This is a genomic window from Rhodococcus sp. 06-221-2 (assembly GCF_002258365.1).
GTDB classification, from domain to species: domain Bacteria; phylum Actinomycetota; class Actinomycetes; order Mycobacteriales; family Mycobacteriaceae; genus Rhodococcoides; species Rhodococcoides fascians.
The window spans coordinates 288,357-346,027 of the sequence record NZ_NOYJ01000025.1; the positions used below are offsets into that span (position 1 = coordinate 288,357).

Annotated in this window: 28 protein-coding genes, 1 pseudogene and 1 riboswitch (2 of these 30 cut by a window edge); of the genes and pseudogenes, 13 read left to right on the forward strand and 16 right to left on the reverse strand. The window is 64.4% G+C overall.

Going from position 1 to position 57,671, the window contains the following annotated elements:
- From lnt to CH281_RS13945, 3 genes are all read left to right on the forward strand, one after another.
- On the forward strand, window positions 1-567 hold the final stretch of the coding sequence (gene lnt / locus CH281_RS13935; protein ID WP_094694493.1) for an apolipoprotein N-acyltransferase. Its footprint begins 1,011 nt before the window's first position; the window shows 567 of its 1,578 coding nt (coding positions 1,012-1,578); its start codon lies beyond the left edge, outside the window; its stop codon occupies window positions 565-567.
- A gap of 636 nt (window positions 568-1,203) precedes the next feature.
- Complete coding sequence (locus CH281_RS13940; RefSeq protein ID WP_179274191.1) at window positions 1,204-27,957, forward strand: non-ribosomal peptide synthase/polyketide synthase; 26,754 nt, start codon at window positions 1,204-1,206, stop codon at window positions 27,955-27,957.
- 99 nt (window positions 27,958-28,056) lie between these two features.
- A complete protein-coding gene (locus CH281_RS13945; RefSeq protein WP_032365824.1) occupies window positions 28,057-28,653 on the forward strand; it encodes a hypothetical protein in 597 nt (198 codons plus the stop codon).
- A gap of 54 nt (window positions 28,654-28,707) precedes the next feature.
- Here CH281_RS13945 and pabB read toward each other — a convergent pair whose 3' ends face one another.
- The 3 genes from pabB to CH281_RS13960 form a co-directional block, all read right to left on the reverse strand.
- A complete protein-coding gene (gene pabB, locus CH281_RS13950) occupies window positions 28,708-30,783 on the reverse strand; it encodes an aminodeoxychorismate synthase component I (RefSeq protein ID WP_094694495.1) in 2,076 nt (691 codons plus the stop codon).
- Between the two features lie 10 nt (window positions 30,784-30,793).
- Complete coding sequence (locus CH281_RS13955; protein ID WP_094622167.1) at window positions 30,794-31,189, reverse strand: chorismate mutase family protein; 396 nt, start codon at window positions 31,187-31,189, stop codon at window positions 30,794-30,796.
- A gap of 275 nt (window positions 31,190-31,464) precedes the next feature.
- On the reverse strand, window positions 31,465-31,803 hold the full coding sequence (locus tag CH281_RS13960; protein ID WP_027497120.1) for an RNA polymerase-binding protein RbpA: 339 nt from the start codon (window positions 31,801-31,803) through the stop codon (window positions 31,465-31,467).
- A gap of 177 nt (window positions 31,804-31,980) precedes the next feature.
- Between CH281_RS13960 and CH281_RS13965 the strand changes: the two genes are divergently transcribed.
- The 3 genes from CH281_RS13965 to CH281_RS13975 all read left to right on the forward strand — a co-directional run bounded on the left by CH281_RS13965 (window position 31,981) and on the right by CH281_RS13975 (window position 34,752).
- On the forward strand, window positions 31,981-32,313 hold the full coding sequence (locus tag CH281_RS13965; protein WP_027497121.1) for a hypothetical protein: 333 nt from the start codon (window positions 31,981-31,983) through the stop codon (window positions 32,311-32,313).
- Window positions 32,314-32,455: 142 nt separating this feature from the next.
- Entirely contained in the window at window positions 32,456-32,911 is a 456-nt protein-coding gene (locus CH281_RS13970; protein ID WP_094694602.1) for a tellurite resistance TerB family protein, read from the forward strand.
- A gap of 203 nt (window positions 32,912-33,114) precedes the next feature.
- Window positions 33,115-34,752 carry a cation:proton antiporter family protein gene (locus CH281_RS13975; RefSeq protein ID WP_094694497.1) on the forward strand — a complete coding sequence of 546 codons (1,638 nt, stop codon included), beginning with the start codon at window positions 33,115-33,117 and terminating at the stop codon, window positions 34,750-34,752.
- Between the two features lie 51 nt (window positions 34,753-34,803).
- On the opposite strand, the gene CH281_RS13980 is transcribed toward CH281_RS13975, so the two are convergent.
- The 7 genes and pseudogenes from CH281_RS13980 to CH281_RS14010 all read right to left on the reverse strand — a co-directional run bounded on the left by CH281_RS13980 (window position 34,804) and on the right by CH281_RS14010 (window position 42,457).
- A complete protein-coding gene (locus CH281_RS13980; RefSeq protein WP_094694499.1) occupies window positions 34,804-36,402 on the reverse strand; it encodes a DUF2207 family protein in 1,599 nt (532 codons plus the stop codon).
- A 441-nt stretch (window positions 36,403-36,843) separates the two neighbouring features.
- Complete coding sequence (locus tag CH281_RS13985) at window positions 36,844-37,290, reverse strand: VOC family protein (RefSeq protein ID WP_027497124.1); 447 nt, start codon at window positions 37,288-37,290, stop codon at window positions 36,844-36,846.
- Between the two features lie 139 nt (window positions 37,291-37,429).
- Window positions 37,430-38,269, reverse strand: coding sequence for an SDR family NAD(P)-dependent oxidoreductase (locus CH281_RS13990; RefSeq protein WP_032366188.1), 840 nt, complete (start codon window positions 38,267-38,269; stop codon window positions 37,430-37,432).
- Window positions 38,266-38,610 carry a nuclear transport factor 2 family protein gene (locus CH281_RS13995; RefSeq protein ID WP_222059437.1) on the reverse strand — a complete coding sequence of 115 codons (345 nt, stop codon included), beginning with the start codon at window positions 38,608-38,610 and terminating at the stop codon, window positions 38,266-38,268. The genes CH281_RS13990 and CH281_RS13995 overlap by 4 nt, the downstream gene beginning before the upstream one ends.
- 113 nt (window positions 38,611-38,723) lie before the next feature.
- The gene (locus CH281_RS14000) at window positions 38,724-39,941 is read right to left on the reverse strand and encodes a benzoate/H(+) symporter BenE family transporter (RefSeq protein ID WP_094694502.1); all 1,218 of its coding nucleotides are present in this window, start codon (window positions 39,939-39,941) and stop codon (window positions 38,724-38,726) included.
- Between the two features lie 15 nt (window positions 39,942-39,956).
- Window positions 39,957-40,044: riboswitch (ZMP/ZTP riboswitch) on the reverse strand.
- Window positions 40,045-40,267: 223 nt separating this feature from the next.
- Window positions 40,268-41,365 (reverse strand): annotated as a pseudogene (locus CH281_RS14005) (hypothetical protein).
- A gap of 147 nt (window positions 41,366-41,512) precedes the next feature.
- Window positions 41,513-42,457 carry a hypothetical protein gene (locus CH281_RS14010; RefSeq protein ID WP_094694504.1) on the reverse strand — a complete coding sequence of 315 codons (945 nt, stop codon included), beginning with the start codon at window positions 42,455-42,457 and terminating at the stop codon, window positions 41,513-41,515.
- 372 nt (window positions 42,458-42,829) lie between these two features.
- Between CH281_RS14010 and CH281_RS14020 the strand changes: the two genes are divergently transcribed.
- The gene (locus CH281_RS14020) at window positions 42,830-45,025 is read left to right on the forward strand and encodes a sensor domain-containing protein (RefSeq protein WP_032408248.1); all 2,196 of its coding nucleotides are present in this window, start codon (window positions 42,830-42,832) and stop codon (window positions 45,023-45,025) included.
- 4 nt (window positions 45,026-45,029) lie between these two features.
- On the opposite strand, the gene CH281_RS14025 is transcribed toward CH281_RS14020, so the two are convergent.
- Entirely contained in the window at window positions 45,030-45,548 is a 519-nt protein-coding gene (locus tag CH281_RS14025; RefSeq protein WP_143544807.1) for a hypothetical protein, read from the reverse strand.
- 94 nt (window positions 45,549-45,642) lie between these two features.
- Between CH281_RS14025 and helR the strand changes: the two genes are divergently transcribed.
- Window positions 45,643-47,805, forward strand: a complete 2,163-nt coding sequence (helR, locus tag CH281_RS14030; protein ID WP_094694508.1) for an RNA polymerase recycling motor ATPase HelR — start codon at window positions 45,643-45,645, stop codon at window positions 47,803-47,805.
- On the opposite strand, the gene CH281_RS14035 is transcribed toward helR, so the two are convergent.
- Window positions 47,761-48,681: a LysR family transcriptional regulator gene (locus CH281_RS14035; RefSeq protein WP_094694510.1), complete on the reverse strand. Its 921-nt coding sequence runs from the start codon at window positions 48,679-48,681 to the stop codon at window positions 47,761-47,763. The genes helR and CH281_RS14035 overlap by 45 nt on opposite strands.
- A 73-nt stretch (window positions 48,682-48,754) precedes the next feature.
- On the opposite strand from CH281_RS14035, the gene dapA reads away from it, so the two are divergent.
- The 5 genes from dapA (at window position 48,755) to CH281_RS14060 (ending at window position 55,161) form a co-directional block, all read left to right on the forward strand.
- On the forward strand, window positions 48,755-49,699 hold the full coding sequence (gene dapA, locus CH281_RS14040) for a 4-hydroxy-tetrahydrodipicolinate synthase (RefSeq protein WP_094694606.1): 945 nt from the start codon (window positions 48,755-48,757) through the stop codon (window positions 49,697-49,699).
- A gap of 71 nt (window positions 49,700-49,770) precedes the next feature.
- Window positions 49,771-52,152, forward strand: coding sequence for an ATP-binding cassette domain-containing protein (locus CH281_RS14045; RefSeq protein WP_094694512.1), 2,382 nt, complete (start codon window positions 49,771-49,773; stop codon window positions 52,150-52,152).
- Between the two features lie 32 nt (window positions 52,153-52,184).
- On the forward strand, window positions 52,185-52,745 hold the full coding sequence (locus tag CH281_RS14050) for an isochorismatase family protein (RefSeq protein ID WP_094694514.1): 561 nt from the start codon (window positions 52,185-52,187) through the stop codon (window positions 52,743-52,745).
- Window positions 52,746-52,844: 99 nt separating this feature from the next.
- Window positions 52,845-53,645, forward strand: a complete 801-nt coding sequence (locus CH281_RS14055) for a HugZ family pyridoxamine 5'-phosphate oxidase (RefSeq protein WP_094694516.1) — start codon at window positions 52,845-52,847, stop codon at window positions 53,643-53,645.
- A 112-nt stretch (window positions 53,646-53,757) separates the two neighbouring features.
- Complete coding sequence (locus CH281_RS14060) at window positions 53,758-55,161, forward strand: NAD(P)/FAD-dependent oxidoreductase (protein WP_032366182.1); 1,404 nt, start codon at window positions 53,758-53,760, stop codon at window positions 55,159-55,161.
- A 91-nt stretch (window positions 55,162-55,252) separates the two neighbouring features.
- On the opposite strand, the gene CH281_RS14065 is transcribed toward CH281_RS14060, so the two are convergent.
- The 4 genes from CH281_RS14065 to CH281_RS14080 form a co-directional block, all read right to left on the reverse strand.
- Window positions 55,253-55,912 (reverse strand): urease accessory protein UreD, encoded by a 660-nt coding sequence (locus CH281_RS14065; RefSeq protein ID WP_032366181.1) that lies wholly within the window; start codon window positions 55,910-55,912, stop codon window positions 55,253-55,255.
- A 3-nt stretch (window positions 55,913-55,915) separates the two neighbouring features.
- A complete protein-coding gene (gene ureG, locus CH281_RS14070; RefSeq protein ID WP_032370566.1) occupies window positions 55,916-56,620 on the reverse strand; it encodes an urease accessory protein UreG in 705 nt (234 codons plus the stop codon).
- Window positions 56,621-56,681: 61 nt separating this feature from the next.
- Complete coding sequence (locus CH281_RS14075) at window positions 56,682-57,371, reverse strand: urease accessory protein UreF (RefSeq protein ID WP_052073775.1); 690 nt, start codon at window positions 57,369-57,371, stop codon at window positions 56,682-56,684.
- On the reverse strand, window positions 57,371-57,671 hold the end of the coding sequence (locus CH281_RS14080; RefSeq protein ID WP_027497140.1) for an urease subunit alpha. 1,421 nt of this gene lie beyond the right edge of the window; 301 of the gene's 1,722 nt are visible here — the last part of the coding sequence; its start codon lies beyond the right edge, outside the window; it ends in the stop codon at window positions 57,371-57,373. Before CH281_RS14080 ends, CH281_RS14075 begins: the two co-directional genes overlap by 1 nt.

The following is a 57,671-nucleotide window of genomic DNA, read 5'->3' on the forward strand; positions in this document are numbered from 1 at the left end:
GACGGACCAGGGGAGCGGCACGACAAGAAGATCATTCAGCCCTTCGGTGAATACTTGCCGTACCGAAGTTTTTTTCGACTGTTTTCGGAATACGCCGATCGAGCGGGTTATTTCGTTCCTGGAAATGGAAACGGTGTCGTACACGCTGCAGGAATAGCGGCCGGAATAGCCACGTGCTACGAAGTCGCATTCGATCGAGCCCTCGACGAGTCCGTTCGTTCGGGTGCGCAATTCATCGCGATCCCTACCAACAACGCCACGTTCGGCGATACCGAAATGACGTATCAACAGCTGGCGATGTCGCGGGTGCGAGCCGTCGAACACGGACGTACCGTCGTGGTTGCCGCGACGAGCGGCGTCAGTGCCGTAGTCGGACCCGAGGGGAACGTCCTGCAGCAAACCCCGCTGTTCGAGCCGGATGTACTGGTATCGACGGTCGAACTGCGGAGCTCGCTCACACCGGCGACACGCATCGGTTTCGGCGCGGAGCTGGCGCTGATTCTGGCCGCGGCAGTGGGGTTGATCGCGACGCTCGTCGGCGTCCGACGTCGACAGCTTCGGGAATGAAACAGTCGTCAAGTTCGTTCGGGTCGGTATTCGGCGCATCGACGGTCCGAATCACTATCATTCGTTCGATGTAAAAACGGCGGTCGGGTGGCGCACACAAGCGAACTTGTAACAAGCTTCCCCGAACAATCGATGCCCACTAGGACTACCGCACAAAAGAACTTCGCCGATGTTGTATCTTTGTAAGCCGCTGGAGGTGTTGGAGGTCCAGGATGCGGCCGCCGTCGTACCCCCGAACGCCGCCTCGGTCACGATGTCAGGGGAGCGAACAATCGGCATCGATGCCGCGTCCGGATCGAGCGCCTGACAGGGAGGGGGAACCGTGTTCCTGAGTTCACGGACACCGTCGATCGGCTCTACTTTGCGTGAGGTTCCCGCGATGCAGCCCGCCCGGTGAAAACGGGGTTCTTCCCTGTTTCAATCCGACAAGCTCCAGGCGACGAATCCAAACAGCCCCACAACCGCCATCGAGTGTGTGTGGACCGATACGAACGCAGACCAGAACGGACGCCAGAATTGCTCAATCGCGCGCAGACGCCGCCGCGGCCGGAGATCTCTCACCAGGCCGAAGGCTCCGATTCCACGGGTTCGACGTCGGCTTTTGCCGGTGCCTCCGTCCCGCCGAAAGGCAAGTGAATGCGCGCAGTGACCACCGGTGGCTCTCAGGTCCCGCCGACCGGAACAGGGTTCGACAATTCCTTCCCGCTGTCCTCGGCGCAGCGCGGAATGTGGTTTGCGCAACAACTCGCGCCTGACGTCGCTGTCTGTATCGCCCAATACGTCGATCTGCGCGGACCACTCGACATAGCGGTTCTCCAGGAGGCGTCGGCCCGCGCCGGGCACGAGTTCCAGTCGGCCTACCTACGCCTGGCCCAGATCGACGGGGAGCCGGTTCAGACGGTCGACCACGGCATAGATCAGTCGGTGCACTACCTGGATCTTCGCGGCGAAGACGATCCGATGGCGTCGGCGCTGGCGTGGATAGACGAGAACTACGTCAAGCCGGTCGACATGGAGAACGATCCGCTCGTCGACAGCTGGATTCTTCAGGTCGAGGACGAGCGCAACCTCTGGTACAGCAAGATCCACCACGTCGCCCTCGACGGCTACGGTGCCATGACACTGGTCCAGCGCACCGCTGCGCTCTATACCGCAGCGGTCGAGAATGTCGAACCCGAGCCGAACAAGGCAGCCGAACTTCGGCGACTGTACGACCTCGATCAGGAGTACCGGACGTCCACTCGTTTCGAGACGGACAAGGAGTACTGGACATCGAGGGCCGCGGGCATCCACGACGGTGCCACGCTGTCCAACACACCCGGTCGTACCATCGCGGCCAGCAAGCTGCGCAGTGTCGCACTGCCCGATGACGTCGTCACCGAACTCGAAGCGTCGGACTCGACGAAGGGTGGGACGGCCGCCGCGGTGTTCATCGCTGCATTCGGCTGTTACCTCTCGCGCATGACCGGGCGAGAAGACGTCCTGGTCAACATCCCCGTGTCCGCGCGCACCACGGCCCTCCTCCGTCGATCCGGCGGAATGTTGGTCAACGTCGCACCCATTCCGATGCGCGTCTCCGAGAAGGCCACCGTCGGTGAACTCGTACAGCAGGTACAGCTCGAGCTGATGGGTGCGTTGCGGCACCAGAGGTTCAGCATCGAAGATATCCGGCGCGAGTTGGCAGCAACGGGAAGCGACAAACAACTCGCCGGCCCGATGGTCAACATGATGCTGTTCCATCAGCAGATTCAGCTCGGCTCGATCGTCGGCGAATTCAACATCGTCACGTCCGGCCCGGTCGAGGACCTCCTCGTCAACGTTTACCAGAGTGGTACTCCCGCAAGAACATTCGTCGATTTCCGGGCAAACCCCAACCGCTACGACGACAACGACCTGACGACGCATCACTCCAGTTTCGTCGACATGGTCACCGAATTCATCGCCTCCGGGCCGGACGTACCCGTCCTGCAAGTTCATCCGGACAGCGCCCTCGAAGGTCGCCGCCGCCGTCGCGCTGCGGCGCACGTAGCCCACTGGGTCGATCGACTGGCCGATGCACCGGACCTGCTCGCGCTGCCGACCGACCGCCCCCGGCCTTCGCGCATCGGGCATGTTCGCGCGTCGCACGAGGTCGCCCTGGGGTCCGCAGCGTGGGATGCCGTGAGCCGACTCGCCGACGACAGCTCGACCACCCCGTTCGTCGTGCTCGAATCCGCTGTGGCCGTTCTTCTTTCGCGTCTCGCATCCACGGACGACGTCTCGATCGCAGTGCCCTCCGGCCGCGGCGAGACGGTTGTTCTGCGCACCCGCCCCGACGGCCGTCAGTCGTTCTCGGACTTCGTCGGCACCACCGCGGCAGAGTTCGTCGATGCGTCGGCCCACGCCGATGCCACCTTCGCCGAGATAGCCCGAGCACTCGGCTCGGCCGAAACCGGCTCGCACAACCCCCTCGCCCAGGTCGCGCTCCGCTTCGGGGAGTCTCCGCTTCCGCGCGACGGAATAGATTTCGATCTCGTCGTCACGGTTCACGAGTCCGAATCTCCGCATGTCGTCATCGATTACGCCACAGAACTGTTCGATGCCGGCAGTGTTGCTCAGATCGGTCGTCGTCTGGTGCGCATCGTCGACGCACTGACGAATGACCCACAGCGTGCCGTCGGTGACGTGGAGTTGCTCTCCGCCGCCGAACGTGCGCGTCTCGCTCCGGTTCGTGGTCCGCGTTCTGTTGCGGGTGTGGTGTTGCCGGAGTTGTTGGCTGGTGCGGTCGGTGTTGCTGGTGTCGGTGGTGTTGCGGTGGTGTCGGGTTCGCGGGTGCTCTCGTATGGGGAGTTGGATGCGGCGTCGTCGCGTGTGGCGCGGGTGTTGATGTCGTGTGGTGTGGGTCCGGGGTCGTTCGTGGCGTTGGCGTTGTCGCGGTCGGTGGAGTCCGTGGTGGCGGTGTGGGCGGTGGCGAAGGCCGGTGGTGCGTTCTTGCCGGTGGATCCGAATTATCCGGTGGATCGGATCGAGCACATGTTGGTCGATTCCGGTGCTGTGGTGGGTGTGACGTTGGGTGCGCATCTGGATGCGGTTGCGGGTGTGGGTGGGGTGTCGTGGGTGGTGCTCGACGATGCCGATGTGGTGGCGGATCTGGCGTTCGCTTCGCCTGCTCCGGTGTTGGATGCCGAGCGTTCGGGTGTGTTGCGTCTCGATGATGCGGCGTATCTGATCTATACCTCGGGGTCCACGGGTGTGCCCAAGGGTGTGGTGGTCACTCATCGTGGTGTGGGGAACTTGGCTGCCGAGGAGCGGGTTCGGTTCGGTGTGGGGCCGTCGTCTCGGGTGTTGGCGTTCGCGTCGCCGAGTTTCGATGCGTCGATTCTCGAGTTCGTGTTGGCGTTCTCGGGTGGGGCGACGATGGTGATTGCGCCGGCGATGGTGTTCGGTGGGGTGGAGTTGGCGTCGTTGCTCGCCGAGGAGCGGGTCACGCATGCGTTCGTGACTCCGGCGGCGTTGGCGTCGGTGGATCCGGTGGGGTTGGATTCGGTGGAGGTCGTGGTCACCGGTGGTGATGTGTGTGCGCCGGAGTTGGTGGCGCGGTGGGCGCCGGGTCGGCGGATGTTCAATGCGTACGGTCCGACGGAGGCGACGATCTTCTCGTCGATTTCGTCGGCGTTGGTGGTGGGGGAGTCGGTCGATATCGGTTCGCCGACGATCGGTTTCGCGGAGGTGGTGTTGGATGCGCGGTTGAATCCGGTGCCCGTGGGTGTGGTGGGTGAGTTGTATCTGGCGGGTCCGGCGTTGGCTCGTGGGTATCACGCGCGGTCGGGGTTGTCGGCGGAGCGGTTCGTGGCCAATCCGTTCGGTGGTGCGGGTTCGCGGATGTATCGCACCGGTGATGTGGTGCGGTGGAATGCCTCGGGTGCGTTGGAGTATGTGGGGCGCAGCGATTTTCAGGTGAAGGTGCGTGGTTTCCGCATCGAGTTGGGTGAGATCGATTCGGTGTTGGCGGCTGTGTCGGGTGTCGATTTCGTGGTCACTGTCGGGCGTGAGTCCGCGGCGGGGTCGACGGTGTTGGTGTCGTATGTGTTGCCGGTGGCCGGTGCGTCGTTCGATGCCGGTGTGCTGCGGGATCATGCGGCGTCGGTGCTGCCTGCGCACATGGTGCCCTCGGCGTTCGTGATGTTGGAGTCGATCCCGTTGACTCCGGCCGGCAAACTCGACCGCAAAGCCCTCCCCGAACCCGAGCTCGGTTCGCAGAGCACCACGGAGTCGCCGGAAACCGAGTACGAGGCGGCTGTGGCTGCCGTGTTCTGCGACGTACTGGAGCTCGATCGTGTCGGCGTCACCGACAGCTTCTTCGATCTCGGCGGAAACTCCCTTGTCGCAACACGTTTGATTGCGCGCGTCAACGCAGCTCTGGGTACGGATCTGCGGGTTCTCGATCTGTTCGAGGCATCGACGGTTCGCACCCTCGCCGACCGTGCGGAGTCGACGGGCGCATCGCTGCACCGTCGCCCGGCACTGGTTCCCGCCGATCGGCCGGAGTCCGTTCCGCTGTCGCTGGCGCAACAACGCATGTGGTTCATCAATCAGTTCGATGCATCGTCGCCTGCGTACAACATTCCTCTACTCGTTCGCCTGTCGGGCCGGCTGGACGTCGATGCGATGTCCGCTGCCGTCGGCGACGTGCTGACTCGACACGAGTCGCTGCGCACGGTGTTCCCCACAGTGGGCGACCTGCCGAATCAGGTGATACTTCCGCCCGAGAACGTCACCGGACCGAACCTTCCGCTCCGCGTCGTCGACGTGGCTGCCGATGCCGTCGACGCGCTCGTACGTAGCTCCGCCACAACGGGATTCGACGTCACCGTCGATCTCCCTTTCCGGGCGGTTCTGTACCGCACCGGCCCGGAGAGCTTCGTGCTCTCGATCGTGGTCCATCACATCGCTGCCGACGGTGCCTCGATGGCACCGCTCGCCCGCGACGTCATGGTCGCCTACAGTGCTCGATCCGCGGGTTCGCAGCCGGCGTGGACGCCACTGCCGGTGCAGTACGCAGACTTCGCGCTGTGGCAGCACGACGTGCTCGGCGACGAGAACGACCCCACGTCCGTGGCAGCACGCCAGATCGAATTCTGGAAGTCCGCGCTGACCGACCTTCCCGACGTACTACCGATGCCGCTCGACCGACCACGCCCCACCCGTCAATCGATGCGCGGCAGCGTCACACCGTTCACCATTCCGGCCGATGTCGCAGCTCGCCTGTCTTCGGTTGCTGCCGAACACGAGTCGACTCTGTTCATGGTGGTGCACTCCGCTCTGGCCGTGCTCCTCGCGCGCCTGAGCGGTACCCAGGACATCGCCATCGGCACCCCGATCGCCGGCCGAGGGGACGCAGCACTCGACGATCTCGTCGGAATGTTCGTCGGAACCCTCGTTCTTCGCACGCAGGTCGAGCCACAGGCCAGCTTCGCCGAACTGCTCGCCGGCGCTCGTAGCTCCGACCTCGCGGCCTTCGACAACACCGACATTCCGTTCGAGCGGCTCGTGGACGTACTCGATCCCGCCAGGTCGACCGATCATTCACCCCTGTTCCAGGTGCTCCTCGAATTCCAGAACAACGCCACCGCAGTGCTCGAGCTACCCGAACTCGTCGTCGAGTTCGAGGAAATCGGTACCGACACTGCGAAATTCGACCTGCAGCTTCGCGTCGACCAGGAACCGGTCGACGAGTCCGGCGCCCTGTCGGCGTCGTTCACGTACGCAACGGATCTGTTCGATCCCGAGACCATCGACCGTTTCGTCGACCGGTTCCTGAGGATCGTCGCGACCATCGGCAGCTCGACGGACATTCGTACCGGCGACATCGACATTCTGTCCCCGGCCGAACGAGAACTCGTACTGTTCGAGTGGAACGACACCGCACGTCTCATCGAGGATCCGGTCCACCGGCAGCTCCACACCGGGGCCGTCGACATGACTCTGAGCAGTCTGTTCGACCGTCAGGTGCTGCGCAGTCCGTACTCGACCGCCCTCGTCTTCGAGGACGAGCACATCACCTACCTGGAGCTGGACGAGCGCGCCAATCAGCTTGCACGGCATCTCATTTCACTGGGCGTGGGGCCCGAGTCCCACGTCGGGCTCGCGATCCGACGTTCGATCGATCTGCTAGTGGGCATGTATGCGATCGTCAAGGCCGGCGGTGCCTATGTACCGATCGACCCCGATCACCCGGTCGAGCGATCGTCCTACGTGCTGTCGAGCGCTCAGCCGGTGTGCATTCTCACCACGAGCCGCGATTGGATCGACATCGCGGTCGCCACTCCCGTTCTCGCGGTGGATCTTCTCGACGTCTCCGATCGCGACCGCTCCTCGATCACCGACCAGGACCGCCTCGGAAGCCTGCACGGAGCCAACACCGCCTACGTGATCTACACCTCCGGCTCCACCGGCCGACCCAAGGGCGTCGCCGTCACGCACTCGGCCATCGTGAACCGACTGCTGTGGATGCAGGACGAGTACCACCTCGCGCCCGCCGACACGGTGTTGCAGAAGACCCCGGCCACGTTCGACGTATCGGTGTGGGAGTTCTTCTGGCCCCTACAGGTCGGTGCCAAGCTCGTCGTGGCGGAGCCCGACGGCCATCGCGACCCGGTGTACCTGTCGAAGATCATCGCGGCCGAACACATCACCACCGCGCACTTCGTGCCGTCGATGCTCGCGGTGTTCGCAGCCGGAGCTCGGGCTGCGGACTGTGTGTCACTACGGCTCGTCTTCTGCAGTGGCGAAGCACTTCCGCCCGCCACCGCCGCGCAGTTCGCGCAGTTCTCCCAGGCCGAGCTGCACAACCTCTACGGTCCTACCGAGGCCGCCGTCGACGTCAGCTACTACCACGTCACCGGCCACGACGGCGTGTCCATTCCCATCGGTTCGCCGGTCTGGAACACCCGTCTGTACGTGCTCGACGCGTCGCTTCGACCGGCCCCGATCGGTGCTCCCGGCGAGCTGTACCTGGCCGGAGTTCAGCTCGCTCGCGGCTACGTCGGCCGCGGCGATCTCACCGCCGATCGCTTCGTCGCCGATCCGTTCGGCGAGCCGGGTGAACGTCTCTACCGCACCGGCGACCTGGTTCGTTGGCGCGCCGACGGCGAACTCGAGTACATCGGCCGTACCGACTTCCAGGTGAAGCTGCGTGGTCTGCGTATCGAGCTTCCCGAGATCGAAGCGGTGCTGCTGCGCTCGGAGTCCGTCGCCCAGGCAATCGCTCTGGTGCACAAGGATCCGAACACCGGCGAGACGTTGGTGGCCTACGTGGTCTCCGCATCCGGTCACGCGGTCGACTCGGCCGAGGTAATCGCCGAAGCCGGACGTCGGCTGCCGGGGTACATGGTGCCCTCGCATGTGGTCGTACTCGACTCACTTCCTCTCAATGCCAGCGGCAAGCTCGACCGAAAGGCACTGCCGGCCCCCGAGTTCACCGTTGCTGCGTCCGAATTCGTCGGACCGGAGAATCCGGTCGAAGAGATCGTCGCGGGCGTCTTCGCGGATCTGCTCGGCGTTGCACAGGTCAGCGCGACCTCGAGCTTCTTCGAGATCGGCGGCAACTCGCTGATCGCGATGCGCCTCGTCGCACGCGTCAATGCCGCCCTCGGAACCGACATCGGCATCCGAGATCTGTTCGATTCACCGACTGTTCGATCGCTGTCCGCGGGCATCGACGTCAGCGCACAGGACTCCGCACCGACGCCTCGGTTGGTGCCTCAGGAACGACCCGCGGTGGTGCCGCTGTCGCTGGCACAGCAGCGGATGTGGTTCATCAATCAGTACGACACCGAGTCGGCTGCCTACAACGTCGCGTTCGCGATGCGCCTGAGCGGCCTCCTCGACGTCGACGCGATGCGCTCGGCCATAGCGGACGTGCTCACACGCCACGAGTCTCTTCGAACGATGTTCCCGCTCACCGACGACGGCCCCGTGCAGTCCGTCCTCGACGTGGCATCGGCCGTTCCGGACCTGACTCCGGTTCCCGCAGAGGACGACCGGCAGGTCGCCGAGCTCATCGGCGCCGTCGCCGGTGCCGGATTCGACGTCGTGGCCGATGTTCCGTTGCGCGTCCGCCTGATCCGTCAGGACGAGAACGAACACGTACTCGTCATGGTGGTCCATCACATCTCGTCCGACGGCTTCTCCAGCGCGCCGCTCGCCCGCGACCTGATGGTGGCGTACAGCGCCCGAGCTGCAGGTCATGCGCCGAGCCAGGAACCGTTGCCGGTGCAGTACGCCGACTACGCGCTGTGGCAGCGCCGTTTCCTCGGCGAGGAATCCGATCCCGACTCCCTGATGGCGAAGCAGGTGACGTACTGGGTCGACGCGTTGGCGGGCAGCCCGGAAGTGCTGCCGTTGCCGACCGATCGCCCGCGTCCGGCAGTGGCGTCCTTGCGCGGCGACACCGTCTCGTTCGCGATCGATCCCGCAGTACATGCTCGGCTCGTGGCCGTTGCCGCGCAGCACAATTCGAGCTCGTTCATGATCGTGCACGCCGCTCTGGCCGTGCTGCTGGCACGGCTGTCCGGTACCGAGGACATTTCGGTCGGCACACCGATCTCCGGTCGAGGCGATGCCGCACTCGACGAGCTCGTCGGCATGTTCGTCAACACGCTCGTCCTCCGCACGCAGGTGCCCGGGTCGACTCCGTTCGAGGATCTGTTGGCGGATGTGCGCACCGTCGACCTGGCGGCCTTCACCCACGCGGACGTTCCGTTCGAGCGGGTCGTCGACGCCGTCGACCCCGCCAGGTCCACCGCTCACGCCCCGTTGTTCCAGGTGATGCTCGAGTTCCAGCACACCGATCGCCCGACGGTGACCTTGCCCGGGCTGTCGATCGAGGGCATCGAACTGCCCAACGACATCTCCAACTTCGACCTGCAGCTCACGGTCTCCGAGGAGTTCGACGCTTCCGGGAACCCGGTCGGCATCGAAGCCAGCTTCCGTTACGCCACAGAACTGTTCGATGCCGACACCGTGCGTGTCATGTCCGATCGTCTGGTGCGGATCCTCGACGCTGTGACGGCCACGCCGTCCGTTCGCGTCGGCGACATCGACATCCTCTCGACCGACGAGTACTCCGCGTTGGCTCCGGTTCGTGGTCCGCGTTCTGTTGCGGGTGTGGTGTTGCCGGAGTTGTTGGCTGGTGCGGTCGGTGTTGCTGGTGTCGGTGGTGTTGCGGTGGTGTCGGGTTCGCGGGTGCTCTCGTATGGGGAGTTGGATGCGGCGTCGTCGCGTGTGGCGCGGGTGTTGATGTCGTGTGGTGTGGGTCCGGGGTCGTTCGTGGCGTTGGCGTTGTCGCGGTCGGTGGAGTCTGTGGTGGCGGTGTGGGCGGTGGCGAAGGCCGGTGGTGCGTTCTTGCCGGTGGATCCGAATTATCCGGTGGATCGGATCGAGCACATGTTGGTCGATTCCGGTGCTGTGGTGGGTGTGACGTTGGGTGCGCATCTGGATGCGGTTGCGGGTGTGGGTGGGGTGTCGTGGGTGGTGCTCGACGATGCCGATGTGGTGGCGGATCTGGCGTTCGCTTCGCCTGCTCCGGTGTTGGATGCCGAGCGTTCGGGTGTGTTGCGTCTCGATGATGCGGCGTATCTGATCTATACCTCGGGGTCCACTGGTGTGCCCAAGGGTGTGGTGGTCACTCATCGTGGTGTGGGGAACTTGGCTGCCGAGGAGCGGGTTCGGTTCGGTGTGGGGCCGTCGTCTCGGGTGTTGGCGTTCGCGTCGCCGAGTTTCGATGCTTCGATTCTCGAGTTCGTGTTGGCGTTCTCGGGTGGGGCGACGATGGTGATTGCGCCGGCGATGGTGTTCGGTGGGGTGGAGTTGGCGTCGTTGCTCGCCGAGGAGCGGGTCACGCATGCGTTCGTGACTCCTGCGGCGTTGGCGTCGGTGGATCCGGTGGGGTTGGATTCGGTGGAGGTCGTGGTCACCGGTGGTGATGTGTGTGCTCCGGAGTTGGTGGCGCGGTGGGCGCCGGGTCGGCGGATGTTCAATGCGTACGGTCCGACGGAGGCGACGATCTTCTCGTCGATTTCGTCGGCGTTGGTGGTGGGGGAGTCGGTCGATATCGGTTCGCCGACGATCGGTTTCGCGGAGGTGGTGTTGGATGCGCGGTTGAATCCGGTGCCCGTGGGTGTGGTGGGTGAGTTGTATCTGGCGGGTCCGGCGTTGGCTCGTGGGTATCACGCGCGGTCGGGGTTGTCGGCGGAGCGGTTCGTGGCCAATCCGTTCGGTGGTGCGGGTTCGCGGATGTATCGCACCGGTGATGTGGTGCGGTGGAATGCCTCGGGTGCGTTGGAGTATGTGGGGCGCAGCGATTTTCAGGTGAAGGTGCGTGGTTTCCGCATCGAGTTGGGTGAGATCGATTCGGTGTTGGCGGCTGTGTCGGGTGTCGATTTCGTGGTCACTGTGGGGCGTGAGTCCGCGGCGGGGTCGACGGTGTTGGTGTCGTATGTGTTGCCGGTGGCCGGTGCGTCGTTCGATGCCGGTGTGCTGCGTGATCATGCGGCGTCGGTGCTGCCTGCGCACATGGTGCCCTCGGCGTTCGTGATGTTGGAGTCGATCCCGTTGACTCCGGCCGGCAAACTCGACCGCAAAGCCCTCCCCGAACCCGACTGGTCCGCTCAGGTCACCTCGGGACGCGACGCCGACAATGCCGTCGAGAAGACGCTCGCCGGTCTGTTCGCCGAGGTCCTCCGCCTCGATCGCGTCGGAGTCGACGACTCCTTCTTCGCGCTCGGCGGAGACAGCATCATGTCGATTCAGCTCGTCTCCCGCGCAAAAGCGGCAGGGCTGGCTCTGTCGCCGCGAGATGTGTTCGAGCACAAGACCGTTGCCGCACTGGCCGAGGTCGTCGCCGCCGGCGACGGGACCGTTCCGCTCGTGCTCGACGAGCTGCCCGGCGGCGGCGTCGGAGACGTCCCGCTCACCCCGATCGTGCACTGGATGCTCGACCGCACGTCGGTACTCGACAAGCACACGCAGACCGCCGTGCTGACATTGCCGTCCGATATCGAGCTCGACGTTCTCGAAGCAACCGTTCAGACCGTCCTCGATCACCACGACATGCTCCGTGCAGTTCTGCACCGCGCCGGAGAGCCGTCGATGGAGGTGCTCCCGATCGGTTCCGTGACGGCGCAGTCCGTCGTCCGCCGGGTGGAGTCGAACAGTGTTCGGGGACCGGAGTTCTCGGATCAGGCCAGGTCGGAAGCCGCTGCAGCAGTGGATCGTCTGGCACCCGATGCCGGTGTCATGATTCAGATGGTCTGGTTCGACGCCGGCTCCGAAGGCAGCCGACTGCTCGTCGTCGCGCACCACCTCGTGATCGACGGCGTCTCGTGGCGAATTCTCGTGCCCGACCTCGCGTCGGCGTGGGCTCAGATCATCGGCGGCAGCACACCGGAACTGGCCCCGGTCGGTACCTCGATGCGTCGTTGGGCGCACGGCCTGCGTGAGGTCACCGCAACGCGTTCGGACGAGCTCGCAGTATGGCGCGACGCGCTCGCCGATCCCGATCCGCTCATCGGTTCACGCGCACTCGACCGCGAGATCGACGTCTATCGAACGGTGGACAAGGTCGAGGTCACTCTGTCGACCGATGTCACCGAGGGCCTGTTGACGGCTCTGCCCGAGGCGTTCCACGGCAGCGTCAACGACGGTCTACTGGCCGCTCTGGCCCTGGCGACAGCCGTGTGGCGACGAAACCGCGGTGTCGTCGTGTCCGACGCACTGATCTCTCTCGAGGGCCACGGCCGTGAGGACCATGTGGTTCCGGGAGCCGATCTCAGCCGCACCATCGGTTGGTTCACCACCATCTACCCACTTCGACTGACGCTCGACGGGATCGACCTCGACGACGCTCTCGCCGGCGGGGACGCGGCAGCAGCGCTGGTCAAGTCCGTCAAGGAGCAGCTGCTCGCCGTTGCCGATCACGGCATCGGGTACGGCATGCTCCGCTACCTGGACGAGGAGGCCGGTGCGACACTGCGTGACTTCCCGGCACCCCAGGTCAGTTTCAACTACCTCGGTCGATACAGCACCGACGTTCCGGACGAGCTCCGCGGACATGGGTGGCTACCGGTCGACGACTCCGGCGTCGGCGATTCTCAGGACGAGGACCTGCCGGTCGCCGCTGCGCTCGACATCAACGCGGTCACCACGGCGACACCGACCGGGCCTCGGTTGGAGGCGACCTTCGCATTCCCGATGGGCGTGCTCGACGCCGACGAGGTCACCGAACTCGCCCAGTTGTGGAAGCAGGCTCTCACCGCGCTGACGCAGCTCGCTCAGCGGCCGGGGACCGGCGGGTTCACCCCGTCCGATCTCGATCTGGTGAGCCTCGACCAGAAGTCCATCGACGATCTCGAGCGGGTGTACCCGACTCTCGACGACATCTGGTCGATGACGCCTCTGCAGGCCGGTTTGCTCTTCCATGCCGAACTGTCGGATCAGTCCGTCGATGCCTACATCGTCCAGCTGGTGCTCGACCTCCGCGGGGACGTCGACGAGGCTCGCTTCCGCCGCGCTGCCCAGGCTCTACTGCGGCGCCACGCGAACCTGCGCACGGCGTTCGTGCACAACAACGACGGCGAATCCATCCAGATCGTGCATCACGACGTCGATGTGCCGTGGACCTCGGTCGATCTGTCGTCGCTGAGCGACGACGATCGCGCAGCCGAGCTCGAGCGAATCGAACACGACGACCGCGCAACGCGATTCAACATGGCACAGGCGCCGTTGTTGCGCTTCATGCTCGTGACACTGGCCCCGGGCGAGTGGCGTCTGGTGATGACCAACCACCACATCCTGCTCGACGGATGGTCGACGCCGCTGCTCCTCAAGGACCTGCTCACGCTCTACGTCGTGGACGGCGACGACGCCGTTCTTCCGCGCGTACCTGCGTACCGCGACTACCTGTCGTGGTTGTCGCGGCGTGATCACTCGGCAGCTCGTGCGGCATGGACGGAAGCCCTCGCGGGTCTCGCCGAACCCACCCTGCTGACGCCGGTCGAGAGCCGTCGCCAGGAGTCGACATTGGCCGGCCGCGCGTTGGTTTCCCTGGACATCGAGCAGACCGAACGACTGCGCAGTCTCGCCCGGGCACGCGGCATCACGATGAACTCGATGGTGCAGGCTTCGTGGGCGATGGTGCTGGGCACGTTGACCGGTCGCACGGACGTAGTGTTCGGTGCCACCGTCTCGGGACGTCCGCCGGAGGTCTCGGATATCGAGTCCATGGTCGGTCTGTTCATCAACACGCTGCCGGTGCGCATCGTGCTGGATCCAGCCGAGACACTCGGCCAGTACCTCGATCGGGTGCAGGCCGAACAGGCTTCGCTGCTCGATCACCATTACCTGGGCCTGACCGATATCCAGCGTGCCGTCGGTCCCGCGGTCGCGTTCGACACGCTCACCGTGTTCGAGTCGTATCCGATGGACCGCGCGGGTCTATCGGCCGAGACCGATCTCGCCGGCATGCGGGTGCACGACGTGCACGATGGCAGCGACACCGCACAGTATCCGCTGACCCTGGTCGCGATGGTCGACGACCGATTGCACATCGAAGCCAAGTACCTGCCCGAGCTGTTCGAGCACAGTGTCGTCGTCGCCACCGTCGATCGAATCGTGCGTGTTCTCGAGGCGATCGCGACCGACACCGACCAACGGGTCGCATCGCTGTCGCTGCTGTCCTCGGAGGAATCGAACAGGCTGGCCCCGGTACGTGGTCCCTCTTCCACGACCGAGCGCCTCCTGCCGGACATCCTCACCGATGCTGCTGCCCGCAACCCCGGTGGTACGGCAGTGTGGAGCGCAGGTCGGACACTGACCTACACCGAATTGGACACTCGGTCGTCTGCGCTGGCGCGTGCGTTGATCGCCCGCGGAGCAGGTCCGGAAACCGTTGTGGCACTTGCTTTGCCGCGCTCCATCGAATCGGTTCTCGCAATCTGGGCCGTGGCCAAGACCGGTGCGGCCTTCCTGCCGATCGATCCGAGTTACCCCCGTGATCGAGTCGAGCACATGCTGGTCGACTCCGGCGCGTCCATCGGCGTCACGTCGACCGAGCACGTCGGTGCCGTCGAGGGTCTGGGCTCGGCTGCGTGGTCCGTCCTCGACCACGACGACACTCGCCGCGATCTCGCGAACCGTTCGACCGCACCGGTTCTCGACTCCGACCGCACTCGACCGGTACACATCGATCAGGTCGCGTACCTGATCTACACCTCCGGCTCCACCGGAGTTCCCAAGGGCGTCACCGTCACTCATCGCGGCCTGGCCAACCTGGCCGAGGAAGAACGGTCTCGTTTCGAGGTGACTCCGAACGCTCGGGTTCTCGCATTCGCGTCACCGAGCTTCGATGCATCCATTCTCGAGCTGGCCATGGTGATCTCGGGTGCCGCCACGATGGTGATCGCACCCACCTCCGTCTACGGCGGCGTGGAGCTCGGCGAGCTCCTGGCGCAGCAGCACGTCACGCATGCGTTCGTGACTCCCGCGGCCCTCGCATCGGTGGACCCCGATGGTCTGACCGAACTGAGCGTCGTTGCAACCGGCGGCGACGTGTGTCCGCCCGAGCTCGTCGCACGGTGGGCACCGGGCCGGCGCATGTTCAATGCGTACGGCCCCACGGAGGCCACCATCTTCTCCTCCGTCAGTGACCAGCTGCACGTGGGCTCGCCCATCGATATCGGCTCGCCGACAATCGGTTTCGGCGAAGTAGTGCTGGATTCGCGTCTGCATCCGGTACCGGTCGGTGTCGCAGGAGAGCTCTACCTCGCCGGCCCCGCCCTGGCGCGTGGCTACCATTCGCGATTCGGTCTGACGGCAGAGCGGTTCGTCGCGAACCCGTTCGGCGAGCCCGGCGAGCGTATGTACCGAACCGGCGACGTCGTGCGGTGGACCGAGTCGGGCACCCTCGAGTACGTCGGACGCAGCGACTTCCAGGTCAAGGTGCGCGGTTTCCGTATCGAGCTCGGCGAGATCGACGCGGTGCTGACCGATGATCCGACAGTCGAATTCGCTACGACGATCGGTGTCGACGGACCTGCCGGAAACACGATCCTGGTCGCCTACGTTCTTCCGCGGCCCGGCCACGAAATCGATGTGACGACGCTGCGCACTCGGGCGTCGAGTTCGCTTCCGACACACATGATTCCGACGGCGTTCGTTGCCCTGGAGTCGATCCCGCTCACGCCCGCGGGCAAGCTCGATCGACAGGCGCTGCCCGCCCCGGATCTGCACCTCGGCAGCGACTCGCGCGCTCCTCGCAACGAGACCGAGCGGATCATCGCCGACATCTTCGGCGAGGTTCTCGGCGTGGGCAGCGTCGGCATCGACTCGAGCTTCTTCGATCTCGGTGGAGACTCGCTGAGCGCCACCCGCCTCACCGCTCGGGTGAATGCAGCCCTCGACACCGCTGTCAGCGTTCGTGCGTTGTTCGAGGCACCCACGGTCGAGTCGTTGGCGGTGCGAGTGCACAGCAACCCGGCCGGTGCCGCGCGCCGTCCGGCGCTCACTGCGAAGCCTCGCCCGAGCTCGATTCCATTGTCGATGGCTCAGCAGAGAATGTGGTTCATCAACCAGTTCGACGTCGACTCGGCCGCCTACAACATCCCGCTCGCGGTTCGATTGACAGGCCGTCTCGACATCGAGGCAATGAACGCTGCGATCGGTGACGTGCTGGCGCGGCACGAGTCGCTGCGCACCGTGTTCCCCTCGCACGGCGATCGCCCCGAGCAGCACATTCTCGGCACCGACGCGGCAACGACCGATCTGCACGTCGTCGACGTCGATGCCAACGAGATCGTCACCGCGATCTCGTCCGCTGCCGCCCGCGGATTCGACGTGTCGAAGGACCTGCCCTTCCGGGCCGTTCTGTACCGGACGGCACCCGAGGATTTCGTGCTGTCGATCATCGTGCATCACATTGCCGCCGACGGCGCGTCCATGGCACCGCTGGCCCGAGACGTCATGGTGGCGTACGGATCTCGCGTGTCGGGAGTAGCTCCGATGTGGGCACCGCTCGACGTTCAGTACGCCGATTTCGCGATGTGGCAACGCTCGGTCCTCGGCGACGAGTCCGACCCGAGCTCGGTGGCAGCACAGCAGCTGGAGTTCTGGAAGTCCACTCTCGCGGATCTACCCGAGCTGCTGCCGCTTCCGCTCGACCATCCTCGCCCGGCACGGCAGTCGATGCGCGGCAACAGTGTTCGGTTCGAGATCGAGCCAGACGTCCACGCCGGCCTGGTGGACCTCGCCCGCGCGAACGACGCGACCGTCTTCATGGCCATGCATGCAGCATGGTCGATCCTCATGGCTCGTCTCAGCGGGACCGAGGACATCGCAGTCGGCACGCCCATCGCCGGGCGTGGCGACGCGGCGCTCGACGATTTGGTCGGCATGTTCGTCGGGACTCTGGTTCTGCGCACCGAGGTAGCGCCCGATCTCTCGTTCACCGAGCTGCTCCGCCGGACCCGTACCGCGGACCTGGCGGCGTTCGACAACACCGACGTGCCGTTCGAGCGTCTCGTCGACGTCCTCGATCCGGCCCGTTCCACCGATCACTCGCCGTTGTTCCAGGTACTGCTCGAATTCCAGAACAACACCTCGGCGGCACTGGAGCTACCCGAACTCACCGTCGAGGCCGTCGACATCGACGCCCACGTCGCGAAGTTCGACCTCCAGCTGACCGTCGCGGAACGGTTCGACGACTCCGGTGCTCCGGCGGGTATGACCGCTGCGATCACCTACGCGGTCGACCTGTTCGACGAGATCTCCGTGGACGAGTTCTCGACTCGATTCGGTGCCGTCCTCGCCGGCGTGACCGCCGATCCCGATCGTGCTGTCGGCGACATCGACATCCTGTTGCCGGGTGAATTCGACGCCATGGCCCGGCAATGGAACCACGACGGACACACGGCGACCGATGCGACACTGGCCGACCGCTTCGCCGCTGCCGCGGCGCAGTTCCCCGAAGCACAGGCAGTCGTGTTCGGCGATCGCTCGCTGACCTACGCCGAGCTGGACGACCGCTCGAACCGACTTGCACGAATCCTCGTTGCTCGGGGTGTGACGTCGGAGTCACTGGTGGCGGTTGCGATGCCGCGCACCGAGGAGCTGATCGTTGCTCTGCTGGCGGTCGTCAAATCCGGCGGCGGCTACCTCCCGATCGACGTCGGCTATCCGGCCGATCGGCTCGCTTTCATGCTCGACGACGCGTCACCGGTCTGTGTCATCTCCACCGTCGCCGACAGTGCATCGGTGCCTGCCTCCGATGTCGAGATGCTGCTGCTCGATGGACCCGAAGCGGTCGACGAGATGGCAAGCGCGTCCGGAGCCCCACTGACCGACGCCGACCGCATCGGCACCACCGATGCCGATTCGATCGCCTACGTCATCTACACCTCCGGCAGTACCGGACGTCCCAAGGGTGTGCAGATCGCGCACCGTAACGTCGCGACGCTGTTCGCGAACACCACGGATCTGTTCCACTTCGACGACCGCGACGTGTGGACCATGTTCCACTCCTACGCGTTCGACTTCTCGGTGTGGGAACTGTGGGGACCACTGCTGCACGGCGGCACTCTCGTGGTCGTCGACTACTACACCGCACGCTCGCCGGAACTGTTCCGCGAGTTGCTGATTCGTGAGAAGGTCACGGTCCTCAACCAGACGCCGACGGCGTTCTACCAGTTCGCCGAAGCCGATCGTGTGGCAACCGCCGCCGGTGGATCCGCCGACGGATCGGACGCACTGTCGCTGCGGTACGTCATCTTCGGTGGAGAAGCACTCGATCTCGGGCAGCTCGGTCGCTGGTACGCACGGCACGAGGAGACCTCGCCGACCCTGGTCAACATGTACGGCATCACCGAGACGACGGTCCACGTGAGCCACCTGGCTCTGACCGAGCAGTTCGCGGCGTCCGCTTCGGCCAGCGTCATCGGCCAGGCGATCCCGGCGCTGCGTGTCGCCGTACTCGACACCCGCCTCAATCCTGTTCCGCCCGGCGTCGTCGGGGAGATGTACGTGTCCGGGGCACAGCTCTCTCGCGGATACCTCGGCCGAGCAGGGCTGTCCGCAACACGTTTCGTTGCCGACCCCTCCGGCGATGCGGGTGCGCGTATGTACCGCACCGGTGACACCGCCAGGTGGAATCGCGATGGGGCTCTCGAATACCTGGGTCGAAGCGACATGCAGGTCCAGTTGCACGGCTTCCGTATCGAACTGGGCGAAATCGAAAGCGCGCTACTGGCATTCGACGGGGTAGCGGCTTCCGTGGTCGCCGTCCGCGACGACGGTTTCGGTGATCGCCTGATCGGCTACGTCGTGGCCGAGGCCGGTCGCGCGCTCGACCATGCGGCCGTTCTCGACTTCGTGGGCAACTCGTTGACTTCGTACATGGTGCCCGCAGCGTTGATCGTCCTGGACGAGTTGCCGCTGACCGCCAACGGCAAACTCGATCGCCGTGCACTCCCGGCACCGGACTTCTCGGCAAACGTCACCGAAAGCCGTTTGCCTGCAACCGAAGTCGAATCGATCCTGGCCGGTCTCTTCGCGGACGTTCTCGGGCTCGATACCGTCGGCGTCGACGATTCGTTCTTCGCACTCGGCGGCGACAGCATCATGTCGATCCAGTTGGTCTCGCGCGCCAAGGCCGCCGGGCTGGTGCTGGCTCCCCGCGACATCTTCGAGCGCAAGACCGTGGCCGCTCTCGCCGAGGTCGCTGTTCTCGGCGGCGACGCCGTGGTGCTCGAAGAACTCGACGGTGGGGGAGTCGGCCCGATGCCGCTCACCCCGGTCGTGCGGTGGATGTTGGACCGCAGCACCGAATTCGGCCGTTACACACAAACAGCGCTGCTTCAGCTTCCGGTCGGCATCGAGCGCGAGACGCTCGAACGCACGGTGGCAGCGGTGCTCGATCGTCACGACATGCTGCGTGCGCGCCTCTACCAGGACGCGGACGGGGAGTGGCACGAGGAAGTGTCTCCGGTCGGAACAGTCTCGGCTGCGAGCGTCCTTCACGCGGTCTCGGTCGAATCCGTCGACGGCCCCGAATTCTCCGTCGTTGCCGCGGCCGAGCTCGACGCCGCTGCCGATCGTCTGGTTCCGGCCGACGGCGTCATGGTGCAGATGGTGTGGTTCCAGAGCCCCAATGGCTCGGGTCGACTGCTCGTCGTCGCCCACCACCTCGTGATCGACGGCGTGTCCTGGCGTATTCTGGTCCCCGACCTCGCCACGGCATGGAGTCGGATCGTCTCCGGCCAGGAGCCTGAACTGGCTCCGATCGGTACGTCGATGCGTCGGTGGTCCACCGGACTCACCGAGGTCACGGCCGCCCGAACCGACGAGCTAGGACTGTGGCGTCGGATCCTCGACGGAGCCGACCCGACAATCGGTTCTCGCCCGCTCGACAAGAGAATCGACGTCGACGCCACCGTGCAGCGTGTCCGCACGTCTCTGCCGGTCGAGGTCACCGAGCGCCTGTTGACCACTGTCCCGGACGTGTTCCGCGGCAGCGTCAACGACGGCCTGCTGGCTGGTTTGGCTCTGGCCCTGACGGCGTGGCGTCGCGAACGCGGCGATGCGGTGCGGGACGCTCTCGTGACTCTCGAGGGCCACGGCCGCGAGGACGCGGTGGTGCCCGGTGCCGATCTCGGTCGGACCGTCGGCTGGTTCACCACCATCTTCCCCGTGCGTCTCGATCTCGGGTCGCTCGACGTCGCCGACGCTCTGGCAGGCGGCGCGTCGGCCGGTGCCCTGGTCAAGACCATCAAGGAACAGCTGCTCGAGATCCCCGATCACGGCATCGGCTACGGCATGCTGCGGTACCTCGATTCCGCTGCAGCCGAGGCTCTGTCCGGCTTCGCCGCACCACAGGTCAGCTTCAACTACCTCGGCCGGTTCTCCACCGGATCCACCGAAGGCATGGACGACGTGGGTTGGATCCCGGTGGCCGACGCAGAGCTCGGCGACGCGCAGAATCCGGACATGCCGGTGCCTGCGGCGCTGGACATCAACGCTGTCACCACCTCGACCCCCGACGGCCCGCAGCTCGACGCGACGTTCGCCTTCCCCGCGGGCGTTCTCGACGCCGACGAGGTCGGCAGGTTGATCGAACTGTGGGCGCAGGCCCTCACCTCGATCACCGAGCACGCCTCGGCCGACGGTGCGGGCGGCTTCACGCCGTCGGATCTCGAGCTGGTCGACATCGATCAGACATCCATCGATGCTCTGGAAGAGCAGTTCCCGAATCTCGACGACGTGTGGTCGTTGTCGCCTCTGCAGGCCGGCTTGCTGTTCCACGCTCGCCTGGCCGGCGAAATCGGAAGTGCCGGCTCAGGTGTCGACGCGTACATGGTTCAGCTGGGCCTCGAGCTCCGGGGAACTGTCGATGCGACGCGGATGCATGCTGCCGTCGACAAACTGGTCTCTCGCCATCCCAACCTGCGAGCAGCGTTCGTACACAACAGCAACGGCGAGTCACTGCAGATCGTGCAGAGTTCGGTCACTGTTCCGTGGTCCGAGATCGACCTTCGGGGGGAGCCCGATGTCGAGGTGGCCCTCGAGGCAGTTCTCGAGGCCGACCGTGCGGTGCGCTTCGAGATGGACCGGGCACCGCTGCTGCGGTTCACGCTCATCACCCTGGCCGACGATCACTGGCGTCTGCTGCTGACCAACCACCACATCCTGTTGGACGGATGGTCGACGCCTCTGGTCGTCAAGGAACTCATCACGCTCTACGTCACCGAGTCCGACGACTCGATGCTGCCGCGCATTCCTGCTTACCGGGACTACCTGGCGTGGATGCGCCAACGCGACGTGGCGATCTCCACTGCGCAATGGGTCAGTGCCATGGCCGGCGTGGAAGAACCCACGCTGTTGGTCACCGACGATCGTGGCCGGCAACTGTCCACCGTGTCGCAGGAGACCGAGCGGTCGTTGTCGGTCGAGACCACCGCGGCACTGCGTGACTTCGCTGCTCGCCGTGGATCGACCCTCAACACCCTCGTCCAGACCGCATGGGGCGTCGTGCTGGCCACCCTCACCGGACGTGAGGACGTCGTGTTCGGTGCGACGGTGTCGGGTCGTCCGCCGGAGGTTCCGGGTATCGAGGGCATGATCGGGCTGTTCATCAACACCCTGCCCGTCCGGGTCACGCTCGACCGGAGCGAAACGCTGGGTGCACTGGTCGATCGGGTTCAGGCCGAGCAGGCATCGCTGTTGGATCACCACTACCTCGGCCTGACCGACATCCAACGCGCAGCGGGTGCAGGCGTGGCTTTCGACACCTTGACGGTGTTCGAGTCGTACCCCGTCGACCGGGCCGGCGCTTCTGCGGCAACCGATTTCGCCGGCATGCAGGTCACCGACATTCTCGGAACCGACGCAGCGCACTACCCGCTGACTTTGGTTTCGTCGGTCGACGAGCGCCTGAACCTGAAGGCGAAGTACCTGCCGGAACTGTTCGACGTCGATGCCGTGCACGCCATCGTCGATCGCGTCGAGCGTGTCCTCGACGCCGTGCTCGAGGACGAACAGCAGCCACTGGGACGGCTGCGACTCCTCGGTGACGCCGAGTTCGCCTCGCTGGCACCGGTGTTCGGACCCGATGGACGCTCGGCCCGGCTGCTGCCGGAGATCTTCTCCGACGCTGCCGCGGTGAACCCGGACGCCATCGCACTGCGCAGCACCGACGGCGAAATGACGTACCGGGAGTTGGACCGTCGGTCCAACCGACTCGCTCGAATTCTGCTGGGCCACGGCGTGCGCACCGAGACCTTCGTGGCACTCGGTATCGCACGATCGATCGAATCGGTGCTGACGGTCTGGGCCGTCGCAAAATCCGGCGCGGCATTCGTACCGGTGGATCCCAACTACCCGGCCGATCGCATCGAGCACATGCTGGCCGACTCCGGTGCCACGTTCGGCGTCACCACCCGCGCCCATCTCGACGACCTGCCGTCGACCGTGCCCTGGATCGTCCTCGACGATCTGGCGACGGACGGCCCGAACGCAGTGAGCGACGAGCCGATCGACGCCACCGAGCGGAACGGACGCATCGCCTTCGAAAGCGCGGCGTACACCATCTACACCTCGGGTTCGACGGGTGTGCCCAAGGGTGTCGTCGTCACGCACTCCGGTCTCGACAACTTCGCAACCGAGCAGCGCGAGCGATACCGAATCACCAAGGACTCACGCACACTGCACGTCTCGTCCCCGAGTTTCGATGCATCCGTGCTCGAGTACCTACTCGCCTTCGGCGTCGGCGCGACGATGATCATCGTGCCGCCCACCGTGTACGGCGGCGACGAACTCGCGGCACTGTTGGCAGCGGAGTCGGTCACCCACGGCTTCATCACCCCGTCGGCTCTGGCGTCGGTCGACCCGAGCGGGCTCGACACGTTCGCCGACGTCGTCGTCGGTGGCGAGGCCGTACCGGCCGAGTTGGTCGCGAAGTGGGCACCGGGCCGGAATCTCTACAACGGTTACGGTCCGACCGAGGCCACGATCATGTCCAACATCAGCACGCCGATGACTGCAGGTGACACCGTCTCGATCGGTGGTCCTGTTCGCGGCGTGTACGAGGTGGTGCTCGATTCACGGCTGCAGCCCGTTCCTGTCGGCGTCGCAGGTGAGCTCTATCTCGCGGGTGTCGGACTCGCCCGCGGTTACCACGATCGATTGGGCCTGACGGCGGAGCGATTCGTCGCCGACCCGTTCGGCGCGCCCGGCTCGCGGATGTACCGCACCGGAGACGTGGTGCGGTGGTCGCCGGATCTGACGATCGAATACGTCGGTCGAAGTGATTCGCAGGTCAAGGTTCGCGGCTTCCGCATCGAACTCGGCGAGATCGACGCGGCACTCGCATCGCATCCGTCCGTGGACTTCGCCGCGACCTTCGGCACTCCGGGTCCCTCGGGAGCGACCGTCCTGGTGTCGTACGTACGAACCACCGAGGGCGCGGCGGACGCGTTCGATACCGGTGTCCTGCGTGACCACCTGGCCGGCATGTTGCCGTCGCACATGGTTCCCGCAGCCATCGTGGTGCTCGACGCCATTCCGCTCACGCCGGTCGGAAAACTCGATCGGTCCGCGTTGCCGGTGCCCGAGTTCGGGTCGGCAACGTCGTACCGCGAGCCGAGCACGCCGGCCGAGCTCACCGTGGCCGCCGTGTTCGCCGAGATTCTCGACGTCGATCGGGTCGGTGCCGACGACAGCTTCTTCGAGCTCGGTGGAGACTCGCTCAGCGCCACGCGCGTCATCGCCCGCGTCAACGCCGAACTCGGCACCACGATCGGCGTGCGCACGATCTTCGAGATGCCGACTGTCGCCGGATTGGCGAGCGCGGTCGGCGCAACGTCCACACGGACGCAGCGTCCGAATCTCGTTGCGACACAACGTCCTGATCACATCCCGCTGTCTCTCGCACAGCAACGCATGTGGTTCATCAACCAGTTCGACACCACCTCGGCGGCGTACAACGTGCCACTGGTCGTCAAGTTGACCGGGCAGCTCGATACTGCGGCCCTCGCCGCGGCAGTCGTCGACGTCCTCGAGCGGCACGAATCGCTGCGGACGACGTTCCCGGACGGACCGGACTTCCCGGTCCAGCTCGTACATCCGGCCTTCGAGGTGGCTCCGGTGGTCGAGCCGGAATCGATCGACGCCGGTGTGCTGACCGACCGGGTGGCGCACCTGGCGGGTCGTGGATTCGACGTGACCACCGAGATTCCGGTGCACGTCGAGCTGTTCCACGTCGTCGGTGCCGATACCGATGCCGATCCCGTCTTCGTGCTGGCGATGGTGGTGCATCACATCGCGGCCGACGGAGCCTCGATGGCACCGCTGGCACGAGACGTGGTGCTCGCGTACTCGGCGCGCACCACGGGAGCAGCGCCGGGCTGGGATCCCTTGCCGGTGCAGTACGCCGACTACACGCTGTGGCAGCGTTCGTTGCTCGGCGACGAGAAGGACGAGTCGAGCGTGGCCGCGGCCCAGCTCGAGTACTGGTCGACAGCGCTCGCAGGTCTACCCGATCTGCTGCCGTTGCCCACCGATCGCCCGCGGCCCACCACGCAGGATTTCCGGGGTGGCCGGGTTCGCTTCACCGTCGACGCCGAGATCCATCGGGCACTCGTCGAGATCACCCGCGAGCAGAACGTCAGTATGTTCATGGTGTTGCACGCCGCGTTCGCGGTGGTGCTGGCGCGCCTGAGCGGTACCGACGACATCGCGATCACCACTCCGGTGGCAGGGCGCGGCGACGCGGCACTGGACGATCTCGTCGGCATGTTCGTCAACACCTTGGTGTTGCGCAGCCGGATCGACGACTCCACCTCGTTCGTGGATCTGCTCGCGCAGGTGAAAGCACACGACCTCGACGCCTTCGATCACACCGAGATGCCGTTCGAGCGCATCGTCGAGGTGCTCAATCCCACGCGATCGACGGCGTATCCACCGCTGTCGCAGGTGGCGTTGTCGTTCCAGAACAACGAGAAGGCGTCCCTCGAGCTACCGGATCTGCGCGTGGAGGGCTTCGACTTCGACGTCCCCGTGGCCAAGCAGGATCTGCAACTCCTGGTGTCCGAGACCTTCGACGACGACGGGCGACCGACCGGATTCGAGGCAGCGTTCGATTACGCCACCTCGCTGTTCGACGCGTCCACCGTCGATGCGATCGCGGCGCGACTGGTTCGCGTACTCGACGCCGTCGGCAACGATCGACTCACCGCGGTGGGGGATATCGACATTCTCGGTGCCGACGAGAAGCAGGCTCTGGCACCGGCTCGCGGGTCGGCCGACGTCGCGTTGCGAACGTGGCCGGAAATGCTCGCCGCCTCGGTGGCGCTCGACCCGTACGCGGTCGCCGTCACGTATCGGGGCGTGAGCCTGTCCTACGCCGACCTCGACAGTTGGTCGAACCGAATCGCGCGAATGCTCATCGACTACGGCGTCGGACCGGAAACGTTCGTCGCCTTGGCACTGCCTCGGTCCATCGAGTCGGTTCTGTCGGTGTGGGCGGTCGCCAAGACCGGTGCGGCATTCCTGCCGGTCGACCCGAACTACCCGGCCGACCGCATTGCGCACATGCTCGAAGATTCGCGTGCGGCAATGGGATTGACCGACGTCGACAGTCGGCAGTCGCTGCCCGACACCGTGCCGTGGCTCGTCCTGGACGATCCCGAGACGTCATCGGAGCTCTCTCGCTATCCCGTGGCCGCAGTCACCGATGCCGAGCGCACCGCGACGCTGCACCTCGACCACCCGGCATACCTGATCTACACCTCGGGTTCGACCGGTCGCCCGAAGGGCGTCGCAGTGCGGCACCGGGGCCTGGCCAACCTGCAGGCCGAGGTGATCGATCGATTCCGTCCCACCCGAGACTCGCGGGTGTCGCACATCGCCTCGCCGAGTTTCGACGCCTCGGTGTACGAGCTCACGATGGCGTTCGGCGTCGGCGCCACCGTGGTGATCGTGCCGCCGGGAACGTTCGGTGGCAGCGAACTGGCCGACCTGCTCGAATCGGAACATGTCACACACGCGTTCCTGACTCCGGCGGCGTTGTCCTCGATCGACGAGACGCGTTTGGGCACGGTCCGCGTCCTCGCCGTCGGCGGCGAGGCCTGCACTCCGGAGCTGGTGGCGAAGTGGGCACCGGGCCGCAAGATGTTCAACGGCTACGGCCCGACCGAGACGACCATTCAAGCGAGTGTCGGCGGTCCGTTGATGCCAGGCGGCACGGTGGACGTCGGCCGGCCGGGTACCGGATTCCGGTTCCTCGTGCTCGACGCACGTCTGCGGCCGGTCCCGGCCGGGGTGTCGGGCGAGCTGTACATCGCAGGCCCCGGTACGGCACGTGGTTACCTGCGACGGTTCGGGCTCACGTCCGAACGCTTCGTCGCCGACCCGTTCGGTACCGCCGGTGAGCGGATGTACCGAACCGGTGACGTCGTGCGCTGGGGGAGTACCGGTGTGCTCGAGTTCGTCGGACGCAGCGACTTCCAGGTCAAGGTCCGCGGATTCCGTATCGAGCTCGGCGAGATCGACTCCGCGCTCACCGATCACGACGAGGTCGGCTTCGCGGCGACCATCGGTCACAATGCGGCGTCGGGAGATACGGTTCTCGTGTCCTACGTCCTGCCGGCCGAGGGTGCATCGGTGGACGTCGAGGCATTGCGCGACAGTGTCGCGACCGTTCTTCCGCGCCACATGGTCCCGTCGACGATCATCGAACTCGCCGACATCCCACTCACTCCGGTGGGCAAGCTGGATCGACGCGCGCTCCCGGTGCCGGAACTGACGGTGTCGACGACGCCGTATCGGGCACCGAGTACCGATCTCGAAGCAGCCATCGCCGACGCGTTCGCCGAGGTGTTGGGTGTCGAACGAGTCGGCATGGACGACAACTTCTTCGAGCTCGGTGGCACGTCGCTGGTGGCAACCAAGATCGGCCCGGCCATCGAGAACGCGGTCGGAGTTCGCGTCCCGCTTCAGGCGTTGTTCGTCGATCCGACCCCGGCAGGGCTCGCGGCTCGGGTCGCGTCGGACGTCGATTCGTCCGGTGCGCAACTGGATTCGGTGTTCGGAGTGGTCATCCCACTGCGCAGCACAGGTTCCAAGGAACCGCTGTTCTGCGTCCATCCCGGAATCGGGTTGTCGTGGGGCTATGCGGGCCTGGTGTCCCAGATCGGTGACGACCGTCCCGTGTACGGCCTGCAGTTGCCCAGCATCGTGGAAGGCACGCCGTTCGGCTCGATTCGAGACCTCGCGCACCGGTACGCCGACGAGATTCGGGCTGTCCAGCCGGTCGGTCCGTACCACCTGCTCGGGTGGTCGCTCGGTGGTTCGCTCGCCCATGCGATCGCCGTGGAACTACGCAGCACCGGCAGCGAAGTGCAGACTCTCGCGTTGCTGGACAGCTACGTCGACGGCCATGACGAGACGGCCGACGGTGAGCTGAGCGTCGAGAACCTGCTCGCGGGTCTGGGGCTGGATCTGACTGCTCAGGCGTCGTCCGAGCCGTTGACCTACGAACGTGGTGTCGAACTGCTCGACGAATCCCTGGGGCAGACCACCGGTGTCACGGCGGATCATTTGCGCAGAATCAATGCAGGATTCGAGAACTCGACGCGAATCATGGCCGAGTTCATCCCGGACGTGTTCGACGGAAATGTTTTGTTCTTTTCTGCAACGAAAGGCGCGAGTGACGGAATTGTTCGGTCACCACAGGAATGGCGACCGTACGTGTCAGGAGATATCGTCATCCACGGTGTGGACGTTTTCCACAACGAAATGACCAATCCCGATGCTGTCTCGGTGATCGGTCCGGTTGTCGACGCACATCTGGGCAATACATATCCATAACGTTTGCGAGTGTTCTTCCGTGAAAGAGCACTCGCTCGAATACCATCGGCTTTCGATACTCGAGTGGTCGAATGCGAATCACTACTACCAGGGGACACAGTGAAACTGATCAGAACAGCAACGGTCGCGGTGGCGTTGACCGCAGCCGTAGCCACCGGCGCAGGCCAGGCCGTAGCGGATCCGACGTCGGAGTCGATGAACTACCAGACGTCGGTCAACCCGGATGGAACCGTCAAGACCATCCTCGACGCCGGTCTCTTCCGCGTCGATGCGACGAGCGAGACGGTATCGATCGTCGACCAGGCCGGCTCCACGGTGGCGTCGATCCCGCTGGAGTACTCCATCAATGGAACCGTCTACTCCATTGCGCCCCTGATCGGTGCCGAAGGTCGGGAACTCACTCTCACCCCGCAGACCGTTCCTGTCGCTGAGGTCGCAGGCGCGAAGACCAAGCAGCAGGCCTTCGACAACATGGTCAACCAGCTCGCCATCGGTTGGAACAACGGCGGCGGCGTCGGCACGGCCATCGGTGCAGGCCTCGGCTTCGCCATCGGCTGCGTCTCGATCTTCCCGAACTTCATCTCGGGCTGCATCATCGGAACCGTGATCGGTACGGTCGCCGGCACGGTCATCGGAATCAACAACGCCAACCCCGAAGCTCAGCCTGCGGTGTTCGAGTACTTCACCACTGCGTAGAGCACGACGGCCACTGGCCGAGGGATGTGGAACAGCGGGTAGAGCGCGTGCGCTCTACCCGCTGTTCGCTGTCCGGCCAGTGAGGGCTCGACGCATCGACACCGCTTTGACCATCGTCTCCTCGAACTCCTCGTCGGGGTCCGAGAGCGCGACGATCGCGCCTCCGACGCCGTACGTGACCTCGTGCTCGGTCGCCACGATCGTGCGAATGACGATCGAGAAATCTGCCGTACCCGTGATCGAGAAGTAGCCGATGGCACCGGAATACACTCCGCGCGGCCCATCTTCGAGCTTGTCGATGATTGCCATCGTGCGAATCTTCGGAGCGCCGGTCATCGAGCCGCCGGGGAACGCCGCCCTGATGCAGTCGGCAGCCGACGCGTCGTCACGCAGCCGGCCACGAACCGTGGAGACCAATTGGTGCACGGGAGCATAGGTTTCGACGTCGAACAGCTTCGGCACGTGTACCGAACCAGGAACGCACACCTGAGCCAGGTCGTTGCGCACCAAATCGACGATCATCAGATTCTCGGCCTTGTCCTTCTCGTTCGCGACGAGGTCGGCCTTGAGTGCGTTGTCCTCTTCGAGGGTGGCCCCGCGCGGCCGAGTTCCCTTGATGGGCTTGGACTCCACGATGCGGTCGGCGTCGATACGCAGGAATCGCTCGGGGGAGGCGCTCAGGACCGAGACGTCGGGAAAATTCAAGAAGGCACTGTACGGGGTGGGATTGATTTCCCGCATGTAGGAGTACGTCGCCGCGGGGTCGATGGAACCGGCCACGGTGGCAGTGTTCGTCAGGCAGACCTCGTAGGTTTCACCGGAACGGATTTCGGCGAGGCACTGAGAGATGAGGTCGAGGTAATGCGTGCGATCGTGCCTGAGCCGTGGCTCCAGGGACAGCTCTGCGCCGAGCAACGGAGCACCGGACGCAGGTATCCCACTGGGCGCGCTCACGGTCTGCGCCTTCTCGGACAGTCCACTCAGCGTTGCGGTGACCGAGTCGAACCACTGCGCGAGGACCGGATCCCCGGGGGTATCGGCCAACCCCATCAAGTACAGGGTGCCGGCCTCGTGGTCGAACACCAACGCCCGATCGGAGAACACCATCGAGGCGTCGGGGGTCGCCGAGGTGTGCACCAGCTGCCCGCCCGTATCGGCCTTGAGTTCGTACCCGAGGTAGCCGACGTAGCCCAGTCCAAATGCAAAGGGAAGATCGTGCCGCGGGGGAGTAGCTCGGCGACGTAGTTGGGCGTCGATGTAGTCGAAGAACGTCGAGTGGATGTGTTCTCTCGTGCCGTCGGAGCCCTCGACGGTCACCATCGTCTCGGCTACCGAGTACGTCACGTATTCGGCGTGCCGCCCGGAGCAATCGCCCATGACGGTGAATCGGCACTCGGGCTCGAGTGCGGCGCTTCCGTCCAGCCAGAAACTCTTGGTGTCGTGCGCGAACAGCGTCTGGAACACGCGCTCGGAGTCGAAATCGCTGTCGATAGTGCGGGTTTCGATGGTGAACATCGAATCGTGGGTCCCCGCTGCGTTCGCTGCGCTTGAACGCGCAAGCGTCAGATCGCGGAAATTCGCCAGTAGCTCACGCCCGTATTCGGTGCTGATCGACTCGGGGTGGAACTGCACTCCCCACAACGGCTTGCTGTGATGACGAACCGCCATCACCAGACCGTCCGGGGTCCAGGCTACTTCCTCGAAGTCGGCGGGGGTCCGGGTGACGACCAGAGAGTGGTAGCGCACCACGGAATACGGCGAAGGAATCCCCTCGAACAGATCCACCCCGGTGTGCGTGATGTCGGTGATGCGGCCGTGCATCGGTGCGGGGGCCAGATCGACCTCGCCCCCGAAGAGGTGGCACATCCCCTGATGGCCGAGGCAGACACCCAGAATCGGGAGACCGGATTCGCTTATCACTCGACCACTGATACCGAAGTCCTGCTCGACGTCCGGGCGGCCGGGACCGGGCGAGATCACGACGTTGTCGAACGCGGCGAAGTCGAGGGAAGACCACGCGACGTCGTTCTTGACCACGGTCGGTGGTCGGCCGTTGACCTCGGCGAGGAGGCTGTACAGGTTGTAGGTGAACGAGTCGTAATTGTCCACAAGGAGGGTTCTGATCGTCATCGACGTACCTCTATCGTTCGCCCTCGAGGCCAGATTCTGGCCCCGGAGAATCGATGATGAGATCCTCGACGCGACACGCCTCGGCAATCATCGACTTGTACAACTCTTCGAGAAAGTCGGGCGACAATCCGTTCGCGGACGCGAACTCACGAGCCCGTTCGGTCACCACGCCCACCCGGCCCGGCTGCATCATGGGAATACCGAATTCGCGTTTGACGTGGGCCACCCGTACACACACATCGATTCGGTCGCGTACGGCTGCGCGCAAGACCTCGTCGATACCGTCCAATTCGCGGCGCAATTCCGCCAACTTCTGTTCGCCGACCGCAACGCGTCCGTCCGATTCCGAGTCGGACGCCGCCGTCCGCGGATCGTCGTGCAGACACTGATCGGAACCCTGGCTCACGAGTTGATGCCCCCTGTTTTCGACGACTACGGTGCTGATGATTATCGGTCGCAGCCGACATTTGTTACCGCGATCATCACAGACTCGGTAACCGACTACATGCGATGTTCGATGGTGTCATCTCGAGCCGTTTTCGCGCCACTCAAACTCGAAGAAAACGGGCGCTGAACGACAATAATCACATAAGTCAGCCGAAAAAAATCTCCGAGTTTCCAACCCATCGAAAAAATGCACCGCCGGATTGTTTCCAATCGGGCGGTGCATCGGTCAGGGGATCAGGCTCCGCGTCGCTTGACCTTCAGCAGATCGAGGCGCTCCTTCAGCAACTCTTCCAGTTCATCCACCGAACGGCGCTCGAGGAGCATGTCCCAGTGGGTACGGGGAGGCTTGACCTTCTTCGCCTCGGGCGCGGTGCCCTCGATCAGAGAACCCTCGAGTCCGTTACGGCACGCCCACGTACCGGGAATCTCGGCGTCGTCGGCGAACGGGACGTCGAATTCCTCACCGTTGTCGCAGCGATAGCGAGCCACGCGGCGGGGTGCCAGGTCGTGATCACGATCGGTCTCGTAGCTGACGGCTCCCAGTCGACTACCTCGAAGTACACGATCTGCCATAGTGAAGTCCTCTCCATCGATAGTAGGTATGTGCGCCGAGTCCACCGGCCGGTTTCGGCGCGGCCGAGCTTCGTCGTCCACCCACTGATCTACAACGTCGTCGTGCGTCCGTTCGTTCCCGGCTCGCCCGAGCAGATCAAGGGATCTTACCTCGCCGGCAAAGTAGGCTGAGCGACCATGTCCGTGAAAACCCGTCGCAACCAGACGTGCGAGTGGTGCGGACGTCCCATCGACGATGTCGGCACCGGCCGCAAACGACGGTACTGCCGACAATCGTGCAGACAACGTGCGTACGAGCAGCGCAGTGCCGTCAAGGGGACGTCCATTCCCGTCGACGCCGTCGTGCTGACCGCCGAGGAGGCATCGGCCGTTGCGGATCGCGCATTCGAACTGCGCTGCGCGGCCGAGGACGTCAGCACCGCAGTGGCAGAAGGTGCCGCCGCCGACGAACTGCAGCGCCTGTGTATCGAGCTCGTGGCGAAAGCACACGATGCCGAGCGGCTGCGCTGAGTATTTTCGGGGCTCCTCGCTGGTCGTCCTTCGTGCGGCGCGACGGTCGACGACATCGCTCCCGTCGTTGTTCACCGACTCCGTGGACAATGGGCGACGCACGCGCGTCTTGCGCGGACGCAAAGACACACAGAGGAGCTCCATGGCGTTCTGGGATCAACTCAAGTCCAAAGCACAGGAATTGAACGGGCAGCTGCAAACCAAGACCAGCCAGTTCAAGAACAAGGAGTTCGCCAACGGCAGCATGGCGATGTGCGCTCTCATCGCCGCCGCGGACGGCACGATCGATCCGGCCGAGCGGCAGAAGACGGCAGCGCTGATCGCCGGAAACGAAGCTCTCCGCGTCTTCGAGTCCGATGAGCTCCGCCAGAAGTTCGACTGGTACTGCGACAAGCTGCAGGGTGACTTCGACTTCGGAAAGGTCGAGGCCACCGCGACGATCGGCAAGTTGAAGTCCAAGCCGGACCAGGCCCGTGCCGTCATCCAGATCGGCATCATCATCGGCGGTGCCGACGGGCATTTCGACAACCACGAAAAGGCCGCCGTTCGCAACGCGTGCTTCGCAGTGGGAATCGACCCGGCCGAGTTCGAGCTCTGACCCGCTCCGACGTGGGCATCGAGACCGGATGAGGTCCGCGGCGGCCGACGACGCTTCGACGTCGTCGGTCGCCGTTGTCGTCCCTGGATTCCATCTGTCCTGCAATTTCCTACTCCGCGGGTTACTTTGCTCGTTCCGGCTGGGTGCACAGACGTCGTCGACGCGTCAGCGGACCGATCGATCCGTGACCGAGGAGACCGAGCATGACTGTTGCCGCGATTTATCTCGTCATCGCATTCGGCCTCGGCGGACTCGCGATGGCGGTGCGACTTCCTCCGTTGGTCGGCTTTCTGGCGGCTGGGTTCGTCATCAACGCTCTCGATGTCGGTGAGGTGCCGCAGCTGGACCTGCTCGCCGACTTGGGGGTCACGCTGCTGTTGTTCGCCATCGGCCTCAAGCTCGATCTCCGCATTCTGTTGCGCCGAGAGGTCTGGCTCACCACGTCGGTCCATCTCGCGATCAGCGTCGCGCTCGGAACCACGGTGTTGTGGTTGGCCGCAGTGGCCGGCCTGGCCATGCTGTCCGGGCAAAGCCTGACGACCATCGCACTCCTGGCCTTCGCCATGTCGTTCTCGAGCACCGTGTTCGTCGTCAAGGTACTCGAGGAGCGGGGGGAGTCGCATGCGCTCTACGGCCGCGTCGCCATCGGCGTCCTCGTCATGCAGGACATCGTTGCCGTCGTCTTCCTGACGGTCACCAGCGGCACTCTGCCCAGCCCATGGGCCTTCACCCTCGTCCTGCTGTGGCCGCTCACGCGAATTCTTCGGAGAATCTGGAGCGGGCTGGGGCACGGCGAGATGCAGTCGTTGTTCGGCATCGTGATGGCTCTGGTTCCGGGGTACGCACTGTTCTCCACGCTGGGCCTCAAAGGTGACCTCGGTGCCTTGATCATCGGTGTCCTGTTGGCTTCGCATTCCGCGTCGTCCGAACTCGCACGGTCTCTGTTCCACCTCAAGGAGCTTCTGTTGGTGGGCTTCTTCGTCTCGATAGGCCTGTCCGGACTACCCGATGTGCCCAGTCTCGTTGTCGCTCTGCTGATGATGCTCGTTCTGCCGCTCAAATCCGTGCTCTATGTAGCGCTGTTCGCCGCGATGAAACTTCGGTATCGAACGGCCCTGCTCGCAGGACTGAGTCTGATGAACTACTCGGAGTTCGGTCTGATCGTCGTCTCCGTCGGAGTGACGACCGGGCTGCTGGAACCCACGTGGCCGGTCGAAATGTCGATCGCGGTGGCTCTGAGTTTTGTGGTGTCCGCGCTGGTCAACGGCCGCGGCCACCTGATGGTCGAGAAGATGGCGAGCCGGCTGCCCGTCCAGGACGAGCAGAGCCTCCACCCCGAGGAACGCCCCGGTGATGCCGGCGACGCCGAAGTCGTCGTAATCGGCATGGGGCGTGTGGGGTTCGCGGCCTACCAGCGACTGAACGAGCACTACCGATTGGACGTGGTCGGAGTCGACTACGACGGCCCGCGCATCCGTCGACTGGCCGAGCAGGGACTGCGTGTCATCGAGGGCGATGCCACCGACCTCGACTTCTGGCACCGACTACGCAGATCGGATTCCGTCCGGATCGCGGTACTCGCCATGCCGCGGCACGGTGCGAACGTCACGGCACTGGCGTGCCTGCGCGAGTCCGGCTTCGGCGGAACAGTGGCTGCGGTCGCACGGTACGACGACGAGGTGCAGTGGGCAAAAGACCAGGGCGTCGATATCGCCTTCAACGTCTACGCCGGCGCGGGATTGGAACTGGCCGACCAAGTGGGGCATTCGACCCCGGAATACATCGATGATCGCACCGACTCCGAGACCGACGAGCCGCGTACACCGGACAACACCGGATAGGTCGGCGGTGCGAGTGATGGAGGCGCTCGCCGGAAACGAATGGGGGAGTCGTCAGGTACTGCCCGCCGCTCCGCCTCCTCCACCTGCACCTCCACCGGACGCAACGGATCCGCTACTGCTGGAGACGAACACACCGGAGAACGCAGACCAGGGGAGGACCACCGGGACACCCGCCGCATAGTCGGCATCCGCGGGTGATGTGAAGGCTCGTAGCGGCGAGTCACTCCCGGGGTCGGTGGCGGCCTCTAGTCGTTTCCGAAAGAACGGGGCCAAGCCGAACGCAACGATGTCCGGCAGAGCTACGTTCAGATCGACCGACTCGTCGTTGTCCTTGGCGGCCTGCTTCAGTCCGTCGCGGTACGCCTCCCAGGGGCGAGAGGCGTCCAGGCCCGCGACCGAGAAGCGTGAGTAGGCGATCGCCGTCCCCAGTCCGGCAACGAAGAGAAGGCCCGACAACACCACCGCGAGCCACATCGTCGGTGCACCCGACGTCGCCACGGCAATTCCTCCGATCGCGAGAGCGCCGCCGAGTACGCCCAGACCGGCCAACGCTGTCCGGCGTCGACCTGAGCCGTCGGCAACGAATCCGCTGGCCCGCAGTGTTTTCTCCACGAGTTCTTTGGTTGCACCGGGGCCTCGAGCGATCTTCTTCAACTCGTCGCCGGATACGACATCGTCCTCGGCTCGTTCGGCGAGCATCGACCAGACCGCCTGTTGAACCTCGCCGCGGGCACGGGTTCGGTCGACAAGCCTGATCTTGACTGTCCCTTTGTCGACCTTTCCCGGCTTCTTGTCCTGCTCGAAGGTGAGCGCATCGGCGGTGGCAAGCGCCAGTACGGTCCCCGGTACGCCGCTGGGCTGCGCGCTGCGGTGCACCAGGGCGGTCGCGTACGCTGCATCAGTGGTCTGGTCCGGTCGAACCGTCGTCGGATATTCTTGGGAGACAGTCGGTTTCGCTCGGCCCCGAAACACCGTTCCCACCAGAAGCAGCCCGAGAAGCGCGATCACCGAACCGGCCCACGGCAGCCAGGTCGAGCCCGGACCGTCGGCGAATCTGTCCAAGGCAGTCACCGGCGGACCGTTGCGAATGTCGGACGCCAGGCGATCTATGCCCGCGGTCAGGCTTCCTGCGACGTCACCATCTCGCAGCGGCGGAATCAGTGCGTCCTCGATGATGGCCTCTTGTTCGTCCCGCGGAACGTTACCGTCGTCGTACGTGGAGCCGACGAAGATGCCCGCGCGAGCCTCGTCGATCTTTCCAGGCTCCCGGTTGATCAATATTGCGCCTGCAGTGTCCTGGTCGACGCCCGTCAGGGACACCCATCTCTGCTGCAGGTCTTCTACTTGATCCAACGTGTCGTCGGGGTCCGCGTCGAGCTCACGCACGTACGCGATCACGTCCGCACCGGTGTCGGACTTCAAGTTCTCCAACTGACGTTGCATGTCCGCGGTCTGCGCCGGATTCAGGGAAAAACCCGTTCGGTCGTAGACACGCTGACCCGAGGTCAAACCCTCGAAGCCGGCGTCTCCGCCGGACGGATCGTCGGAGCAGCCAACGAGGCCGAACGATGCAATGAGGGCCATCAGTACGGCTGCAGCAACTCGGCGGCGGAAGTTCCGGCGACGGGATGTCTCGAGAAAGGCGTCCATCGAACGAACTCTAACCAGAGTTCGTCTACGGTAGCCAGCACAATCGGCCGACGCGGCAGTGGATATCCAGACTGGCTTTCCTCACCGTTGTTTCGTCACAGTGACGAAACAACGGTGAGGAAAGAGCAGAGAAGGAGAGGGTGTCGTCCGGTCCGCAGTGCGCCGATCCCATGACAGCGGGCAGTCAGCGGGCCGGCTGCGATAGCTGTCGACCGGAAGCCCGTCACATTTCCCGCAGGCATTTCGATACCACCGGGACGCGTCGCGTCGACGCAGACTTCGGACAACGAAGAGCTTCAGCCGAATCGACTGCGTCGAGCAAAGTTGTTGGAATGCAGCGAACTACAGTCGATCCCAGCGAACTGCAGGTCGACAGTTTGCCGATAATCAACATTATGTCAGGTAATGTTCTGAACGTTCGATCGACCTGGGTATCGGTTGTCACTGCGGCGGCTCCATGAATTCGATCGTCTCTCCGTGTGGACCCACCGCGTACATCACGCGGGTGCCCACCTTTGCCCCGCCGGCAATAGGTTGAGGAGTTCCCTGCGCCGTCCACCCGAAGTCCGCGATTCGCGTCAGGACCGCGTCGATGTTGTCGACCTCGAAGGCAAGATGCGCGAAACCAGGATCGTGTGGTCGAGAGGATCCCTGCTCTCCCTGGACGTTGCGATATTCCAGCAGTTCGATCGTCTGACCCGCAACGGATACCACCGCCATCCGGACTGTGGCCCCGTGCGCTCCGGTGACCTCTCCCAGAAACTCTCCACCCATCTCACCGGTGCGTTCGAGGACCGCGCCGAGACCATCGATCCAGAATCGAAGGGCGTCATCGAGGGAACCGACAGCGAAGCCGACGTGGTCGGAGCGAAGGATTCTGAACGACATGCCAGGAGCCTACGCCTGGCATGTTTCACGAATTGCGCTTCTGTTCGGCTCTCATCAGTCCGCCTGCGACGATCAACCGCTGGGTCTCACCGGTCCCCTCGTGCAGCCGCAGCAGAATCAGCGAGCTCCACCAACTCGGTTACTCCGGAAAATCCGCGCTCCGAGACAGCCTTTCGTTCGACCGGATGTCGCCCAAGTTTTGTTCCAGCGCACCGATCACGGCGTCGTACCCGCTGTTGCCCAGGATCAGCCGGCGTGGCGGCGCGTCCTGAGCCATCGCTTCGATCACCGCACGCGCACCACGGTGCGGATCGCCCGGCTGCACCCCGTTCATGTCGACGAAATCGGCACGAACCTGTTCCAGCATGTCGTGGTAATCCGGAATCGCTTCCGCGACAGGCTCGTCGGCGAATCCCGCGTAGGCGTTGGTGCGGAAAGCCCCTGGTTCGACCGCCAACACGGAGATGCCGTGCTCGGCAACCTCTTGGCGCAGAGCGTCGGTGACGGCTTCGATCGCGTATTTCGTAGCGCTGTAGTAGCCGAATCCGGCCGCCGCCAGAAGTCCGGCCACTGAGGATACGTTGACGATCCACCCACTTCTGCGGGTGCGCATTCCTGGTAGCACGGCTCGCGTAACGGACAGTACTGCAAAGAAATTCAGCTCGAACATTGCCCGGATCGAGGCTTCGTCCATTCCCTCGATCGATCCGTACCAGCCGCGACCGGCGTTGTTGACCAGCACGTCGATACCGCCGAAATGCTCTTCGGCCGTTCGTACCGCCTGCAGTACCTGTGCCGCGTCCGTGACATCCACAGGCACGACGAGAACGCGGTCGCCGTACCGATCGGCCCACGACGCCAGTTCACCTGGACGCCGCGCCGTGAGTACCACGCGCTCCCCCGCGCCCAAAGCCACCTCGGCGTACGCCATGCCGAAGCCGCCTGGGGTGCCACCGGTGATGAACCATCGCTTGCTCATGGCTCGATCACCAACCGGTTGATCAGCGCGCCGTCCAGAGTGAAACGGTAGTGCAGGTCGACGACTCCCCCGGGAAAATTGCCTTCCAGGTGCTGCGTGACGTCGACGGTCGTGCCGGACGCGGTCGCTCCCGCGAACTCCGTTGTGTAGGTGTACGCACTCTCATTGACCGAGGCGGTCAGCCAGGCCTCGATCTCCTCGCGGCCCGAGTGGTCGTGGCCCTCGTCGGTCACGACGGCATCTGCGGTGAACACGGTGATCACTCGAGCGCCTTGTCGGGCGTCGAGGGCGGTCATGAACTTCTTCACGTTGTCCGGGAGTGCATCCCATTCTGTGGTCATGACACCACGGTGATGCCTCCCCCAGGGGGAAGGTCAATACCGGATCGGCACACCGGTGTTCATGACCGACACTCGCCCCGGTGCCCCGTCGACTCACGCTGTTACCGAGGACGTCAAGCGGCGGACCGTGGCTTGCCCAGCAGCAAGCGTGCAGCCAGCCCGGCCAGGAGCGCCCAGAAGGCAGCGCTGACACCGACGATGACCGTGCCGGACGCGGCGGTCACAAAAGTGATGACGACGGGGATTCGCTCTACCGGATCAGCGAACGCGGCGGTCAACGACGCGGCGAGTGTCCCGAGTAGGGCGAGTCCGGCGACCGCGGCAATGACACCGACGGGGGCAAGTGCAACGAGTGTGCCGAACGACGCCGACGCCACGCCGAGCAACATCAGGACGATTCCCGCAGTCAGACTTGCAATCCATCGGCGAGTGCGATCCACACCCGCGTCCGGCCCGGCAGCCAGGGCGGCGCTGATTGCCGCCAGGTTGATCGCATGCCCGCCGGCGGTCGCACCGAGCAGGGTGCCTGCGCCGGTCACAACCATCGATCGCCGCCACGGAACCTGGTAGCCGAGACCGGCCATGACCGCTACACCCGGGACGTTCTGAGAAGCCATGGTCACGAGGTACAGCGGAAGTGCGATCCCGACGACACCCGCGACGGTGAACGTCGGCGAAGTCAAATGGACCCGAGGTACGAGGTCCGCCGGGCCGACCGTGGTTTCGCCGGCCGCCACCGCGATCCCGATGACGACTGCGGCGGCAAGAAAGGCGAGGGGCGCGGCCCAACGGGGCGAGAACCGAAGTGCAACAAGCCAAGTCAGGACAACGGGGGCGACAGCGATCGGGTTCACAGCCAACCCGGTGACCGGGCCGAGACAGAGCTGCAGGAGGACCCCGGCGAGCATGGCTTGGGCAAGCGAGGTGTGTATGCGGGTGACCAGCGCCGCGAGCTGGGGTACCAAACCGGTGAGGACGATCAGCACCCCCGTGACAAGGAACGCCCCCACCGCGGCGGGCCAACCGCCATCGACGGTGCCGGTGGTCGCGAGCAGGGCCGCGCCGGGGGTGGACCAGGCGGCGGTGATCGGCAGCCGAGTCTGCCAGGAAAGGACGATGCAGGCCAGACCCATGACGACGCTGACAGCGAGCAGGCCGCTGGCGGCCTGCTCGTAGTTTGCTCCTACCGCTGTCAGGCCGCTCAGGACTACAACGAACGAACTGGTGAACCCGACCAAGGCCGAGACCACGCCTGCCGTGATCGGTGGCGCCAGTCCACCCGTCTTACGTGCATCAGAATCGGCGATATCACGCGGTGGGGTGTGGCTCATGGTTCTCCTCGGCTCGGTGGGAGCCCAGGCGCGCGGCAGACGTCAACAGACGAGGCCGCTTCCCGATGGTGATCCATCCCCAGCGCCAGTCACGGCCCGACCACAGGGTAGACCGAAACTACGGACCATCGGTACCGGAGCAACCGTGACCGCTTCATCCCATGGAGCAACCCGACGCGCACCACCCGAACCATCTTGGGTGCCATTGATGCTTTCGCCCGGTATCGAAAAGACTGTGCGCGTTGCGAACCCGGGCAGTCCTCGGTGGGCGGCCGACGAAATCCGTGCCGCCGCCGAAGAGGGCCACGATTCTATCGGTCGCAGTGTCATTCCGGGTCGTTCGAGCGTGCCTGCGTCTCTTCGATCCGTTGCCTCTGCCGCACACCGTATGCGGCTTCGGTGACTGCGCGATCGTCTTCGAGGCCCGAACCGAGCGCCCCACCGATGGTCGCAATGGACGCGAGTAGCCAAGCGAGACTGAGGTAATCGGAAAAGCCGACCGCGTGTCCGAGGGTGCTGGACAGCAGTCCCGGAGGAAGTGTGAGACACGCGGTCCCCAGCAGCATGCAGAACAGGGCTATGTGGAGGACGACAACGCCGATCACCAACGTCACGGCTGTCGCTGCGTTGTACAGCACAGATCTGTCTCGCTCTTCGGGTGATTTCGGCCGCTCCCACAATTCGTGATCGAGAATCAGCCACAGAACCATCGCCGCAATGGAGAGAATCGTCGCCGCGCACATTCGCCATGGGCCCATTGTGTCGGCGAACAACCAAATCGTGCTGGTAGCCAGCGCGAACGCTCCGGTGGCAAACGCTCCGACCAGCACTTTCGACAGCCCTGTCACGAGCCGCCACGGCCGGTTCGCCCGCACCATCCCCGACAACAGCCGCAACCGTCGAAGTCCCGACGGTGCGAAGAAGCGTGTTCCGCCCTCGATGTTCTCGCTGGGAAACCGCGATTGTGCGCCGGGTGGGGCTAGTTCCGGTTCACCCACGGCACAGGCGATTGCCAGTTCGGTCACCGTGCGGACGCGGTCCTCGATACGCACACCACCCACCGCTGCAACGGAGATGAGTGCGAACAATCGTTCGGCGCTGACGTCGGCCACCACCGGCATGGTGTCTTCTCGCCGTGGCAGATCGGTGAGGTACACGACGATTTCTGCGTCTTCCGAAGACGGATCGACAGCGTCGATAACGTCCGCCAAGTCCGCTTGCTATCCAGAGAGGTACGGCTTACTGCGTACTCGCGACGTCCATCTGCGCTCGCGGTGGTCTCTGCTTCGTAAGTGTTGCGGTAGGTGCGCAGCCACCCGGTGTGCGAGCGCAGTGGGTTTGCCGGGATCAGCGATCAATAACACCGAAGCCGGTTCGCCTGCGGAACCCGCTCGATCCACCTGGTTGTGGTCGATCCCCGACACCGCTCTATTCTAACCAGTCAGGTCCGATCCGGGAACCCTCTGGCTCGAGAATTCCTGAGGCTCGGCGAATTCGGCATCGGTTCACCGAACCGATGTCCGCACAAAGGTTTTCGCTGCTCGCTCGGTCGCCGGCTCACACGCGGATTGTCACGATGTCTCCACTCCGGACCATCTCATGATTCGCAGGGCGCGCAGGGTATTCCACCTATTCGGACGCCCATCGCCATTCTCGATCGGAAAGTGGGCCGCACCGGCGTGAGTTCTGTCCAGCAGCCAAGTGCCGTCGTCACACTGTCTCGACCGGATGTGTTCGATTGCCGCCGTCAATCTCGGGTCGACGAAAGATCCAGCGGTTCGGAAGTAGTCGACTCCACGAAGCAGGTCGTAATGCCACCAGGTCGGAAAGGAGAAAAGCAACCAGTTCGGTTCGACGAGCTCCCCCGTGCTCACCCTCCTGGCCAGCCGGCGTTCCAGAAGGTACTCCTCGCATCGGTGGCGTGCAGCACTCGACGCGGGAGTGCCGCCCGTGGCTCGTTCGTGCTCGAGCAACCCTTCGAGCACACAGATAGTCGAGTGAAAAGACCCGCGAGTCGATCCGTACTCCGCCTCGCAGTTCCAGCCGCCGTCGGCGAGCTGATCTTTCACCAGTCCGGTGACGATAGCGTCGACGTCGACTCCGAAATATGCACCCACGGCGACGGTCCTCCCGTTGATGCAGGGCTCGACTTCACCGTCGAAGAACCGTTGGCCTGCGTGTTCCCACCGGCAATTCCGGCGCACCGCCTCGATGGCGGTCCGTACTTCACCTGCGTACGGGTCGACACCCATCTCGCGCAGCAACGTCAACGAATGAAGCGTCGAAGTCCACGGCTGCCCTCCTGAGAAATCGCCGTCGAAACCCGATGGGAAGCAAGCACCTCCGGCCCACAGGCCGTTGGGGTCGCGTGCAGCAAGCAAACGAGCGCCCCAGCCTTCGTACACAATTCGGTTGCGCTCACTCGCCACATCAGCAGGCGGCGCGTCGTGCAGATCGCGCAGGACCTGCCATCGAATCGCTGGATCGGAATCGAGCAGCCACTCGTCGCTGACCATGAAGGCGAGGCTAGCAATGAAATCGATTTTTTCGGCGCTGTGTGCGGACGGGTCATCGGGTATTCTCTACGTTCCGAATTTCTGCGGAATTGCCGAGACAATTGGTGAAGACATCCGACTCGCTGCACGTGATTCTCGGGGAGGGTCCGAGTCGGAAAATGTATTGCTGGCCCAGTTGTTTTTCGGCCCCATCGAAGCTCGCGTTCTCCGTGGCGGAGATGTCTCTGACCGCAACCATTGTCGACTGTCCGAAGGCGGCGTGCTTCTGACAATTGGGTTACTGCCCGCTCGTGTTCGAACCCATCGAACTCGGTGGCCGAATAACATTGGCCCGAGCCGCTCGAACACCGAGCGACGCAGATCGGAGGGCCGATGTTCGATGCTGCCGACGATGTGATGTCGCTTCGGCAATTTCTGGAGCGATCGCCGGACTTCGTCGCACTCGCCGACCTGACGGGCACAGTTCTCCACATCAACCCAGCAGGCTTGGAACTCATCGGCGTGTCCGACTGGGCCGAGGCATCGACACTGCCGGCTTTGGATTTCCTCACTGCGGACGGCCGTGAGCGCGCCGAGGAGATCGGTACGGCGCTGCGTTCCGAGGGAAGGTGGGACGGCTACTGCGAACTACGCCATCACGGGACCGGTGCAGGTATTCCGGTCGTGGTCTCGGCATACGTCGTTCACACCCCGGACGGCCGACCTGACGTCGTCGCCTCGATCATCCGGCATCGGCACACCGTCGAACAACGTAATGCCCGGATGGCGGCCGATGCCGTTACCGCCAGCCGACATGCACAGGAGCAAAAAGCCCTGGCCGACCTCAGTCGGTTCGCAGTCGTCGCCGAGCTGTCGGAGCTGTTGACTGCAGCCACCGCCACTGCCGCCACGTTGATGGGTGTGGGAAATTCCGCCATCGCGCACCTCGAGAATTCCACCGATCCTTACTTGACCATGGATGCCGCGAGCGGTTCGCTCGGTATTCGTCGGGACGTTCCTTCCGGCGACGGCTCCATGACCGGGTACGCACTCGCTCACGAACAGCCAGTGATTTGCAGCAACCGCGGCGACGAAAGCCGGTTTCGTACAGACACGATGGCGGAGCTCGGACTGCGCAGCGGTGTGGCAGTACCGATCATGACTGCGGTTGGAGACGCCTGGGGAGTCCTCTCGATCCACAGTGTGGAAGCACGGCTGTATCGCGAACAGGAAGTCTCGTTCCTCAGCTCCGTCGCGGGTATCGTCTCCGCGGCACTTCGACGAATGGAACTGGAAAGCCAACTCCGACGGCGCAGCACCCACGACGCACTCACCGGGTTGCCCAATCGCACTTTCGCCTACGACGTCCTCGACACCGCTCTGGCTCGGGCACGCTTTCAGTCCGATACTTTGGCCCTCCTTCTGCTGGATATCGACGACTTCAAAATCATCAACGACAGCCTTGGCCACGACGCCGGAGACAGGGCGCTGGTGAAATTCGTGGAGCGACTGGTGTCCGCAACGAGCGCGACCGACACCATTGCTCGTCTCGGCGGGGACGAATTCCTGATCATCTGCGAAGGGGTGCGCACTGTGGAACGAGCGGAGGAGATCGCGCGACACATCGCCCGCACCATCGCGAAACCATTCGCTGCCGAGGACGTCCCCATCCCCCTCAGTGCCAGCATCGGTGTCGCTGTCTCCGACTCGAATTCGACAAGGCATGAGCTGATTCACCGGGCAGATCTGGCAATGTACCGCGCCAAGGACAGCGGAACCGGTGGCCATGCAGTTTTCGACCCGGGAGACCTGTACGACGCCGACCGGATCAGATCGCTGTCGGTCGACCTGCGCGCGGCATTGAGCTCGAACGAACTCACCATGGCATACCAACCTCTGGTGGACATCTCGACGCGTGAGGTCGTTGCAGTCGAGGCGCTCGCCCGCTGGAATCATCACGATCTAGGGCCTGTCGAGCCGACCGAATTCGTCGCAGTCGCCGAGAGAACAGGTCTCGCAACACCATTGGGCGCGTGGGCGCTCCGCGTCGCGTGCAGCGACGCAGTGCGGTGGCGCGCATTCTCCGACGTCGTGGTGCGCGTCAACGTCAGTGCGCTTCAACTGCGCGACCACGAGTTTCCGACGCAGGTCGCCACTGTTCTGGCTGACACCGGCCTACCACCGAACGCATTGGGTCTGGAAGTGACCGAAACAGTATGGGTCGCAGACACCGAACGAGTGGCGAATACCGTTGCTGCGCTGCACGCAATGGGTGTGTCCTTGCTCCTCGACGATATGGGTAAAGGGCACAGTTCCATGTCGTATCTGGACCGGTACCCGATGTTCGAGAGCTTCAAGATCGACAAGTCATACGTGGCCCGGTTGCCCGCCGTCCGCGCCAGGGCAATAATCTCGGCGATCGTTGCACTCGCCCGCGCGTTCGACGTCACAGTCGTCGGCGAAGGCGTCGAAACCGAAGAACAACTCGAAGCACTCGCCGCAACAGGATGCGACGTAGCTCAGGGATTCCTGCTCGGACGTCCGATGAGCGCCGCAGCAATCACCGATCTGCTGCTGTCTTCTCAGTGAACGACTACCGACTCCACCGCGGTGGTGGGCTGACCGTCTGATCGTTTGTTACGCGTCGTGCACGCCGATCCGTGAGTACGAGAAGTAGACCGGGGATACCGGCGACGGTCCATGGCGCTACCGCCCCGACAGTCGGAACCACCTGAAGCACTCCCAGTCCGCAGAAGTCCGATGAGTGTCCGCACACGATCGCGTCGTAGGGCGTGGCCAAAAAGGAGATGGTCAGCGCCGTGGTGAGGAACGCCAGGACCCCGGTCGAGATGGCCGCCGCGAGCGCCTTCGGGGACGCACACAATCCGGTCCAACCCCACGCGAGAAGCGCTACGCAACATGTCACGCCGATCAGAGCGACAGCAGCGCCGACCTCACCGCCGTGACCGTCGACCCGTACGCCGGTCACAAAACCGAGCTGAACGGCTCCGCCGGCCAGTACGCCCGTGCCGATCAAGGGAAGTAATCCACGCAGAACACGCAACGGGCGTCTGCGGCGTGATGCGGAGAAAAAGATTCGCTCTCTTTCCACTTTCAATGTATAGCTCACCCGGGGTCTTGCGGCAAGACCCCGTGGAGGGTTCAGAATGGCTCGCTGCACACCCGCACCATCGGATCGGAGTCCCGTGAAATCAGTGCCGCCCCATGTCTTCGACCTCCCCGACAGGCTCGCACCGAAGCGCCAACCCACGCTCATCGGTCATGACCGACAGCACTTTTCGGCAATCACCGCCAGCATCGAGAAGTCACGTTCCGACACGATCGCTCGATTGAACGCCATCCAGAAGTCATCCGGGCGGATGGGGCAGGAGGTGATGGAACGTGATTTCGAGATTCACCGATTGAACGGGCGACTGCGCCAACTGCGTCGTTACGGTGCCGATCTGTGTCTGGGGAGGTTCGTCCCCATCGACTCGGACCAACCGGTGTACGTGGGGCGTACCGGCTTGCTCGGCGATGCGGGCGAGCAACTGCTCGTCGACTGGCGCTCCCCCGCTGCCGAGCCGTTCTTCGGTGCAACCCATGCCAACCCGATGGGGCTGAAGAGCCGTCGCCGCTATCGGTGGACGAACGGCAGCATCACCGACTACTGGGACGAAGTGTTCGATCCCACGTCTCTGGACGACAACGCCGCGCTGGACGATCAGTCCGCGTTCATCGCCAGTCTGGGTGCCGAGCGCTCACCTCGGATGCGTGACGTACTGGGCACGATCCAGGCGGATCAAGATGCGATCATTCGAGCCGATGCGCACGGGGCACTGGTGGTCGACGGCGGACCGGGAACCGGGAAAACTGTTGTTGCCCTTCACCGCACCGCGTACCTGCTGTACGCAGACTCACGGATAGGACACAACCGCGGCGGAGTACTGTTCATCGGTCCGCATCAGCCCTACCTCGCGTACGTCTCGGGCGTACTCCCCAGTCTCGGCGAGGAGGGAGTACGGACATGCACCCTGCGAGACCTCGTCGCGGAAGGGACGCATGCGCTCGACGACACCGATCCTGTTGCGGCGCGGCTCAAGGAAGACCTCGACGTCGACGCGGTCATCGAGGCGGCTGTTGCCTTCTACGAACAACCACCGACCCACGACGTCACAGTCGAAACAGACTGGGGAACATTTGTATTGACGCCGAACGACTGGGTGGAGGCATTCGGTGCGCCAGATCCCGGTACGCCGCACAACGAGGCTCGCGAGCTGATCTGGGACCTACTGACGACCATCGTGACCGATCGCTGTGCCGCACAGGGATCCCGCGAAGAATTTCGGCAGTCGCTGCAGCTGAAGGAGGATCTGCGTGACGTCCTGGAACGCTCGTGGACGATCGTCGATGCCGCAGACCTCGTGGCGGACCTGTGGAGCGTTCCGGCATACCTGCGCACATGCGCACCATGGCTCGACGCGGACGACATTCGAGCACTTCGACGCGCTGACGCGACACGCTGGACTGGGGCCGACCTACCGCTGCTCGACGCGGCACGGGCGCGACTCGGCGATCCGAAACATGCTCTACGACAACGACGCCGATCGCTGGCTGCTGCGATCGAACGCTCGCGAATGGACAGTGTCGTCGACGAGTTGATGGCGGTCGACGACGACGAGATGATGGCCGCGCAATTCCGCCAGGAGATAATTCGGCATGCACTCGTCGATTCGTCCGGCTTCGAGGACCATCCGACGGATCCGCTGGCGGGTCCGTTCGCGCACATCGTGATCGACGAGGCTCAGGAGTTGACTGATGCGCAGTGGCAGATGGTGATCCGGCGATGCCCTGCTCGGAGCTTCACCATCGTCGGGGACCGTGCACAGTCTCGTCGGGGCTTCACCGAGACGTGGCCGGATCGGCTCGAACGAGTAGGTATCAACGGGGTGACCGTCGCCGCTCTCGGCGTGAATTACCGGACGCCGCAGGAAATTATGGACGTGGCCGAGCCGGTGATCCGGGCGGCGCTGCCCGACGCCAACGTTCCCACGTCGATACGCAGAACCGGCGTGCCGGTCGAATACGGTGACGTCGCGTCTCTAGCGACGGTTCTCGCCAAGTGGCTCGGTTCGACGACCGGCGGAACCGCATGCGTGATCGGTGATCCTACTTTTCCGCAGTCCGATCGAATCAGCTCGCTGACACCGCAGCTCGCCAAAGGTCTGGAATTCGATCTGGTCGTTCTGATCGACCCGGGTTCGTTCGGCTCCGGCATCACAGGCGCGGTCGACACGTATGTGGCCATGACACGAGCCACAGGTCTACTCGTCATCTTGACCTCGTCGCAGCGCGAGCGAATCGAGTAGGTCCAGCACGGCGTGGATCGCCGGACTCGCATCGGCGCTGCGCCTCCACGCGGCATGCACTTCTCGCTTGGGGGCGCGCGCCAGCTGGACCGCCACGAGCGCCGGGCCCAGAGGCGGTCTCGCGAGACGGGGAATCAGTGCCAGCACATTGTCTGCCTCCACCAGGGAAAGCTGAGTGGAGAAGTCGTCGACGAGGTGGCGAACGTCGATCTCGCTCGACATGTCCGCGAATAAACGACGAAACCACTGGTGGCACAACGTGCCCGCCGGGCTCGTCACCCACGGGTACGTCGCGAGGTCCGCCGGTGTCAGGGGAGACTTCCCTGCGGCGAGGGGGTGGGTTCGATTCATGACGACATCGCCGTGGTCGGTGTGAATGGATCGCCGAACGATCGAGCGAGGAGCCACTGCGGGAACTCCGTCGGCGTCGTGCACCAGCGCCAGGTCAGCTGCTCCCGAATGCACACTGTGCAGCGCCCGATCCGGGTCCTCCTCCCCGATCTGCACGGTGAGGTCGGGATAGCGAGCGCTCGAGGTCGCGAGTGCAGGTGCGAGCAGACCGCGGATCGCAGTGGAGAATCCCACCACTCGCACCACCCCGCACGCGACACCTTCGTCTGCCGATCTCGCCGACTCCAGACACCGCTCGAGAGCGTGGAACACCTCGTCCGTAGATTCGACCACTGCCCGTCCGGCCGGCGTGAGGACAACACCTCTGCCCGCCTGCGCAAGTACCGGCGTTCCGACCTGGCGTTCGAGCCGTTTGATCTGCTGGGAGACGGCCGACGCGGTGTAGCCGAGCTCGTCGGCCGCTTTCGCCAGCGTGCCCAGGGCGGCAACTGCACGCAGGGCGTGGAGTGCATTGACATCGATCATGAAGCAACGGTACGCAATACTGCCGAAATTACATCGCTGGACCGAGACGATCATGTGGGCTCACACTCGGACGATGAACATGTCCACTTCTTCGGCCACGTCGACGTTCGGCACCAACCTGGTTGCCATGTGCACACCGATGAACACCGATGGGCAGGTGAGTCGCACCGGCACGGACGCCTTGCTGACCCACTTGCTCGCGACCGGTTGCGACGGCGTCGTCGTCGCCGGCACCACCGGAGAGGCACCGACTCTCACGCCGCGTGAGCAGGCCGATCTGATCACGGCGACGCGCGAATTCTCGGGCCACGCCCTGCGCGTGATCGCGGGTGTCGGCACCAACGACACCTCCGCCGGGATCGAGTCGGCGCGACGTGCCGCCGATGCAGGGGCCGACGCGTTGCTCGTCACCGCCCCCTACTATTCGCGCCCCACGCAGGCCGGCATCGCCGATCACATCGTCGCCATCGCCGATGCCGGAGCCCTCCCGGTCATGGTGTACGACGTGCCGGCTCGGACCGGTGTGCCGATCGACGCGTCGACGCTGGTCGAACTCTCGCGGCACACCTCGATCACGGCGGTCAAGGACGCGAAAGGCGACCTGTACGAGGCGATGAACGTCATGGCTGAAACCGACCTGGCCTATTACTGCGGTATCGACGAATTGACCCTGCCCTATCTGTGCTGCGGTGCAACGGGTTCGGTGAGTGTGGTCGGCAATGTCGTCGCCGACCGCTACGCCGACCTCTTCGACGCGGTCCGTGCCGGAGATCTGACTCGCGCGAACGCGGTACAGCGATCGCTGCTACCTCTCGTCGAGGCCGTCATGCGCACCACCCAGGGAGCGATCATGGCCAAGGCGGCCTTGGTCGCCATCGGTGTGCTGGTCGACGCCACGGTGCGGCGACCGTTGCTCGAATCGTCCGCCGCAGATCTGCAGCGTCTGACCCACGCGTTGGCGGTGACAGGAATCGATCAGGAATCGAGAAGCATGCGCGTTCCGATACGACTACCGTGATCGCACACATACCTCGGTGCAATCGACCTTCTCGGTTTCGGTTGCCGTGACGATCAGGAGACACCGCGAGCATGGCGACGACCAAGGTCACGCAGAAATCGGCAGCGCACGCCGCCGACAGTCACGATCTGATTCGAGTACAGGGCGCGCGGCAGAACAATCTCGCCGACATCAGCGTCGAACTTCCCAAGCGACGCCTCACGGTGTTCACCGGTGTCTCCGGGTCCGGAAAGAGCTCCCTCGTCTTCAGCACCATCGCGGCCGAATCCCAGCGCATGATCAACGAGACCTACAGCGCCTTCGTTCAGGGCTTCATGCCGACTCTCGCGCGGCCCGACGTCGATGTGATGGACGGGCTCACGACGGCCATCATCGTCGATCAACAGCGAATGGGTGCCAATCCCCACTCCACCGTCGGAACCGCCACCGACGCCTATGCCATGCTTCGCATTCTATTCAGCAGAGTGGGGAAGCCGTATATCGGCTCTGCACAGGCTTTTTCGTTCAACGTGGCATCGGTCTCCGGTGCAGGTGCTTACAAGGTGGACAAGGGAGGTCGTCAGACCACCGAAAAGAAGTCCTTCTCCGTCACCGGTGGAATGTGCCCGCGCTGCGAGGGACGCGGCTCGATCAGCGACTTCGACTTGAATGCCCTGTACGACGCGAGCAAGTCCCTCAACGAGAGCGCCATCACGATTCCCGGCTACAGCATGGAAGGCTGGTACGGCAGAATCTTTCGCGGCTGCGGTTACTTCGACCCCGACAAACCCATCGCGAAATACACGAAGAAAGAGCTCGACGATCTGCTGTATCGAGAGCCCACGAAGATCAAGGTCGAGGGCATCAATCTGACCTATTCGGGCCTGATCCCTCAGATCCAGAAGTCGTTCCTCTCTAAGGACGTCGACGCGATGCAGCCGCATATCCGGGCGTTCGTGGAGCGTGCGATCACGTTCACCACGTGTCCCGAATGCGACGGAACGCGGCTCAACGAGGGTGCACGATCGTCGAAGATCAAGGGCATCAACATCGCCGACGCCTGCTCGATGCAGATCAGCGATCTGGCCACGTGGGTCGCAGGCCTGAAGGAACCGTCGGTCGCACCGCTGCTGACGACGCTGAGCGAGACCCTGGACTCGTTCGTGGAGATCGGCCTCGGCTACCTGAGCCTGAATCGGCCGTCGGGCACACTGTCGGGCGGAGAAGCGCAGCGCACGAAGATGATTCGACATCTCGGCTCGTCGTTGACCGACGTCACCTACGTGTTCGACGAGCCGACGACGGGTCTTCACCCCCACGACATCGAACGGATGAACAACCTTCTTCTGCAGTTGCGGGACAAGGGAAACACCGTTCTCGTCGTGGAGCACAAGCCGGAAACGATCGCCATCGCCGACCATGTCGTCGACCTGGGGCCCGGTGCCGGCAGTGCGGGTGGGCACGTCTGCTTCGAGGGCACCGTCGACCAACTGAGGCAGAGCGATACGGTCACCGGCCGCCATTTCGACGACCGCGCGAGTCTCAAGGGTTCGGTTCGCGAGTTCTCTGAGGTGCTCGAGATTCGAGGGGCGGATTCGCACAATCTGCGAGACGTGGACGTCGACGTTCCACTCGGCGTGCTGGTCGTTGTCACCGGAGTGGCGGGCTCCGGTAAGAGCTCGCTGATTCACGGGTCGCTTTCGGGCACCGACGATGTGGTCTCGGTCGATCAAGGTGCCATCCGCGGATCGAGGCGAAGCAACCCCGCGACCTACACGGGTCTGCTCGAACCCATCCGCAAAGCCTTCGCGAAGGAGAATGCGGTCAAACCCGCTCTGTTCAGCTCCAATTCGGAGGGTGCCTGCCCGACGTGCAATGGGGCGGGAGTCATCTACAGCGACCTCGCCATGATGGCCGGCGTTGCTACGACGTGTGAGGTGTGCGAGGGGAAACGGTTTCAAGCTTCGATACTCGAGTACCATTTCGGCGGCCGAAACATCGACGAGGTGCTGTCCATGTCGGTGGCCGAGGCCGAGGATTTCTTCTCCGACGGACCGGCGAAACTGCTTGCAGCACAAAAGATTCTGCAACGGCTGAATGACGTCGGACTCGGCTACCTGAAGATCGGCCAGCCGCTGACGACTCTCTCGGGCGGCGAACGGCAACGACTCAAGCTCGCGACACACATGGCCGAGAAGGGTGGGGTGTACGTACTCGACGAGCCGACCACCGGGCTACACCTCGCCGATGTGGACAAACTGCTCGGGTTGCTCGACCGCCTGGTCGATTCGGGTAAGTCGGTGATCGTCATCGAGCACCATCAGGCCGTCATGGCCCACGCCGACTGGATCATCGACCTCGGCCCCGGGGCCGGGCACGACGGCGGCCTCGTGGTCTTCGAGGGCACCCCCGCAGATCTGGTGGCGGACGGATCCACCTTGACCGCGAAGCACCTGGCCGCGTACGTCGGATAGCTGACCAGAACCGGATACTCGATGGAGACGACGTGACGACCCTGCCCGACCGCCCTGCAACTGCGCTGCTGATCGTCGACGTCCAGAACGACGTCATGGCCGCCGCCCTCGATCGCACTCGCGTCGTCGACAACATGGTGCGACTGGTCTCACGAGCGCGAAAGACCGACACACCGGTGATCTGGGTGCAGCATTCCTCGGACCACGAGCTCGTGTCCGGCAGCCCGGGCTGGCAACTCGTGGAGGAACTTCCGATCGAAGCCGGAGACGCCTTGGTGCACAAGAAGCATGGAGACGCCTTCGAGGGCACGTCCTTGGAGGAGGTGCTCGCCGATGCCGGCGTCGGTCATGTGGTGGTTGCCGGCGCGCAAACGGACTTCTGTGTGCGATCGACTCTGCACGGAGCTCTGATTCGTGGGTACGACGTGACCTTGGTCAGCGACGCCCACACGACGGAGAACCTGCCGGACCCCGCCCTGCCCACACCGCAGCAGGTCATCGCGCACACGAACATGTATTGGGACAACCAGACCGCACCCGGCCGAACCGCATCGGCCGTCGCCACAGAGGACGTCGCGTTCGTCGGCCGCTAGCCTGACGCTCCTATGGTTGCTCTGTTCGACTCGTGCTGATCGGCAACCCGGTCACGCACGCACACCATCTCGTTCCGGGACGAACGTAGACTGCCGCCCATGGCACTCGATCACGGCGATCCCGGCGACGCCCCGTCCGTTCCCCCTCCTCTGTCTCCGGTGGTCGCGGAGCGTCGTCCGTCGGCGGCCGAGGAGGCGCGCACGATCGCTGCGTCCACCAATATCGCGACGCTGGCCAGCCTGACCGCCGACGGCGATCCATGGGCGTCGTTCGTGACATACGGCTTGCTCGACGGAGCACCCGTGCTGTGCGTGTCGCGGATGGCGGAGCATGGTCGAAATCTCGACGGTGATCCACGAGCGAGTCTGTCGATCGTTGCACCCCAGTCACAGACGGACCCGCTGGCCTCGGGCCGCATCACGCTGGCCGGGGTGGTCGAGCGACCGGCAGGAGCCGAGCTCACTGCCGCACGACAAGCGCATCTCGACGCGGTGCCGGCCGCCAAGTACTACGTGGATTACAGCGACTTCACGCTTTGGGTCATGCGAGTGCATCGGGTGCGATGGGTCGGCGGGTACGGCCGAATGGATTCGGCGACGGCCGACGCGTACTCCGAGGCGTCCCCGGATCCCGTGTCTCCGTCCTCGGCCTATGCCGTCGAGCACCTCAACGCGGACCATTCGACGTCTCTGTTGGCGATGGCCCGAAAGCTGGGGGGCTACCCGGACGCGACCTCAGCGACGTGTACGGCCGCAGATCGATACGGCCTCGATCTGAACGTCCACACACCGCGCGGTGTGGCCTACACCAGAGTCGGTTACGCCGAGCCCATCGATTCCGCGGACGAGCTGCGCGCTGCAACGGTGGAACTGGCCAAGAGGTCGGCTACTGCCCCGTAGTTCCCCGCGACAGCGATAGCTGCCCGACGACCGGTAGCTGGGCCCTTGGCGAGACGCTCCGCCCCGGGGCGACTACCGTTGTGGCTACATCGCAACGTCTAGGGAGCAGGTAATGAGCATCCAACCGGTCGAATCGAAGCGTCACCGTGTCGTCGTCATCGGTTCCGGGTTCGGAGGTCTGTTCGGCGTCAAGGCGCTCAAGAAGGCCGACGTCGACATCACCCTCGTCGCAAAGACGACCCACCACCTATTCCAGCCGCTGCTCTACCAGGTGGCCACAGGCATTCTGTCCGTCGGTGAGATCGCTCCCACTACCCGCGTCATCCTGCGCAAGCAGAAGAACGCCGAGGTGTTGCTGGGCGACGTGCTGAACATCGACCTCGAGGCCAAGACGGTCACGTCCAAGTTGCTCGAGCGCGTCACCGTCACCCCGTTCGACAGCCTGATCGTGGCCGCCGGTGCCCAGCAGTCGTACTTCGGTAACGACCATTTCGCCGAGTTCGCGCCCGGCATGAAGACAATCGACGATGCACTCGAACTGCGCGGACGCATCCTTGGAGCCTTCGAGCAGGCGGAACTCTCCGACGACCAGGAGGAGAAGGACCGCCTGATGACGTTCGTCGTCGTCGGAGCAGGTCCGACGGGTGTCGAACTCGCAGGGCAGATCGCAGAACTCGCCGACCGCACCCTCGACGGAGCGTTCCGCAACATCGATCCCCGCGACGCGCGCGTCATCCTGCTGGACGCCGCACCGGCCGTCCTTCCCCCGATGGGCGAGAAACTCGGCCGCAAGGCAGCCGAACGGCTCGAGAAGCTCGGTGTCGAGATCCAGCTCAACGCGATGGTCACCGACGTCGACAACGACGGCCTGACCGTCAAGGAAAAAGACGGAACCACGCGTCGTATCGAGGCTCAGTGCAAGGTCTGGTCCGCGGGCGTGCAGGGCAGCCCGCTCGGCAAGCAGCTGGCCGACCAGTCGGGTTCGGAGACGGACCGCGCCGGCCGAGTTCTGGTGGAACCGGATCTGACTGTCAAGGGTCATCCGAACGTCTTCGTCATCGGCGACTTGATGTCGGTCAAGGACGTTCCCGGCATGGCACAGGGTGCGATCCAGGGTGCCACCTACGCAGCCAAGCTGATCAAGGCATCGGTCAAGGGGCAGGACGACCCCACCCAGCGAGCACCCTTCAAGTACTTCGACAAGGGCTCCATGGCCACGGTGTCGCGATTCAATGCGGTGGCGAAGGTCGGCAAGCTGGAGTTCGGTGGCTTCATCGCATGGCTCATGTGGCTCGCCCTCCACCTGTACTACCTGGTGGGGTACCGCAGCCGTATCACCACGGTCATTTCCTGGTTCGTCACGTTCCTCGGTAGAGGCCGTGCTCAGATGGCATCGACGGAGCAGCAGGTGTTCGCGCGGCTTGCCATCGAACAACTGAACTCTCTCGAGAAAGCGGGCGACGTGAACAAGCGGACGGCCGAGGTCGAAGAGGAACGCGAAAAAGCAGCGGGTTGATCCACGCAGCACCCGCAAGGTAAGCGAAGCAGAAAGGGCTCCGTCCGACGCACATCGTCGGACGGAGCCCTTTCTTTCTGCCCTGCCCGATCTATCGGGTCGGCTGAAGGCGATGACCGACGGAGGTACTCAGCGAGCCACCCCCGGCCAAGGCCAAGCGCACGGTGCCGCCCGCCAGATCGACCTCGGAATCCCGACTGTCCGGATAGCGAAGCGTGCTGGACATCGACATCGGTGCCGACAAGCCGTCGTGCGCCACCGTCCCCTCCCCCAGTTCCACCCGGTGGCGCAACAGCGGCGTACCTCCCACATCGCAGTGCATCGAACTCGCCCACTGTCCCGCCACCTCGTCGAGCCTGCCGATCTGTACGCGCTCACGCAGCCACAGATCGGAGTCTTGTTCCAATTCGATGACATTGAGCACCGTGTGAGAGGCATCGGACACGACAACCATCGGCTCGGGGTCGAAGACGAGTGACGCCCCCGCCCCCAGCTCGACGTGCCAGTGCGCCGACGAATGACGTTGTGCTGCACCGGGCATCGCCAAGGACGCCGCCACACTGCGCACATCCAGACGAGCGCCGGCAGCCACCGAGATCCTGACGCTGATGGTGTCTCCGCCGAGAGGCGTGGCCGCGGTGCCGATCAAGTGGACGGTGTCGGGCCCCGTCTGCCTACCTGCGAGTCCGCCGACCGATGTGATGCGGGGACTGCGTCGACGACTCGCGTCGATGCGGAGCTCGGTGTGCATCGTTCAGTGCGCGTGGTCGTGTGCGTCGGCGTCGGCGATGACCTTCAATTGCTCACGCACCCAGCCGAGCACCGTCGTTGCTGCGGGATCGTCCGTGAGAGAGATCAGGGCCGTGGGACGACCCTCGCGCACCTGCGCGGCGTCGCGCTCCATGACACCCAGATCCGCACCGACGTACGGCGCGAGATCGGTCTTGTTGACGACGAGCAGGTCGGAGAACGTCACGCCGGGACCACCCTTACGAGGCACCTTGTCTCCTCCCGCGACGTCGACGACAAAAATCTGGACGTCGATCAAACCGGACGAAAACGTGGCGGTGAGATTGTCGCCGCCGGACTCCACCAGAATCAGGTCGAGAGGGGGGTTGTTCTCGATCAGGTCGTCGATCGCGTCGAGATTGGCGGTGATGTCGTCGCGTATCGCGGTATGCGGACAGCCGCCGGTCTGCACGGCCGTGATGCGCTCGTCCGGCAACACTGCGTGCCGCCGCAAGAAGTCGGCATCCTCGGTGGTGTAGATGTCGTTGGTGAGCACGGCCAGAGACAGCTCGTCGCGGAGCTGGCGGCACAAGGCGGCCACCAAGGCGGTCTTGCCCGACCCGACGGGTCCGCCGATTCCCACACGCAAAGCATCGCCTGCGACCCGTGTGCGCTTGGGTCGGTCCAACCCGTGGTCGTGGGGCTCACCGTCGATCAGGTGCGGGGGCATGACATCTCCTTCGGTCGAGAAAACGGTACTGCGGTCGAGAACCGTGTCAGCGGTCGTGAATTCAGGATACGAACAATGGGCGATCGCGGACGGCGTGGGCTTCCGCGAACATGTCCAGCAGCGGATCGGACAGCTCCATCAGAACCGGAAGCGATGCGCACGCGGCGTCGGCCACTTCATCGCAGAAGTCCCCCAACCGAATGGTGCACGAGGCAACCTCGGCGGGGTCGAGCGCAAGCAGACGTTGCGCCGCGATCGCCGAGCCGGTCATGGTGATGTACACCTGCACAGCCGCGGTGTCGGCGACGGACAGCTCGGCTGCGAGTCCCACGTGCCCGGCCGCGACGGCCAGATGCGGCCGCCGGCCGATGGACTGCCAATCATGATGCGGCCATGCTGATTTGGCCAACCTGAGCAGCCCCCGACCCTGAGCTCGCGACGCAGCTCGCACTGCCGGCGACGGCGTCCGGGCATCGCACTCGGCGTCGGCCGCATCCGTATCCAACGAGCCGAGAACAACCGCACCCGCGATGGATGCCGCCGTGGCTCCCGACGTCCGAATTCGTCGACGCAGAAATGCTTCGAGGGTATCGATGTCGCGCACGAAACCTGATGCGATCGCTTCTTCGACTCCCCCGGAATGGACGTGCCCACCGGTGGGAAGTCGCGAATCTGCAAGCGAGAGAAGGGTTGTGACCTGTCGACGTGCAGCGTACGACGACGCAGTCGACGAGAGGGATCCTAGGGCCATCAGAAGAGGAAATACCGTTGCGCCATCGGCAATTCGGACGCCGGTTGTTCCTTCCATACCTCGCCGTCGATACGCACGGTGAAGGTGTCCGGATCGACTTCGATCTCCGGAAGCGAATCGTTGAGCGGCATATCGGCTTTCCTGATCCCGCGCACGTTCGCAACCGGAACGAGACGGCGATCGCACGCGAGGCGATCGGCCAGACCGTCCTCGATCGCTTGTGGCGCAACGAAATGCAGCGACGTCGCAGCGGCTGCCTTGGGTGACGCTCCGAACATCGGCCGCGGCAGCTCGGGTTGC

Bases quoted from the DNA above. Each gene is read 5' to 3' on its own strand.
- CH281_RS13940 (WP_179274191.1), top strand. From the start codon at position 1,204: ATGCGCGCAGTGACCACCGGTGGCTCTCAGGTCCCGCCGACCGGAACA.
- pabB (WP_094694495.1), bottom strand. From the start codon at position 30,783: ATGACGATCAGAACCCTCCTTGTGGACAATTACGACTCGTTCACCTAC.
- CH281_RS13960 (WP_027497120.1), bottom strand. From the start codon at position 31,803: ATGGCAGATCGTGTACTTCGAGGTAGTCGACTGGGAGCCGTCAGCTAC.
- CH281_RS13965 (WP_027497121.1), top strand. From the start codon at position 31,981: ATGTCCGTGAAAACCCGTCGCAACCAGACGTGCGAGTGGTGCGGACGT.
- CH281_RS13970 (WP_094694602.1), top strand. From the start codon at position 32,456: ATGGCGTTCTGGGATCAACTCAAGTCCAAAGCACAGGAATTGAACGGG.
- CH281_RS13975 (WP_094694497.1), top strand. From the start codon at position 33,115: ATGACTGTTGCCGCGATTTATCTCGTCATCGCATTCGGCCTCGGCGGA.
- CH281_RS13980 (WP_094694499.1), bottom strand. From the start codon at position 36,402: ATGGACGCCTTTCTCGAGACATCCCGTCGCCGGAACTTCCGCCGCCGA.
- CH281_RS13985 (WP_027497124.1), bottom strand. From the start codon at position 37,290: ATGTCGTTCAGAATCCTTCGCTCCGACCACGTCGGCTTCGCTGTCGGT.
- CH281_RS13990 (WP_032366188.1), bottom strand. From the start codon at position 38,269: ATGAGCAAGCGATGGTTCATCACCGGTGGCACCCCAGGCGGCTTCGGC.
- CH281_RS13995 (WP_222059437.1), bottom strand. From the start codon at position 38,610: ATGACCACAGAATGGGATGCACTCCCGGACAACGTGAAGAAGTTCATG.
- CH281_RS14000 (WP_094694502.1), bottom strand. From the start codon at position 39,941: ATGAGCCACACCCCACCGCGTGATATCGCCGATTCTGATGCACGTAAG.
- CH281_RS14010 (WP_094694504.1), bottom strand. From the start codon at position 42,457: ATGGTCAGCGACGAGTGGCTGCTCGATTCCGATCCAGCGATTCGATGG.
- CH281_RS14020 (WP_032408248.1), top strand. From the start codon at position 42,830: ATGTTCGATGCTGCCGACGATGTGATGTCGCTTCGGCAATTTCTGGAG.
- CH281_RS14035 (WP_094694510.1), bottom strand. From the start codon at position 48,681: ATGATCGATGTCAATGCACTCCACGCCCTGCGTGCAGTTGCCGCCCTG.
- dapA (WP_094694606.1), top strand. From the start codon at position 48,755: ATGAACATGTCCACTTCTTCGGCCACGTCGACGTTCGGCACCAACCTG.
- CH281_RS14045 (WP_094694512.1), top strand. From the start codon at position 49,771: ATGGCGACGACCAAGGTCACGCAGAAATCGGCAGCGCACGCCGCCGAC.
- CH281_RS14055 (WP_094694516.1), top strand. From the start codon at position 52,845: ATGGCACTCGATCACGGCGATCCCGGCGACGCCCCGTCCGTTCCCCCT.
- CH281_RS14060 (WP_032366182.1), top strand. From the start codon at position 53,758: ATGAGCATCCAACCGGTCGAATCGAAGCGTCACCGTGTCGTCGTCATC.
- CH281_RS14065 (WP_032366181.1), bottom strand. From the start codon at position 55,912: ATGCACACCGAGCTCCGCATCGACGCGAGTCGTCGACGCAGTCCCCGC.
- ureG (WP_032370566.1), bottom strand. From the start codon at position 56,620: ATGCCCCCGCACCTGATCGACGGTGAGCCCCACGACCACGGGTTGGAC.
- CH281_RS14075 (WP_052073775.1), bottom strand. From the start codon at position 57,371: ATGGCCCTAGGATCCCTCTCGTCGACTGCGTCGTCGTACGCTGCACGT.